The organism is Aquabacterium soli (assembly GCF_003933735.1).
Lineage (GTDB): Bacteria > Pseudomonadota > Gammaproteobacteria > Burkholderiales > Burkholderiaceae_C > Aquabacterium > Aquabacterium soli.
In genome coordinates this window covers 455,359-498,829 of the sequence record NZ_RSED01000001.1, presented here as the reverse complement: position 1 = coordinate 498,829, position 43,471 = coordinate 455,359, and the positions used below count along the sequence as shown (strand labels likewise).

54 protein-coding genes, 2 tRNA genes and 1 pseudogene (1 of these 57 cut by a window edge) are annotated in these 43,471 nt (G+C 62.6%); 19 read left to right on the top strand and 38 right to left on the bottom strand.

Features of this window, described 5'->3' with window-relative positions:
• Window positions 1–149: 149 nt before the first annotated feature.
• The 7 genes from EIP75_RS02170 (at window position 150) to EIP75_RS02140 (ending at window position 4,473) form a co-directional block, all read left to right on the top strand.
• On the top strand, window positions 150–1,223 hold the full coding sequence (locus tag EIP75_RS02170) for a hypothetical protein (protein ID WP_125241552.1): 1,074 nt from the start codon (window positions 150–152) through the stop codon (window positions 1,221–1,223).
• Between the two features lie 50 nt (window positions 1,224–1,273).
• Window positions 1,274–1,486 carry a toxin-antitoxin system protein gene (locus tag EIP75_RS02165; protein ID WP_125241551.1) on the top strand — a complete coding sequence of 71 codons (213 nt, stop codon included), beginning with the start codon at window positions 1,274–1,276 and terminating at the stop codon, window positions 1,484–1,486.
• Window positions 1,487–1,565: 79 nt separating this feature from the next.
• Window positions 1,566–1,808, top strand: a complete 243-nt coding sequence (locus EIP75_RS02160) for a hypothetical protein (protein WP_125241550.1) — start codon at window positions 1,566–1,568, stop codon at window positions 1,806–1,808.
• A 108-nt stretch (window positions 1,809–1,916) separates the two neighbouring features.
• A complete protein-coding gene (locus tag EIP75_RS02155; protein WP_125241549.1) occupies window positions 1,917–2,489 on the top strand; it encodes a hypothetical protein in 573 nt (190 codons plus the stop codon).
• A 166-nt stretch (window positions 2,490–2,655) separates the two neighbouring features.
• Window positions 2,656–3,057 (top strand): hypothetical protein, encoded by a 402-nt coding sequence (locus EIP75_RS02150; protein ID WP_125241548.1) that lies wholly within the window; start codon window positions 2,656–2,658, stop codon window positions 3,055–3,057.
• Between the two features lie 18 nt (window positions 3,058–3,075).
• Window positions 3,076–3,459, top strand: coding sequence for a hypothetical protein (locus EIP75_RS02145; protein ID WP_125241547.1), 384 nt, complete (start codon window positions 3,076–3,078; stop codon window positions 3,457–3,459).
• A 27-nt stretch (window positions 3,460–3,486) separates the two neighbouring features.
• Window positions 3,487–4,473: a hypothetical protein gene (locus tag EIP75_RS02140; protein ID WP_125241546.1), complete on the top strand. Its 987-nt coding sequence runs from the start codon at window positions 3,487–3,489 to the stop codon at window positions 4,471–4,473.
• Window positions 4,474–4,489: 16 nt separating this feature from the next.
• Here the strand turns inward: EIP75_RS02140 and EIP75_RS02135 are convergent, their stop codons facing one another.
• The 9 genes from EIP75_RS02135 to EIP75_RS02095 all read right to left on the bottom strand — a co-directional run bounded on the left by EIP75_RS02135 (window position 4,490) and on the right by EIP75_RS02095 (window position 12,021).
• A complete protein-coding gene (locus EIP75_RS02135) occupies window positions 4,490–4,828 on the bottom strand; it encodes an excisionase (protein WP_233584633.1) in 339 nt (112 codons plus the stop codon).
• 149 nt (window positions 4,829–4,977) lie between these two features.
• Window positions 4,978–5,487 (bottom strand): hypothetical protein, encoded by a 510-nt coding sequence (locus tag EIP75_RS02130; protein WP_125241545.1) that lies wholly within the window; start codon window positions 5,485–5,487, stop codon window positions 4,978–4,980.
• A 56-nt stretch (window positions 5,488–5,543) separates the two neighbouring features.
• Window positions 5,544–6,641, bottom strand: a complete 1,098-nt coding sequence (locus EIP75_RS02125; RefSeq protein ID WP_125241544.1) for a hypothetical protein — start codon at window positions 6,639–6,641, stop codon at window positions 5,544–5,546.
• A gap of 226 nt (window positions 6,642–6,867) precedes the next feature.
• Window positions 6,868–7,377 carry a hypothetical protein gene (locus EIP75_RS02120; protein ID WP_125241543.1) on the bottom strand — a complete coding sequence of 170 codons (510 nt, stop codon included), beginning with the start codon at window positions 7,375–7,377 and terminating at the stop codon, window positions 6,868–6,870.
• Between the two features lie 448 nt (window positions 7,378–7,825).
• Window positions 7,826–8,473, bottom strand: a complete 648-nt coding sequence (locus EIP75_RS02115; protein WP_125241542.1) for a hypothetical protein — start codon at window positions 8,471–8,473, stop codon at window positions 7,826–7,828.
• A 481-nt stretch (window positions 8,474–8,954) separates the two neighbouring features.
• Window positions 8,955–9,045 (bottom strand) — tRNA-Ser (locus EIP75_RS02110).
• A 63-nt stretch (window positions 9,046–9,108) separates the two neighbouring features.
• Window positions 9,109–10,428 carry a serine--tRNA ligase gene (gene serS, locus EIP75_RS02105; protein ID WP_125241541.1) on the bottom strand — a complete coding sequence of 440 codons (1,320 nt, stop codon included), beginning with the start codon at window positions 10,426–10,428 and terminating at the stop codon, window positions 9,109–9,111.
• Window positions 10,429–10,543: 115 nt separating this feature from the next.
• Entirely contained in the window at window positions 10,544–11,551 is a 1,008-nt protein-coding gene (gene ispH / locus EIP75_RS02100) for a 4-hydroxy-3-methylbut-2-enyl diphosphate reductase (protein WP_125241540.1), read from the bottom strand.
• An 8-nt stretch (window positions 11,552–11,559) separates the two neighbouring features.
• Window positions 11,560–12,021: an FKBP-type peptidyl-prolyl cis-trans isomerase gene (locus EIP75_RS02095; protein ID WP_125241539.1), complete on the bottom strand. Its 462-nt coding sequence runs from the start codon at window positions 12,019–12,021 to the stop codon at window positions 11,560–11,562.
• Window positions 12,022–12,113: 92 nt separating this feature from the next.
• Between EIP75_RS02095 and radC the strand changes: the two genes are divergently transcribed.
• Both radC and EIP75_RS02085 read left to right on the top strand, forming a co-directional pair.
• Window positions 12,114–12,782 carry a RadC family protein gene (gene radC / locus EIP75_RS02090; RefSeq protein ID WP_125241538.1) on the top strand — a complete coding sequence of 223 codons (669 nt, stop codon included), beginning with the start codon at window positions 12,114–12,116 and terminating at the stop codon, window positions 12,780–12,782.
• 21 nt (window positions 12,783–12,803) lie between these two features.
• On the top strand, window positions 12,804–13,511 hold the full coding sequence (locus EIP75_RS02085; protein ID WP_125241537.1) for a Smr/MutS family protein: 708 nt from the start codon (window positions 12,804–12,806) through the stop codon (window positions 13,509–13,511).
• Window positions 13,512–13,525: 14 nt separating this feature from the next.
• Here the strand turns inward: EIP75_RS02085 and EIP75_RS02080 are convergent, their stop codons facing one another.
• The 3 genes from EIP75_RS02080 to EIP75_RS02070 are packed head-to-tail and all read right to left on the bottom strand — an operon-like array spanning window position 13,526 to window position 15,516.
• Window positions 13,526–13,951: a group II truncated hemoglobin gene (locus EIP75_RS02080; protein ID WP_125241536.1), complete on the bottom strand. Its 426-nt coding sequence runs from the start codon at window positions 13,949–13,951 to the stop codon at window positions 13,526–13,528.
• Window positions 13,952–14,011: 60 nt separating this feature from the next.
• Window positions 14,012–14,824, bottom strand: a complete 813-nt coding sequence (locus EIP75_RS02075; protein ID WP_125241535.1) for a MinD/ParA family protein — start codon at window positions 14,822–14,824, stop codon at window positions 14,012–14,014.
• A 17-nt stretch (window positions 14,825–14,841) separates the two neighbouring features.
• Window positions 14,842–15,516, bottom strand: a complete 675-nt coding sequence (locus EIP75_RS02070) for a GGDEF domain-containing protein (protein WP_233584632.1) — start codon at window positions 15,514–15,516, stop codon at window positions 14,842–14,844.
• A 330-nt stretch (window positions 15,517–15,846) separates the two neighbouring features.
• On the opposite strand from EIP75_RS02070, the gene EIP75_RS02065 reads away from it, so the two are divergent.
• The 3 genes from EIP75_RS02065 to EIP75_RS02055 are packed head-to-tail and all read left to right on the top strand — an operon-like array spanning window position 15,847 to window position 18,629.
• Complete coding sequence (locus EIP75_RS02065) at window positions 15,847–16,701, top strand: CheR family methyltransferase (protein ID WP_233584631.1); 855 nt, start codon at window positions 15,847–15,849, stop codon at window positions 16,699–16,701.
• 24 nt (window positions 16,702–16,725) lie between these two features.
• Window positions 16,726–17,445 carry a chemoreceptor glutamine deamidase CheD gene (cheD, locus tag EIP75_RS02060; RefSeq protein WP_125241532.1) on the top strand — a complete coding sequence of 240 codons (720 nt, stop codon included), beginning with the start codon at window positions 16,726–16,728 and terminating at the stop codon, window positions 17,443–17,445.
• 29 nt (window positions 17,446–17,474) lie between these two features.
• Complete coding sequence (locus EIP75_RS02055; RefSeq protein WP_125241531.1) at window positions 17,475–18,629, top strand: protein-glutamate methylesterase/protein-glutamine glutaminase; 1,155 nt, start codon at window positions 17,475–17,477, stop codon at window positions 18,627–18,629.
• Here the strand turns inward: EIP75_RS02055 and EIP75_RS02050 are convergent, their stop codons facing one another.
• From EIP75_RS02050 to EIP75_RS02035, 4 genes are all read right to left on the bottom strand, one after another.
• Window positions 18,630–20,897, bottom strand: coding sequence for a patatin-like phospholipase family protein (locus tag EIP75_RS02050; RefSeq protein ID WP_125241530.1), 2,268 nt, complete (start codon window positions 20,895–20,897; stop codon window positions 18,630–18,632).
• A 111-nt stretch (window positions 20,898–21,008) separates the two neighbouring features.
• Window positions 21,009–21,227: a zinc-finger domain-containing protein gene (locus tag EIP75_RS02045; protein ID WP_125241529.1), complete on the bottom strand. Its 219-nt coding sequence runs from the start codon at window positions 21,225–21,227 to the stop codon at window positions 21,009–21,011.
• Between the two features lie 28 nt (window positions 21,228–21,255).
• Entirely contained in the window at window positions 21,256–22,179 is a 924-nt protein-coding gene (locus EIP75_RS02040; RefSeq protein WP_125241528.1) for a branched-chain amino acid transaminase, read from the bottom strand.
• A gap of 187 nt (window positions 22,180–22,366) precedes the next feature.
• Entirely contained in the window at window positions 22,367–23,290 is a 924-nt protein-coding gene (locus EIP75_RS02035) for a LysR family transcriptional regulator (protein WP_125241527.1), read from the bottom strand.
• A gap of 126 nt (window positions 23,291–23,416) precedes the next feature.
• On the opposite strand from EIP75_RS02035, the pseudogene EIP75_RS02030 reads away from it, so the two are divergent.
• The 7 genes and pseudogenes from EIP75_RS02030 (at window position 23,417) to EIP75_RS02005 (ending at window position 29,607) form a co-directional block, all read left to right on the top strand.
• Window positions 23,417–24,837, top strand: a pseudogene (locus tag EIP75_RS02030) (aspartate aminotransferase family protein).
• A 70-nt stretch (window positions 24,838–24,907) separates the two neighbouring features.
• The gene (locus tag EIP75_RS02025) at window positions 24,908–26,419 is read left to right on the top strand and encodes a CoA-acylating methylmalonate-semialdehyde dehydrogenase (protein WP_274379795.1); all 1,512 of its coding nucleotides are present in this window, start codon (window positions 24,908–24,910) and stop codon (window positions 26,417–26,419) included.
• A 38-nt stretch (window positions 26,420–26,457) separates the two neighbouring features.
• Window positions 26,458–27,738, top strand: a complete 1,281-nt coding sequence (locus EIP75_RS02020) for a D-amino acid dehydrogenase (RefSeq protein ID WP_125241526.1) — start codon at window positions 26,458–26,460, stop codon at window positions 27,736–27,738.
• Between the two features lie 60 nt (window positions 27,739–27,798).
• Entirely contained in the window at window positions 27,799–27,957 is a 159-nt protein-coding gene (locus tag EIP75_RS24015) for a hypothetical protein (RefSeq protein ID WP_158622715.1), read from the top strand.
• Between the two features lie 220 nt (window positions 27,958–28,177).
• On the top strand, window positions 28,178–28,441 hold the full coding sequence (locus EIP75_RS02015; RefSeq protein WP_125241525.1) for a hypothetical protein: 264 nt from the start codon (window positions 28,178–28,180) through the stop codon (window positions 28,439–28,441).
• Between the two features lie 265 nt (window positions 28,442–28,706).
• Window positions 28,707–29,261: a PEP-CTERM sorting domain-containing protein gene (locus EIP75_RS02010; RefSeq protein ID WP_125241524.1), complete on the top strand. Its 555-nt coding sequence runs from the start codon at window positions 28,707–28,709 to the stop codon at window positions 29,259–29,261.
• Window positions 29,203–29,607, top strand: coding sequence for a hypothetical protein (locus EIP75_RS02005; protein ID WP_125241523.1), 405 nt, complete (start codon window positions 29,203–29,205; stop codon window positions 29,605–29,607). Before EIP75_RS02010 ends, EIP75_RS02005 begins: the two co-directional genes overlap by 59 nt.
• Window positions 29,608–29,610: 3 nt before the next feature.
• Here EIP75_RS02005 and EIP75_RS02000 read toward each other — a convergent pair.
• From EIP75_RS02000 to EIP75_RS01895, 22 genes are all read right to left on the bottom strand, one after another.
• Window positions 29,611–29,687, bottom strand: a tRNA-Met gene (locus EIP75_RS02000).
• A 144-nt stretch (window positions 29,688–29,831) separates the two neighbouring features.
• Entirely contained in the window at window positions 29,832–30,224 is a 393-nt protein-coding gene (rplQ, locus tag EIP75_RS01995; protein ID WP_125241522.1) for a 50S ribosomal protein L17, read from the bottom strand.
• Window positions 30,225–30,314: 90 nt separating this feature from the next.
• Window positions 30,315–31,301: a DNA-directed RNA polymerase subunit alpha gene (locus EIP75_RS01990; RefSeq protein ID WP_125241521.1), complete on the bottom strand. Its 987-nt coding sequence runs from the start codon at window positions 31,299–31,301 to the stop codon at window positions 30,315–30,317.
• 143 nt (window positions 31,302–31,444) lie between these two features.
• Window positions 31,445–32,068, bottom strand: coding sequence for a 30S ribosomal protein S4 (rpsD, locus tag EIP75_RS01985; protein ID WP_125241520.1), 624 nt, complete (start codon window positions 32,066–32,068; stop codon window positions 31,445–31,447).
• 321 nt (window positions 32,069–32,389) lie between these two features.
• Window positions 32,390–32,794, bottom strand: coding sequence for a 30S ribosomal protein S11 (gene rpsK, locus EIP75_RS01980; RefSeq protein WP_125241519.1), 405 nt, complete (start codon window positions 32,792–32,794; stop codon window positions 32,390–32,392).
• 65 nt (window positions 32,795–32,859) lie between these two features.
• Window positions 32,860–33,222, bottom strand: a complete 363-nt coding sequence (gene rpsM, locus EIP75_RS01975) for a 30S ribosomal protein S13 (RefSeq protein ID WP_125241518.1) — start codon at window positions 33,220–33,222, stop codon at window positions 32,860–32,862.
• A 39-nt stretch (window positions 33,223–33,261) separates the two neighbouring features.
• Window positions 33,262–33,375 (bottom strand): 50S ribosomal protein L36, encoded by a 114-nt coding sequence (rpmJ, locus tag EIP75_RS01970; protein WP_125241517.1) that lies wholly within the window; start codon window positions 33,373–33,375, stop codon window positions 33,262–33,264.
• A gap of 173 nt (window positions 33,376–33,548) precedes the next feature.
• Window positions 33,549–34,850 carry a preprotein translocase subunit SecY gene (gene secY / locus EIP75_RS01965; protein ID WP_125241516.1) on the bottom strand — a complete coding sequence of 434 codons (1,302 nt, stop codon included), beginning with the start codon at window positions 34,848–34,850 and terminating at the stop codon, window positions 33,549–33,551.
• A gap of 39 nt (window positions 34,851–34,889) precedes the next feature.
• The gene (rplO, locus tag EIP75_RS01960) at window positions 34,890–35,324 is read right to left on the bottom strand and encodes a 50S ribosomal protein L15 (RefSeq protein ID WP_125241515.1); all 435 of its coding nucleotides are present in this window, start codon (window positions 35,322–35,324) and stop codon (window positions 34,890–34,892) included.
• 24 nt (window positions 35,325–35,348) lie between these two features.
• Window positions 35,349–35,531: a 50S ribosomal protein L30 gene (gene rpmD / locus EIP75_RS01955; protein WP_125241514.1), complete on the bottom strand. Its 183-nt coding sequence runs from the start codon at window positions 35,529–35,531 to the stop codon at window positions 35,349–35,351.
• Window positions 35,532–35,547: 16 nt separating this feature from the next.
• The gene (rpsE, locus tag EIP75_RS01950) at window positions 35,548–36,066 is read right to left on the bottom strand and encodes a 30S ribosomal protein S5 (RefSeq protein ID WP_125241513.1); all 519 of its coding nucleotides are present in this window, start codon (window positions 36,064–36,066) and stop codon (window positions 35,548–35,550) included.
• 25 nt (window positions 36,067–36,091) lie between these two features.
• Window positions 36,092–36,460 (bottom strand): 50S ribosomal protein L18, encoded by a 369-nt coding sequence (rplR, locus tag EIP75_RS01945; RefSeq protein ID WP_125241512.1) that lies wholly within the window; start codon window positions 36,458–36,460, stop codon window positions 36,092–36,094.
• Window positions 36,461–36,471: 11 nt separating this feature from the next.
• Window positions 36,472–37,005 carry a 50S ribosomal protein L6 gene (gene rplF / locus EIP75_RS01940; protein ID WP_125241511.1) on the bottom strand — a complete coding sequence of 178 codons (534 nt, stop codon included), beginning with the start codon at window positions 37,003–37,005 and terminating at the stop codon, window positions 36,472–36,474.
• Window positions 37,006–37,021: 16 nt separating this feature from the next.
• The gene (rpsH, locus tag EIP75_RS01935) at window positions 37,022–37,417 is read right to left on the bottom strand and encodes a 30S ribosomal protein S8 (RefSeq protein ID WP_125241510.1); all 396 of its coding nucleotides are present in this window, start codon (window positions 37,415–37,417) and stop codon (window positions 37,022–37,024) included.
• A 29-nt stretch (window positions 37,418–37,446) separates the two neighbouring features.
• Complete coding sequence (gene rpsN / locus EIP75_RS01930; RefSeq protein WP_125241509.1) at window positions 37,447–37,752, bottom strand: 30S ribosomal protein S14; 306 nt, start codon at window positions 37,750–37,752, stop codon at window positions 37,447–37,449.
• Between the two features lie 8 nt (window positions 37,753–37,760).
• The gene (gene rplE / locus EIP75_RS01925; RefSeq protein ID WP_125241508.1) at window positions 37,761–38,312 is read right to left on the bottom strand and encodes a 50S ribosomal protein L5; all 552 of its coding nucleotides are present in this window, start codon (window positions 38,310–38,312) and stop codon (window positions 37,761–37,763) included.
• Window positions 38,313–38,323: 11 nt separating this feature from the next.
• Entirely contained in the window at window positions 38,324–38,641 is a 318-nt protein-coding gene (rplX, locus tag EIP75_RS01920; protein ID WP_125241507.1) for a 50S ribosomal protein L24, read from the bottom strand.
• 38 nt (window positions 38,642–38,679) lie between these two features.
• Window positions 38,680–39,048: a 50S ribosomal protein L14 gene (gene rplN / locus EIP75_RS01915; RefSeq protein WP_125241506.1), complete on the bottom strand. Its 369-nt coding sequence runs from the start codon at window positions 39,046–39,048 to the stop codon at window positions 38,680–38,682.
• Between the two features lie 269 nt (window positions 39,049–39,317).
• Window positions 39,318–40,778 (bottom strand): metalloprotease TldD, encoded by a 1,461-nt coding sequence (gene tldD, locus EIP75_RS01910; RefSeq protein WP_125241505.1) that lies wholly within the window; start codon window positions 40,776–40,778, stop codon window positions 39,318–39,320.
• An 86-nt stretch (window positions 40,779–40,864) separates the two neighbouring features.
• A complete protein-coding gene (locus tag EIP75_RS01905; RefSeq protein WP_125241504.1) occupies window positions 40,865–41,803 on the bottom strand; it encodes a lipase secretion chaperone in 939 nt (312 codons plus the stop codon).
• Window positions 41,804–42,031: 228 nt separating this feature from the next.
• Window positions 42,032–42,979 carry an esterase/lipase family protein gene (locus EIP75_RS01900; RefSeq protein WP_125241503.1) on the bottom strand — a complete coding sequence of 316 codons (948 nt, stop codon included), beginning with the start codon at window positions 42,977–42,979 and terminating at the stop codon, window positions 42,032–42,034.
• Between the two features lie 269 nt (window positions 42,980–43,248).
• A protein-coding gene (locus EIP75_RS01895) for an esterase/lipase family protein (protein ID WP_125241502.1) crosses the window boundary here: on the bottom strand, window positions 43,249–43,471 show its final stretch. Its footprint extends 695 nt past the window's final position; the window shows 223 of its 918 coding nt (coding positions 696–918); the start codon falls outside the window, past its right edge; it ends in the stop codon at window positions 43,249–43,251.

The window sequence follows — 43,471 nt, the reverse complement described above, 5'->3', positions numbered from 1 at the left end:
AGTAATTCTGCAGCTTCAACGATTCCCGTATCATCGGCCGCGTCCTTCGTGAGCAAGCGGGCCCGGAAGCCGACCAAGCAATCAATGCCCTGCGCCAGTACCAGCAGACAGGCAGCGCCATTCCTGGCTACAAGCCCACGGCGGCGGAGGTGGCCCGCGTTCCCAGCCTGGCGGCGATGCAGCGCACGGCCACGGCGGTCAACCCGGTAGCGATGAATCGTCAGGCCACGATCAGCGCCAGCAACCAGGACGCGATCCTGCAGGAACTGGACGACCTTGCAGGCCGTGGTGGTGAGCGTGCCTTTACTGAAAGCACGCGCGAGGAAACTGCCCAGCGCCTCTATGACAAGGCGTTCAGTGCACCCATCGATCCGCAGCGCATCACGCCTGCCCTTCAGGGCCAGATTACTAAGCTGACGAACAAGCCTGCCATGCAGGCCGCAATGCAGCGCGCGCGTGAACTGGCGAAGAATGAGGGTCTGGACATCGCTGATCCTGCTGGATCACTCCGAGGCCTTCACTACAGCCTCCAGGAAATCGGCGGCATGGTGGGCGATGCCAAGACGCGCAACGAGAAGCGCATCTTGATGGGCGTGAAGAACGAGCTTGCCCGCATCTTGGACAAGATCAGCCCCGCCTATGCCAACGCTCGCGCGGAGTATGAGGCCCTGTCCAAGCCGGTGAATCAGTTTGAGTTGCTGGACACCATCGCCCAGCGCTCGACCACCGGTAAGGGCAACGCCACTTTGAGCAAGTTCGGCACGGCTGCGACGGACAAGACGGCTCAAGCCTTCTCGACCAAGCGCAATGCCACCCTAGCCGACATCCTGAACACCCAACAGTTGAACCGCCTGGGCAACGTGCGCGGCGCCCTGGAGGGCATCGACTTCTTGCAGAACGCCGGGCGCGGATCTGGCAGCGACACTGTGTCGAAACTCGCCACCTCCGCCCGCCTGCCTGGCGCTAGCTGGATGTCTCGTGTCCCCGTGGTGGGCGGGCCTGTCACTGGCCTTCTCAATCGCGGCCTTGACGCGGTCTACGCCAATGCAAACCGCCGCCTAGAGGAAAAGCTATCCATGGGTCTGCTAGACCCCGCCGACGCATTGCAACTACTGGAGGCCGCCCCTGTGGCTTCCGCCAAGGGGCCTGGGTTGCTCGGCGCCGGTGGGCGGAAGGTTTTGCCACTGGCTTTCAAGGCCGCCCCTTTGCTGCTGGCTCAGTGATCCAGCCCCGGGCGAGAGAGCCCGGACAGCGCAATCATTGAAGGAACACCATGACCATGCGCCGCGCCTTCCATGGCACCCCTGTGAATCGACTGATCGTTAGCGTTCCTCTGCCTGATGTGGAAGCGGTGGATAGCCTCCTGAGTACCCGAGGTGGCAAGCATCCTGCCAATGGCTGCCGAGCAGAGTTCATCAGGCTCGCTATCGCCGAGAAGCTTTCCCGCGATCTGATGATTAAAGCAGTCCCCAAAAGGGGGCCGTGAGCAAGTTCGGGGGCGGCGCAGATCAGCAGCAAAGGTCTAGTGATTGTTTTCCGACGCTCATGCGCGCGAGAGGTTCGATATGAACAGCCTGCCCGACTACACCACGGCCTGCCTGGAAACTGGCTACCGCCCCAACGATGCCGCCGCCCCTGCTGTTTTCGCTGAAATGGCGTGCATCCTGCGAAGCGCTGCGAGCCTCAGAACAGAGATGGAACAGGCCGTTCAGTCCATCCTGAGCATGAGCCCAAAGGGGCGGCGTGTGAAACGACTAGACAAGGCTCCAAAGCCCTATCAAGCGCTTGGGCTGGCGCTGGCAGCGTGACGCCCCTTCAGGGCTCGCTGCTGATGTGGAGCGTTCCGCGCGCGCACGCGAAGCAAGATCGTTGGCAAGCCGCGTTTTTCCATTTGATTTAGGAAAGGGAGGCCAGCCATGCCCCGCCCGATGACCCGCCTAAAGGTGGAGAGCTGCCGAAGCCTCGACGTTCGTAGACTGGCCCGAGAAGGCCTGCTAGATCCCAACGTCATGGGCTCGGCTGAATGGGTGTGGCGGGACGACTATGGCAATCAGACGGCTAGCGTGGGGATCGCGGCCAGCAGTGGCACGCTTCGCCTACGTTATGCAATAGGCGGCCTCGATGCGTCCCAGGTCGTCAGCGTCGAACGCACAGCCTGCGCGCTAGGTGGTGATCGCCCGTGGTTCAAATGCCCAGCCTGTGGCCATCGTTGTGCGCTGCTGCATCTGCGCCGTGGGCGCTTCGCCTGCCGCAAGTGCCAGGGGCTTGCCTACCTTTCGCAAGCCATAGATCCAGTGCAACGCATCTGGCGCAAGCAGGCCAAGCTGGAGCGACTTCTAGGCGAGGTCGGAGACAAGCCCAAGGGCATGCACTGGACAACGTATGACGCGATTGTTGAAAGCATCAACGCATGTGAGGATCGGCGGAGTGTGTTGCTGTTCGCCATGCTCAACCGCCTAGGTTTCACCATGGATGATCCTTTTGGTTGAGGCCTAGTCGTGATTTGACATTCATGGCATCTAGGACCAAGCCCGCCAGGCAAACCGTGAATTGGAACACTTTGGCCCAGTTAAGTCACCCCCTAAAAAATTCTCTGCATGGTAAAGGCAAATTCTATATATTGCCAAAAAATATGTGAGAGAAAGGGCGGGAGTCATGACTGATGAACTCTTGACTGAAGCTGTGCTCGAAACAGCCCGGGGCGACAACCTGACCACAGGAGCCTCAAAATCTTTTTCCATTCCGGATGTGATATATAGAAAAAACGACGGAACGATCACGAATAAAATTAGCGAAATCCAAATAACCATTTTATCCAATGGCCAAGCTTATATATCCTTCAACACTCATGGCTATGGCTACAGAACATCAAATAGCTACACACTCCCAGTTGAATTGAGTGTCTCGAACACACCAGTATTTAGATTGGATTACCAATTTTCAATTACGTGCGATGACAAACATCTGACCATAATGAAGTCGTTCGACTCCAGCATTTTTGATGCCGTCAACGAAGCTCAGATTAAGCCCCACAATCAGAAAATTAAACATTGCTAGCTACCGGGAGGGATCCGCATGCAAATACAGATCGAAGACATCATTTCGCCTCGTGACGGACGAGCATTTGATGTAAAAAAATATGATTTGATAGTTTTTTCGGGCCGCATCGGTATGGTTATTGGAAACTCTGCCCTAGAAAATGTATTTGGCCTCATCAACATTGAATGCAAGCCAAATGGCAGTTTCAAAAAAGGGGCCGGCTTAACAATTGGCTTTTTAGATCCGAGCGCGGATTTCCCCCCTGGCTCAGTAACTAGTGAACCGGACAGAATGGAGGCCACTATGTTCTTGAGTCACCACCAGATGAGCACGGTATCAACCTTGTTGCGAAGTGGCGGCGCGCGAGTAAGCATAAATACAGGTGGAGCAGATGCCTGCGCAATAATTTTCAATTCATAAATCAACACGACAAGGCAGGGGTTTCAGATGCGCAATCTTTCTTACTTTATCGGCGTCTACCTCTTGGCTGCAGCGAGCCAAGCTGATGCGCAAAACCTTCAATGTCCGGACATAGCCAAGACATTGAAAGAATATTCCATTGACTCTTCATCCAGCAGCTACCTCGGCGCAGTTTTTACACAGCACTGCCAAAGTGATGGTAGTCGCAAAAGCAGTGGTGGCGGCGTTGGGTTGGACGCAGTCGTAAAAGCCATCCCTTTAAAATTCACCGGTTCTTACACTACGAGCGACGAAGGGTTCTCGAATTTTTGCAAATCGTACGCGTCCCATGTCAGCACATCCAACGCCAGCGATAGCTACAAGGAAACAATTTCAAGAAAGGCGCTTGAAACTATTCAGCAATGCTTGACACTCCAGGCAAGCGGGGTGATCGTCACGCACGAAGTCAGCAATGTTGAATCAGCAAATTTTTATCTTCGAAACTCGGTAACTCAAAAACTAATGCTTGAAGGAATCTCTATTGCGGGAGATGTAAGCTGTACAGGCCAAGTTAATGGATCACGGAAGCAGTTCGACTCAAACATATCTGTTGACGTCAAATCAACCGTTAGTTTTGCATGTAAACGCGCGGGCCAAGCAAATGCGGTTAGCAGTGCAAAATCGTTCGGAGAGGCGATTGTTACGGTGCTGACAAATCAGGGCAACTACTCCCTTTTCTGGCCTCGCGACGAGCGACAAAGCGAAAGCATGGCGACAGCCATTGATAAACGAATCACGGCAGCTGAAGGAGATATCGCAATAACGAAGGCAAATGTCGCGCCTCTTGTTTTAGCCACGTCGATGCCCATTTACAAATGTCCTACTGGTGCTTTGGCTCATTACGATGCCCCGTGGATGTACGTCGGCTGCAACGGGCAAATATCATCCGAAAAGCAGTGCATTAACTACTGGTACCGGGACCGACAAGAATCTAGAGAATGTGTGCCTATCGGAAATATGCGTTTGTTTAAATAGCCGTACGTCAATACTATCAGGGTCGGACGAGCCGCACGGCTCGCCCCCTCCCATTGAACTGATCAGCACGCATAAGGTAGCGCCGGGCAGCCCAATAGCAGCCGCTAGAAGCGATCCGCCAGAGAGACGGCCCCGTTGTGTTGTTCACGTAGACCGCATCAGAACGGACTGCGTACTCCTTGCCGATCTTCTTGGGCCTCGGAATGATCTTGCCTTGGCGGGCCCAGCGGCGAAGCGTTTCATCTGACTTCGGGGCGCAGGAGCCGAATTGCTCATCGGCCCATTCACGTAGTTTCTGAAACTTCGCCATAGCCATCTCTAATTGCTCCTGAGAGGTTTTATCTTGGGGCGTCATGCTTGTCCGCCCGCCTAGGGCGGCGGCGGAGAGTCAAAGACTGCCCTAATCGACGCGCAGCGGCTAGCTCCCACCCTGCCCAGCCACTTGCTCAAGCTCGCGCTAACTTTGTGCCAAAGCATAGTGCCAAGGAGGCGCTAGAAGTGCCGCTAACCCGATATGGAAAACTGAATGGCGTACTCAGCGTAGATCGCTTCGGCATCAGCAAAAAACCTGGGAACTATGCAGATTGATCCCTCTGCCCCATCCTTTGAGCAAGGATAACGTCCCATCCATACAGCAGCCTCAGTGAAGTAGCCCAAAGCCAACTCGTGCTTCGTCACCAGATCGGTGCTGATCATGCCGGCGAGCTTTACCAAATCATGGGTTCCCAACTTCTTGGGGAAAGTCGCAGCCGGTGTCCACTCCTCTGCATTGGGATCACCGAAGTCTGCAAGCACGATGACGGCCTTGAAAAGGCACTCCAAGCCAAAGCCATAGAGCATTGACGTGACGCGATCCAGGTCTGCGCGATCTCGCATATCAACCGTGCTTGGGAACCGGTCACGACTGGCACGAGCGGCCGCAAATAGCGCACGTGAGTTGCGAAACCAAGATGCTGGGTTACTCACCCGTTGGGCAAACATGTGCTCGATAACATCGCGCGAACTCATTTCCATCGAAGGCCTCTACTTGTTTATGCTCATTTGTCCACGCATGGTTGAGCGGATCGTCGTCACCGCCTGATCTTGGTGAACCACCGATTGGGGTGCCATGCAGGCACGTCCTTTGGCGCTCTTGGGTCGGGAATCACGATAGGACTACGTGCGGGGAATGGGCGCTCTGTTGGCGCTGGCGCGACGTCTTCTGAGAAGGAGCGAAGACGAGTTGATGAGGGGTCTATGGCATCAGCGCTTGCAAGGGCCCAGGTCTTCCAGTCTTCATATCCATCGGGGATTTCTTCAGCCTCGCCCACCTGCCTATCGAGCTGGGCGACATAGCGACGCACGGCATCAGCGCGATGCCAAAGCAGGGCCTCCCGGCTTAAATCCGTTTGTCGGCGCCGCTCTTCCGCCCTCACACGTCGCAGTTCGGCTTGCTGTGCCTCGTAAGCGTTTCGCCTTTGAAGCTCGATAGCCTGAAGACGCGATTCTTCCTGCCAGCGAGCGGCGCTTTCCGTCTGAGCTTGATGCTTTCTCAGAATGGCCTTCAGGACAAGATCCATCTTGCCCTCAAGCTTCTCTTCTGCACCATCGCTCAGCGCCGGAGGCGGAGCCTGGGTGTCATCGAGGTGAAGGCGCAGGGCTCCGGTAGGGTGTCGCGTCTTCCGAGGATCTGTACCGCCATATGGGCTGATCCTTAGTCCTTCGACCTGCTCGAACTTCTCCGTCACGCGCACGTGCACTGTTTGGTCCGTGAGGGAGAAACACAACCGCTCGAACTCCTTTTCAATCGACACCTTGAACCCAGCAGACTCAACCTGGCGGCATAGCTGACTGAGGAGCAACAAGGCTCGGCGATATTGGAAGATCGAGATGCGAACGGCAAAGCGTTGGAGCGTGACCTTGAATAGATAGCCGTCATCAACCAGGCCGGCCCAGTTCTGGAAGCTGAAATCCCAATCGGGTTCGCTTGTGGGTCGTCTTGGCGGCTTGGGGTTCTCGTGCTTACGCTTTAGCTTCGCCACCTCCGCAAGCGCTCCGTTGAGCTTCTTTCCTAAAGGTTTCAACTTGGGGTGAAGGTCGTCCGGCCACTGAATCGGCAGCAGCCACTCGTCTATGCTCTCCGGAACTGATGGCTTCAGTTTTGGGCGAGGTTCGCGCTTGGTTCGCACGTCAGTGAACGGCGGGAGTGGGGGCGTTGACACCTCATGCCCAGCAGCAATCTTCGCCCAGTGGCCAGCCTTTGGGAGCGGCACCTGAAGCTTGACGCAAGCCTTCCGCAACCCTTGATCTGAGACCCCGTACTGCTTTGCCAGTGTGAGCATCGGCGTTTGCCAAACCTCCCGATAGAGCGTCTCCCGGTCATATGGTCTGCTTGCCGACATCTGTGCCCCGCTGCTAACGCAAGTTTTTGTCCGTCGATGCTATCCAAACTTCCAAATCTTGCCTAAGCCATCGGCGATTCTTCTGAGACATGTTTTGCCGTGGCCGCGGGAAGTCTGGGTGCTTAGTGATCACATCGGTGACGTAGCGGCGCTTGTAGCCAAGCAATGCGGCGATGTCAGCAGTGTTCAAGTAAACGCCGAAAGCCTGCGCGGGCGCAGGCACTGGAGACGCGTCCGGGAGGTTGGCTTTGCGCGATGGCAAGAGAGCCCTACTGCCGAGTTGAGCGCGGATCTTTTCGAGGTGGGCAGTCGCTTGAGCCCGTTGCTCATCAATCCAGTTCGACACGTCTTCCACATGGGCAAACCACTGGTTGCAGTCCTTCCACACGGGAATGCCTAGCGAACCGTCATAGACCTTGTTCTGCGCAGTTCGGAAGTCCATGCCCCGTAGATCGGCGATCTCCTGCAGGGTCATGCATGGCCGACCATCGAGCAACAGCAGCAAGGCAAAGAGTGTCTTCACGCTTCGGCCTCAAAAGGATTGACATGACCAAGTCCAGCCAGGGTGGGCTGCTGAACTAGCGGCCTGCTTCGGCCAATTTCTTCGGCGGGGCCCGCCTGCAAGAAGTCAGTGACGCGCTAGGGTAGCGAATCGGTGGGCATCATGTGAGTTGCTATCCTTTATCGGGACATGTTTCCTCCATAGAGCGACGGAAGTTCGCCCAACGGAACACCCGATAGACGGCATCAAGCCGCCGCCAGCACCGGCATGTAGACGCACCCGCTGATATAGACGCCCACCGTGACAGATGGCCGCCCATCCATCGCCCGTTTGGCAGATTGCCCATCCTCAGCACGGCTTATCTCTATTGAAAGTGCCGATAACGAAACCGGGTCAAAATTGCGTGAAAAAGCCGCCCGATGGCGGCCAGTGCTTCAGCGCCTTTGCATGAGAAATCATGCCTGAGGTCTTAACAAGCGATTGCTGAACCTTTTTCTTTCACCCACTCATCGACAATGTAGGCAAAGTCGCGCCATTTATCCAATGACGCCAGCTCGTCAGCGGTGATCTTCACAATTGCCAAGAGCCTGGGCAGATCTGCCTGGAACGCCTGATAAGCTTTTTGGACCTCGGCCTCGCCGCACAACGGCCGGCCTAGCCCGCTATGGCTATTGAGAAAACGTCGCACATTCGCAATCACCTTATTAGGATTGTTTTCGTGGATTTCGATGTCAACGCCGTTGATGTCACTCATTGTCTTTAAGTATTGAAACGGCACAGCATCCAAGATCAAAGCCTTTTTCTCTTTGTGCTTACGCGACCCTAATTTAATCGCGCCAAAGCACAAACCACATTCAAATGGCATGTTGAACCTCGGCAAACCACCTGCGGCAGCACTTGGTTCGACGCGACTAATATCATGAATGGATAGCCGCGATTCCGATATTATGCGAACTATCTTTTGCAATCGAAGTTCACCGCAATCTTGCACTTCCAACGCAGTGCGCGGCACAAAACCTAGAAACTGGACCGCGAAAGTTATGGCATGAAGCAGTGGCGCATACTCTACGTCAAAAGGACAATTTATGAAAACATTCCCGTCGTAATTTATTGTCATAAAAAAAGCTCTGTAAAAACAGAGCCTATTAAGTAAAGATATTTTTAAGCGGCCACTAGCTTCACCGCTGCCCTGATTTCTTCCACAGTCAATGTGTTCGGTTTGAAAGGCAAAGCCACAGCTCGTCGGGCCTTCTTAGCCCGATCTTTCGTGGCAATTTGGACTTTGATCTTCCTAAATGCAACTTTGTGAGCCTGAGAGCGTTTCGTCATAAGATTCCTCACTAGTTGTGGGATGAAGTCAGTGTGACATCGCAACAACAATAGCGTCAATCGAATAACCCCCCCTAAGTCAGTTACTTTGTGATAAAGCAACGCTCAAGTGAGGGGGCAACCCTCGACAGCAACGATCGGATCAAGTAGAGCAATGTGTATGCCCGCGACCCGTTCGCCAATCACTCATCTTTAAGATGGGCCGTAAGGTGGGAGCACACTTCGCAAAATAAAAAAGCCTAAGTGAATCAATCACTTAGGCTTCTTAATGGCGGAGAGGGTGGGATTCGAACCCACGGTACGTTGTTCACGTACGCCTGATTTCGAGTCAGGTACATTCGACCACTCTGCCACCTCTCCAATTCGGTGCACCGTGGTCTACGGCGTAGCCCGCCAGTATAGCAATGTTTTCAGGCTTTCCGATCAAGCCTTGAGCAACTCGGCGCCACCCAGATAGGGGCGCAGCGCCACCGGCACCTTGATGCTGCCGTCAGCCTGCTGGTGGTTCTCCAGCACGGCCACCAGCGCGCGGCCCACCGCCAGGCCAGAGCCGTTGAGCGTGTGCACCAGCTCGTTCTTGCCTTGCGCCGTCTTGAACCGGGCCTGCATGCGGCGGGCCTGGAAAGCCTCGCAGTTCGATACGGAGCTGATCTCACGGTAGGTGTCCTGCGCGGGCAGCCACACTTCCAGGTCATAGGTCTTGGCTGCGCCAAAGCCCATGTCACCCGTGCACAGGGAGACCACGCGGTAAGGCAGCTCGAGCTTTTGCAGCACGGCCTCGGCGTGGCCCACCATCTCTTCGAGCGCGGCGTTGCTCTGCTCGGGCGTGGTGATCTGCACCATCTCGACCTTGTCGAACTGGTGCTGGCGGATCATCCCGCGCGTGTCGCGGCCAGCGCTGCCCGCCTCGCTGCGGAAGCACGGCGTGTGGCCGGTGAGCTTGAGCGGCAGCTGTTCCAGCGGCACGATGGTGTCGGCCACGGTGTTGGTGAGCGTCACCTCCGACGTGGGGATCAGGTACCACTTGCTGCCCGAGGTCTCGCTGTCGCCCGAGGTGACATGGAAGAGATCCTGCTCGAACTTGGGCAACTGGCCGGTGCCCTGCAGCGCCGGGGCCTGCACCAGGTAGGGCGTGTAGCACTCGGTGTAGCCGTGCTCCTGCGTCTGCACATCGAGCATGAACTGCGCGAGCGCGCGGTGCAGCCGGGCGATGGGGCCCTTGAGGAAGCTGAAGCGCGAACCCGACAGCTTGGCGCCCATCTCGAAATCCAGGCCCAGCGGCTCGCCCAGGTCCACGTGGTCCTTGACGGTGAAGGCGTAGGTGCCAGGCGTGCCCCAGCGGCGCACCTCGACGTTGCCGGATTCATCGCTGCCCACGGGCACCGATTCCTGCGGCAGGTTGGGCACGGCCAGCAGCAGGGCCTGGATGTCGGCCTGGATGGCCTCGAGCCGCTCGGCGCTGGACTTGAGCTCGTCGCCGATGCCCGCCACCTGCGCCATCAGGGCATTCACCTCGGCCGTGGTGTCCTCACCCTTGGCTGCCCTGCCCTTGAGCTGGCCGATCTGCTTGGACAGGCTGTTGCGCTGCGATTGCAGCTCTTCCGTGCGGGTCTGGATCTGCTTGCGCTCGGCCTCGAGCGCACGGTAGCGGGCCTCGTCCAGGTAGGGCTGGGGGTTCTTGCGCAGGGCCAGGCGGGCGAGCACGCTGTCCAGGTCTTTGCGCAGCAGGGCGATGTCGAGCATGGTGTGTTTCTCTGGGATTCGAGCAGCGATTGTAGGGAATGGGCCGCGCGGCAAGGCATCGCCTGCGCGGCCCGTGCTCATCGGCTTGCGCGCGCGATGAGCCGATCGGGCCGTGTCAGGGTGCGGATCGCTCGGTGGGCAGCGGGCGGTCAAGCCCGGTGCCGCCCAGGCCCTTGGGCAGCGGGAAGCGCACGTGCTCTTCCACGCCCTGCATGCGGCGCACCGACAGCGCGCCCAGCTGCTTGAGCTGCTGGATGACCTGCTGCACCAGCACATCGGGCGCAGAGGCCCCTGCCGTGAGGCCCACGCGGGGGCGGCCTTCGAACCACGATTCGCGCAGGTCTTCGGGGCAATCGACCATGTAGGCGGGCGTACCCAGGCGCTCGGCCAGCTCGCGCAGGCGGTTGCTGTTGGAACTGGTGGGGCTGCCCACCACGATGACCACGTCCACCTGCGGCGCCATCACCTTGATGGCGTCCTGCCGGTTCTGCGTGGCGTAGCAGATGTCCTGCTGCTTGGGCTGGCGGATCTGCGGGAAGCGCGCCTTGATGGCGGCCATGATCGCAGCGGCATCGTCCACCGACAGCGTGGTCTGCGTGACCACGGCCAGCTTGGTGGGATCGCTCACCTGCACGCGCTGCACATCGGCCTCGTCCTCGACCAGGTAGATGCCTTCGGAGAGCTGCCCCATGGTGCCTTCGACCTCGGGGTGGCCCTTGTGGCCGATCATGATGAACTCGAAGCCCTCGCGGCGCAGCTTGGCCACCTCGATGTGCACCTTGGTGACCAGCGGGCAGGTGGCGTCGTAGACCTGAAAGCCCCGGCGGTCGGCCTCGCGGCGCACCTCCTGGCTCACGCCATGCGCGCTGAAGATCAGCGTGGCGCCGGGTGGTACATCGGCCAGCTCTTCGATGAAGATCGCGCCCTTGGCCTTGAGGTCGTTGACGACATAGGTGTTGTGGACGATCTCGTGGCGCACGTAGATCGGCGCACCGAACTGCGCCAACGCGCGCTCGACGATCTCGATGGCGCGATCAACGCCGGCGCAGAAGCCGCGCGGCTCGGCCAGCAGCACGTCCTGCACCTGGTGCGGCACGGGGGCGGGCGTGGTCGGTGGGGTCATGGTGGTGGTCACAGCACGCCGATCAGCTGCACCTCGAAGGTGACGCCCTGCCCGGCCAGCGGATGGTTGAAGTCGAACAGGGCCCAGGCGCCGGCCGGATCGAGCTCGCGCAGCACGCCGGCGAACTGGCCCTGGCCGTCGGGCGTGGGGAACTGCACCACATCGCCCACGTGCCAGGTTTCATCGGGATCGCCCAGTTCGCGCATCAGGCCCATGCCCACGCGCTGCAGCAGCTCGGGGTTGCGCGGGCCGAAGGCCTCGCCGGGCGCCAGCTCGATGGTGGTGCGCGTGCCTTCGGCCAGGCCGATCAGGCGGGACTCCAGATCGGGCGAGAGCTCACCCGATCCCAGCGACAGCGTGGCCGGCTTGTCGTTGAAGGTGTTGACCAGGTCCGCGCCGTCGGGGCCGGCCAGACGGTAGTGCAGGGTCAGGAAGGATCCGGGCTGAACGGTGGGAGCGGCAGTGGTCATGAGGACACGCCCACCCCCTTAGGGAGGATGGGCCGATTGGAGAAGCGAAAGCACAATTTTAGGTTTACATGACGACTCAGGGATGCCACTTCATGAAAGACCTGCCCGCCGCGATGCGGCCACGCGAAAAATTGCTGGCCATGGGGGCCTCTGCCCTCGCCGACGCCGAGCTGCTGGCCCTGCTGCTGCGCACCGGCCTGAAAGGCCGTGGCGTGCTGCAGATGGCGCAAGGCATGCTCGATGAGCTGGGCGGCATGGCCGGGTTGCTGCACGCCCCGCCCGCCAGCCTGATCCGCATCAGGGGCCTGGGGCCGGCCAAGCGGGCCGAACTGCTGGCGGTGGCCGAGATGGCCCGTCGCGGGCTCAACGGCCGCCTGCGCGAATCCCCCGTGTTCGACTCGCCCCAGACGGTGCGTGACTACCTGCAGATACGCATCGGCAGCCTGCCGCATGAAGTTTTTTCCGTGCTTTTTCTGGATGCGCAACACCGGCTGGTGGCCGATGAGGAAATGTTCAGGGGCACGCTGAATCAAACGAGCGTTTACCCACGAGAAGTCGTCAAGCGCGCACTGGCACACAACGCGGCCGCTGTGATCCTGGCGCACAACCACCCCTCGGGCGTGCTGGAGCCTTCACGCGCCGACGAACTGCTCACACAGACGCTCAAGAGCAGCCTGTCGCTGGTGGATGTGCGTGTACTGGATCACTTCGTGGTGGGACACACCGGCGTTGTGTCGTTCGCCGAGCGCGGATTGCTCTGAAGGTGTTGTAGGCTTGCGGACGTGAGCCCACCCCGTTCCAAGCCCGCCGCACCGACCACGCTCAACGACTTTGCCGACTTGAAGAAGGCATTGCGATCGGCCGCGCGTGAAGCCGCCGCCAGGGCCGAGGCTGAGAAAGCCGCCCGCGCGGAACGAGAAAAGGCCCAGCAGCAACGGGCCAACGAGAAGGTGCTGTTCCAGCAATCCGTCGGCCCGGTGCACCGCCTGCCCGACAAGAACCTGGCCCAGGCCCGCCGCACACCGCCCGAACCCCTGCCCCAGCACCGCCAGAAGGATGAGCAGGCCGTGCTGGTGGAATCGCTCTCTGACGAGTTCGATGTCGAGACGCTGCTGGAAACCGACGAATCCCTGGCCTTTCGCCGGCCTGAGCTCGGGCCAGATGTGCTGCGCAAGCTGCGTCGCGGCGTGTGGGCGCTGCAGGGCCAGGTGGATCTGCACGGCCTGCGCAGCGAAGAAGCCCGCCTGGCATTGGGCCGCTTCCTGCGCGATGCGCAGGTGCGCGGCTGGCGCTGCGTGCGCGTGGTGCATGGCAAGGGGCTGGGATCGCCGGGCCGCGTGCCGGTCATCAAGGACAAGGTCAAGCGCTGGCTGGTGCAGAGCGACCGGGTGCTGGCCTTCGTGCAGGCCCGGGGCGATGAAGGCGGTGCCGGCGCGCTGGTCGTGCTGCTGCAGTCGACCAGCACGTCGACGCAGGCGCAGGAAGCCTGAAAGGCCGCGGGCGTTTAGACGCCCTTGTTGCGCATCCAGTCTGCCGTCTGGAAGAAGGCCTTTTGCAGGCGCTCCTGCAGCACCGGATCCAGCGCCAGCTCCTGCATGGCCTGGGCCATGCACGCCAGCCACTGGTCACGCTCGAGGATGCCGATGGAGAAGGGCATGTGCCGCGCCCGCAGGCGCGGGTGGCCGAAGCGCTCGATGTAGTGGCTCGGCCCGCCCAGCCAGCCGCTGAGGAACCAGTAGAGCTTGTCGCGCGCCGATGAGAGATCGGGCGGGTGTGCGGCCCGCAGCGCGGCGTAGCCGGGCTCCAGGTCCATCAGGTCGTAGAAGCGGTCGACCAGGGCGCGCACGGCGGCATCGCCGCCCACCCAGTCATAGGCCGTGGCCGGCTGGCTGCCGTCGGCGGCCGGGGTATCGTCGTCAGGGGAAGTCATGGCCGGCACTGTAGCCGCAAGCAAGCCACCCGGCCGCCCACGGGCAGCCTGGGATGGCCGTCAGTTGCGGCTGTTGAGCTTGGTGGCGATCTGCACCACGCCCTGGGAGGCCGGGCAGCCCGGGTGCAGCTCCAGCAGCAGCGCACGACGTTGCACGGCACCACGCACATTCACGTCGAGCGGGATGTCGCCGAGGTAGCTGAGTTTGGGCGAGGTGCCCGCAGGCGTCAGCACGAAACGCTCGACCACCTGCTGCAATTGCTGGCAGATCACGCGGCCTTCGCCCGTGCGGTTCACCTGGTTGATCACCATGTGCAATTGCTCGCGGCCCTGTTGCGCTGCCAGCACCTTGATGGTGGCATAGGCATCGGTCATGGAGGTGGGCTCGGGCGTGGCCACGACAATCACCTCATGGGCCAGCGACAGGGCGAACAGCACGACATCGGAGATGCCGGCACCAGTGTCGAGCAGCAGCACGTCGAAGCGCGGCGACACCTTGGCGATGATGTCCATCAACTGCTCGCGCACCTCGGAGGTCAGGCGGGAGTACTCCACCAGGCCGGAGCCGGCCAGCAGCACGGAGAAGCCGCCGGGTGCCGGCAGGATGGCTTCTTCCAACTGCGCCTTGCCAGTGAAGACGTCGTGCAGCGTGATCTTGGGATAGAGGTTCAAGACCACGTCCAGATTGGCCAGGCCCAGGTCGGCGTCCAGCACCAGCACCTTCAGGCCCTGTCGGCTCAAGGCCGCTGCCAGGTTGGCGCTGAAGAAGGTCTTGCCTACGCCGCCTTTGCCGCTGGTCACGGCCAACGTGCGTGCCAGTCGCACGGTGGGCGGGGCGGAGGTCAGCTCGGGTTCGGTCATGATCGCGGTCATGGATAGGTCATCGGCAGTTAGTCGACCGAACCTAAGCCCTCTTCGACACCAGAGAGTGCGTCAGATTGCCCAAACGCGCCGAACAGCAAGCCTTTTTCTTCGGCGCTGACGACGGTGAGCGGGGGCATTTCCAGACAGGTGAGGTTGCGCCCTTCGGCCTTGGCGCGGTAGAGTTGCTGGTCGGCCCGTTCGCTCCACAGGGCCGCGGACGAGCGGACCCACTGTGGCGCAAACGCGCCGCCCACGCTGACGGTGATGTTCAAAGCCTGACCACCGATCAGGGCGACCGGCTGGGACGCGACCTTCTTGCGGATGCGCTCGGCCACCGCCTGGCCAAAGGCCGGAGGGCAGTTGGGCAGGATGATGGCGAACTCTTCGCCGCCGATGCGGGCGACGGTGTCCATCGGGCGCACGCACTCCTGCAAGGTGGCGGCCACGCTCTGGATGACGACATCACCGGCGGCATGGCCGTGGCTGTCGTTGACCCTCTTGAAATGGTCGATGTCCAGCACCAGCAGCAGGGCCGGCTCGCCGGCACGGGCGACACGGTCGACCTCGCGGGCAATGGCCACCTCGAACTGGCGGCGGTTGACCAGGCCCGTCAGGGCGTCGCGGCTGGAGACCTCGCACAGGCCATCGATGATGGCCTGCAACCATTCCTGCGAATCGGGAGCCAGATCGTCAGGGAGCACCCATCCCGCCTGCTGAAGCAGGTTGAGGGCCAGATCCAGCCTCAGACCACCATCCTGGGCAACAGCCCGATCGAGGTCGACTTCTGGACAGGGAACAGCAGGCAGCATGGTGGAGGCGATGGCACACGCTCCGGGATTGGGCGGAGATGGGGGAAAGTCTAACAGTGCCCGAAAAACTCGACGCGGGAATTAGCGGGATAAACCCCCATTGTTGATGCAATGTCACCACCATGGCACGCGGCGCTCAAGCGTGCGTCCTATTTGTCGATATGAACCGGAGCACAGGAATCTCCCTGTCCCGCCCCTCGCCGAGCCTGCCCTGCAAGAATGATGAACGCCCAGCCCCGTGACCCCATCGGCACCGCCCAGGACCGCGAGTTCAATTTCAGCACGCGCGATTTCGACCGCGTGCGGGCCCTGATCTACCAGCGCGCCGGCATCCATCTGCACGAAGGCAAGCAGGCGATGGTCTACAGCCGGCTGTCGCGCCGCCTGCGCGACACCCAGCACCAGTCCTTCGACAGCTACCTGCAATGGCTGGAGCAGACCTCGGGCGACACGGCCCAGCGCGAGTGGCAGGAGTTCGTCAACTGCCTGACCACCAACCTGACAGCCTTTTTCCGGGAAGACCACCATTTCCACACCTTCGCCGAGTGGCTCAAGGCGCATGGCACCGGCAAGAGCATCCGAATCTGGTGCTGCGCGGCCTCCACCGGCGAAGAGCCCTATTCCATTGCGATGACGGTGGCCGAGACCCTGGGCCTGCACGCCAGCGTGAAAATCATGGCCAGCGACATCGACACCAATGTGCTGCAGACCGCCTCGCGCGGGGTGTACAACGTCGACTCACGCGGTCTGTCGCCGGCGCGCCTGCGCATGTTCTTCCTCAAGGGCAAGGGCGGCAACGAAGGTCAGATCCGCGTCAAGCCCGAGCTGGCACGCATGATCGAGTTCAAGCCCTTCAACCTGATGCAGACGCACTGGTCGATGGGCGAGCCCTTCGACGTGATCTTCTGCCGCAACGTGATGATCTATTTCGACCATGCGACACAACGCAAGGTCCTCGAGCGCATGCACGGCGTGATGCGCCCCCACGGGCTGTTGTTCGTGGGCCATTCTGAAAACTTCACCGATGCGCGCGACTTGTTCAAGCTGCGCGGCAAGACGGTGTATGACAAGGTCTAACCCCGCCGGGAGCACAAGCGCATCATGATCAGCCCCTACTCCAGCAGTTCAGCCCGCCTTGGCGGACAAGGGCTGCATCCTGGCGCATCCACGGTGGGTAATGCCATCGCCGCGCACAAACGCGACCGGCTGGCCCGCCTGAAGGCCCGCACGCCCAAGCCGGGCGAGGCCTCGTTCTTCTTCTACGAGGCGCATTTCCAGTCCGATGCGGTGAAGATCCTGCCCGGCGAGTACTTCGTGCATGACGAAGACCTGCTGATCATGACGACCCTGGGCTCGTGCATCGCCGTGTGCCTGTGGGACCGCCAGGCCCACGTCGGTGGCATGAACCACTTCATGCTGCCCGACAGCGGCGGCAACGGCAACGATTCCGGCCGCTACGGTTCGTACGCCATGGAACTGCTGATCAACGAGTTGATGAAGATGGGCGCCAGCCGCATGACGATGGAGGCGAAGGTCTTCGGCGGTGGCGCGGTGCTTTCGGGCATGAACAGCCTGAACGTGGGCGAGCGCAACACCGCCTTCGTGATGGACTACCTCAAGACGGAGCGCATCCCCATCGTGTCCAAGGACGTGATGGACGTGTACCCCCGCAAGGTGTGCTTCTTCCCGCACAGCGGCAAGGCCATGGTCAAGCGACTGGCCCCCAGCAACCCGGAAGCCCTGGTGGCCCAGGAACGCGCGGCCCTGCAGAAGGCCGCCACGCCCGCCTCGAGCGGCGGCGGTTCCGTGGACCTGTTCTGAACCTGACAAGACGATTCGAGAGGCCGACCATGGCAAAGACACGAGTGGTGGTGGTGGACGATTCAGCGCTGGTGCGAAGCCTGCTGGCCGAGATCATCAACCGCCAGCCGGACATGGAGTGCATCGGTGCCGCAGCCGATCCGCTCGTGGCACGCGAAATGATCCGCAACCTCAACCCCGACGTGATCACGCTGGACGTGGAGATGCCCAAGATGGACGGCATCGACTTCCTGTCCAAGCTGATGCGGCTGCGGCCCATGCCGGTGGTGATGGTGTCAACGCTGACCGAGCGCGGCGCGGACGTGACGCTCAAGGCGCTGGAGCTGGGCGCGATCGACTTCGTGGCCAAGCCCAAGATCGGCGTGGCCGACGGCCTGCGCCAACTGTCGCACGACATCACCGACAAGATCCGCGTGGCCTCGAAGGCGCGCATCCATCGCCCACCGCCTGCACCGGCCTCGATGATGAGCACCGGGGCGCATGCGGTGCCGACCGCGCATGGATCGTCCGGCAGCGGCGCACACCACCCGGCCCCCCGCCCACCGGCCGCACCCCGTGTGACGCTGGCCTCGCTGGGCCGGCTGTCCACCGAAAAAATCTTCTTCATCGGCGCCTCCACCGGCGGCACCGAGGCCACCAAGGAGGTGCTGACCGCGCTGCCGGCCGACTGCCCGGCCGTGGTCATCACCCAGCACATGCCGCCCGGCTTCACGCGCAACTACGCCGCCCGCCTGGACGGCCTGTGCAAGATCCGCGTGAAAGAGGCCGAGGATGGCGAGCGCATCCTGCCAGGCCATGCCTACATCGCGCCCGGTGGCCTGCACCTGAGCGTCGAGAAATCCGGCGCCAACTACGTGGCCCGCGTACGCGACGGCGACCCGGTCAACCGCCACAAGCCCAGCGTGGAGGTGCTGTTCAAATCAGCCGCCGCCTGCGTGGGCCCGAACGCCATCGCCGTCATGCTGACCGGCATGGGCGCGGACGGCGCCACGGCCATGCGCGAGATGCGCGATGCCGGCGCCTACTGCGTGGCCCAGGACGAAGCCACCTGCGTGGTGTTCGGCATGCCGCGCGAGGCCATCGCGGCCGGCGCCATCAACGAAGTGCTGCCTCTGCCCAAGATCGCCGCGCACATCATGGACCACCTGCGCAGCACGGCCGGCTCGATGCTCAGCCGCGTCTGATCAAGGGCGGCCCACGAAGATCATCAGCACGGGCCGCACGCCTTGTGCGGCACCGATGGCCGCGAACACCGGGCCCAGCGAGGTGTCTGCCCCCAGGTACAGGCTCATGCCGTGGCGCCAGCGGCCTTCTTCGGACTCGCTCCATCGCTGCCAGGCATTGCCGGCCTCCAGGCTGCCGCCCAGGTACACGCCGCGCGTCAGCGGGGCCGTGGCCAGGCGCACGGCGTAGCCGGCACGCACCAGCGCCACCTGCTGGCCACTGAGCTGGTCGGCCGCGTAGCCCGACAGCTGCTGAAAGCCGCCCAAGCCGTAACGCGGCAGATCGGGCAATGCACCGGTGGCCCCGGCCACGCGCGCAGCCACCTGGAAGATGTGGGGGCCGACACTGGCCGCCGCCTGGGCGTTGAGGTCCCAGCGGCTCATGTGTCCCTTGGCGGCCTGCGACAGGTCACTGCCATTGCGCTCACCGTTGACATACAGCCCCTCGACGCGCCAGCCCTGGGTCGGGAAGTAGGCACTGTCGAGCTGGTCGAACACGCCGCGCAGGCGAAAGCCTTTTTCCGTCCAGCGCTGCGTGGTCTGCACGCCCTGCCAACGCGCAGAGATCAGCTCGGGCTCGTCGCGACCCCATTGGTTGGACCAGCCCAGACGCACCTCGCCCAGCTCGCGCCAGGTCAGGCCCACGTCCGCACCCAACGAGCGTGACACCGTGGACAAGGCCAGCACGGGCTTGTCGACCGGGTCGGTGTAGACGTCCGTGCTGCGGCGCTGCAGGCCACCGTTGACGGCCACGAAAGCCCGCAGGCCATCGGGCATCTGCCAGCCCATCGGCCGGTACCACTCGGTCAGGATCGACGGGGTCGAGCCCAGGCGGACGAAGTTGCGCCACTCGGCGCCGCTGTCATCGAGCCAGTGGCGGTTGTGCACCAGCTTGAGGTTGAAGGCACTGCGACCTTCGGTGTCGGCCGAGAAATCCAGGCCCAGCTGGATGTAGTCCGGCCCCCAGGGCTTGTCCTGCAGGTCGAAGACCAGGCCTTCGCCCTCGGGCATGCGCTCCAGGCGGTAGTCGGTGCGCAGGTAATCGCCCGTGGCGGCCAGGCGACGCAGGTCACGCTCGGCACGGCCCACGTCGAACTCTTCGCCAGCGCGCGTTTCCAGCGTGTCGGAGATGGTTTCGGGATGGGTGCTTTGTGATCCGTTGAAACGCACCTCACGCAGCGGGCCGGCCTTGGGCAGGGGGCGGGCCTTGCGCTGGGCCTGCCAGCGGGCGTACTCGGCCTCGCTGACCTTCATGTCCTGCATGCGCAGCACCAACGCCTCCGCCTGGATCTCGCCCTGGACCATGAAATCGCGGGCGCGGTTGAAATCGCCCGCCGTCAAGCCATCGAGCGTGGGCGCGATCAGCACATCCCGCGGCGTGAGCGTGGCCAGGTTGCGCTGCACGTTCTGCTCGGTGAGGATGTTGATCATCTGCGCCGTCACGCCGGTGAACGAGGACAGCGTGTCCCGCTTGGACAGCGGCGTGCCGATGTTGACGACGATCAGGCGCTCGGCGCCCATGGCGCGGGCCACATCCACCGGTGTGTTGTTGACCAGGCCGCCATCTCCGAGGATGCGGCCCTTGACTTCCACCGGCGCGAACACGCCGGGCACCGACATGCTGCTGCGCAGGGCCGTGGCCAGGTCGCCGTCCTTCAGGATGACGGGCTGGCCGGTTTCCATGTCGGTGGCCACGGCCCGGAAGGGCGTGGGCATCTGGTCGAAATCGGTGTACTGACGCGCCGGCAGGGTCAGGCGGCGCAGGTGGGCTTCCAGGCCATGGCTGGAGACCGGTCCCAGCGGGGCGCGCACGCCATCCGCCCCGACGCCCAGTTCGAACAGCGGCGCCACCTCGAAATCCTGCTCCTTGCGCCGCTGCGACAGCTCGCGTCTCTCCACGCGGGACGCAAAGACATTGTCCCAGTCCAGGCGCAGCACCTCTTTCTCCACCTCGCCCGCGGTCATGCCCGCGGCGTAGAGACCGCCCACGATGGCCCCCATGGAGGTTCCGGCAATCACGTCGACCGGGATCCGCTCGCGTTCGAGCACCTTGAGAACGCCCACATGGCTGAGGCCGCGCGCGCCGCCACCAGACAAGACCAGGCCGATGCGCGGACGAGCCGGCTCCTCATGCGCCAGGGCGTGAAGGGGCAACACCGAGGCGGTCAGGACCACCGTGATCAAAGCCACCAGGAAAAACGGCCCGGTGCGAGAGAACAGAACTTTCATGGCAGGGGATTGTGCAGGGTCGGGTGCGGCAGACGCCACGCGGGGCTCGCCAGTTCATGAAAAAGGCCGCCCAAAAGGCGGCCCTCTGCATGGGTGGTGATTGCGAGCCCGTCAATGCCCGTGCCCGACCTTCTCGCCTGCCTTGAGCTTGTAGACCGTCCCGCAGTAGGCACAACGGGCCTCGCCCGTCGTCGCCACATCCAGATAGACCTTGGGATGGTTGCTCCACAGCGTCTGCTTGGGGTTGGGGCAGAACACCACGCCGGGGCCCTGCAGATCGGCGGCCGTCACTTCGACCACGGCCTTGGGGGTTTGCACGTTCGCGCTCATCGTGAACTCCTGTTGACGCTCGGAAAGATCAGACCTTGGTCAGCCACTCGGCGTACTTCGGGTTGCGTCCGTTGACGATGTCGAAGAACGCGGCCTGGATCTTCTCGGTGATGGGGCCACGCGAGCCCTGGCCGATCTCGATGCGGTCCAGTTCGCGGATGGGCGTGACCTCCGCGGCCGTGCCCGTGAAGAAGGCCTCGTCGCTGATGTAGACCTCGTCGCGGGTGATGCGCTTTTCCTTGAGCTCCAGGCCCAGGTCCTTGCAGATCGCGAAGATGGTGTTGCGGGTGATGCCGTTGAGGGCGCCGGCCGACAGGTCGGGCGTGTACAGCACGCCGTCCTTGATGATGAACAGGTTCTCGCCCGCGCCTTCGGAGACGAAGCCGGTGCTGTCCAGCAGCAGGGCCTCGTCGTAGCCGTCTTCGGTGGCTTCGAGGTTGGCCAGGATGGAGTTGCTGTAGTTGCTGACGGCCTTGGCCTGCGTCATGGTGATGTTGACGTGGTGGCGCGTGTAGCTGGAGGTCTTGACGCGGATGCCGCGCTTGAGGCCTTCTTCGCCCAGGTAGGCGCCCCAGGGCCAGCCGGCCACCATCAGGTGCACCTTGGCGCCCTTGGGGCTCACGCCCATCTTCTCGGAGCCCAGCCACACCAGGGGACGCAGGTAGCCACTTTCCAGGTTGTTGGCCTTGACCACGTCGATCTGCGCCTGCATCACCTGGTCGAAGGTGTAGGGGATCGTCATGCGCAGGATCTTGGCGCTGTTGAACAGGCGCTTGGTGTGTTCCTGCAGACGGAAGATGGCCGTGCCCTGCGCGGTCTTGTAGGCGCGCACGCCTTCGAAGGCGCCGCAGCCATAGTGCAGCGTGTGGGTCAGCACGTGGATCTTGGCGTCGCGCCACTCCACCAGCTCGCCGTCCATCCAGATCTTGCCGTCGCGGTCGTCCATCGACATGGGGTATTCCTTTCGGGGACTGCCCGGATGCACCGAGGTACCGGGCCGCCCGCCACGACAAGGGCGAGAGGAACCATGCGGCCGGGGCGGTGGGCGGGCGTCAGACTGTCGATTCTAACGCCGCCAGCGCTCGCGGGCTGCCTGGGGATCTTCCCGCGCAGCCCAAGCGCGGGGAAGGTGCACGCATTCAGCCTGGGTGATGCGCCCCTGCCAGGGCGTCCAGGAAGGCCCTCACCGGCCGGGAAGGCTCGGGCGAACGCCGCGTGATCGCCACGAAACGCACGCCGTACATGCACTCCGGGTGCGCCACGCGCTCGATCAGCCCATCGCGCACGAAGGCCTCTGCATAGTGGTCGGGCAGGAAGCCCACGTAGCGACCCGACAGGATCAGCAGGGCGATGGCCTCCTGGTCGCTGGCCGTGGCCTGGCGGCGCAGGCTGAAGCGGTGGGTGGCCTCCATGTTGGGCGAGTGGAAGGCCAGGGCCGCGTGGTCGCAGGCCTGCAGCTGGTCCCACGCCAGCCGCGCATGGTCGCGGCCGAACAGCGGGTGCTGCCGGCCGCAATACAGGTACATGGTCTCGTCGAACAGCTCCAGGTAGTCCAGGCTGTCCGAGCGGCGGTGGTCCGGCACGATGCCCAGATGCAGCCGCCCGTCGATCACGCCAGATTCGATCTCGTTGAGCGAGGCCACGGTGAAATCGAGTGCCACGCTGGGCGCCGTGCCCCGGAAATCCCGGATGGCCAGGTCGATGTGCGCCTGCGGGTTGGTGATGGTCTTGTCGAACAGGCCGATGGACAAGGTGCCGACCAGCTCGGCATGCATCTCGCTCACGTCATTGCGAAAGCCATCCATGGCGTCGAGCAGGCGCTGGGCACCGTCATAGACGCGCTGGCCATCGGGCGTGAGCGCGAAGCCGGCCCGCCCGCGCCGGCACAGCACCAGGCCCAGCCGCGTTTCCAGATCCTTCAGGTGCCGGCTGACGGTCGAGCGGCCGATGTTGAGTTCCAGTTCGGCCGCGGACAGGCCACCGCACTCCACCACCACCTTGAAGATGCGAAGCAGCCGGATCTCCGAATCACTGACTTGGCCGAGCAGGGCCTTCTTGACCATGAAAGTTTCAATCCTATGCAAGCAAGCGGCGATAGATGCCTGTTTATTAGAACAGACAGGCTGGTCACAATGGCCTGAATTCTTCACCTGGCGCCCACCTCTGCGCCCAACAGACCGCACACCGCCATGGACCTGAGCGACCTGCCCTCCCCTGCCCCCGTGCCTCTGAGCGCCGCCCAGCTCGACGCGCACTGGATGCCCTTCACCGCCAACCGGCAGTTCAAGCAGGATCCGCGTCTGCTCGTGAGCGCCCGTGGCTGCCACTACCGCGACGCCGATGGCCGCGAGATCTTCGACGGCCTGTCGGGCCTGTGGACCTGCGGCCTGGGCCATGGCCGCGACGAGATCGCCCAGGCCGTCGCCCGCCAGGTCAGCACGCTGGACTATGCGCCGGCCTTCCAGTTCGGGCACCCGCTGTCCTTCCAGCTGGCCGAGCGCATCGTGGGCCACATGCCCGAGGGCCTGGACCACGTGTTCTTCACCGGCTCGGGCTCTGAAGCGGCAGATACCTCGCTCAAGATCGCGCGGGCCTACTGGCGCCTGAAAGGGCAGGCCAGCAAGACGCGCCTGATCGGCCGGCTCAAGGGCTACCACGGCGTCAACTACGGCGGCATCAGCGTGGGCGGCATCGGCGGCAACCGCAAGCTCTATGGCGAAGGCTTGCAGGCGGACCACCTGCCCCACACCCTGCTGCCGGGCAATGCCTTCACGCGCGGCCTGCCGGACGACGGCGCGCACTTGGCCGACGAGCTGCTGGAACTGATTGCCCTGCACGATGCCTCGAACATCGCCGCCGTGATCGTCGAGCCCTTCTCCGGCTCGGCCGGCGTGATCGNGCCCTGCACGATGCCTCGAACATCGCCGCCGTGATCGTCGAGCCCTTCTCCGGCTCGGCCGGCGTGATCGTGCCGCCCAAGGGCTACCTGCAGCGCCTGCGCGAGATCTGCACGTCCCACCACATCCTGCTGATCTTCGACGAGGTGATCACCGGCTTCGGCCGCACGGGCGCCTGGACAGGCGCCGAGGCCTTCGGCGTCACGCCCGATATCCTCAACTTCGCCAAGCAGATCACCAACGGCGTGATCCCGATGGGCGGCGTCGTCGTCAAGGGAGAGATCCACGACGCCTTCATGGCCGCCGGGGGCGCAGAGCACCTGGTGGAGTTCCCGCACGGCTACACCTACTCGGCGCACCCCGTGGCCTGCGCCGCGGCCCTGGCCACGCTGGACGTGCTGGAACAAGCCGACGGCCCCGGCCTGGTACGCACCTTGGCACCGCATTTCGAGAACGCCGTGCACGGCCTCAAGGGCCGGCGCCACATCAAGGACATCCGCAACATCGGCCTGGCCGCCGGCTTCACGATCGATTCGTTGCCAGGCGACCCGGCACGCCGCCCCTTCGAGATCGCGATGCGTTGCTGGCAGCAGGGCTACTACGTGCGCTTCGGCGGCGACACCATCCAGCTGGCGCCGCCCTTCATCTCTACCCCGGATCAGATCGATGCGCTGGTGGCGGTGCTGGGCGATGCCCTTGACCAGCAGGCCTGAGCCCTTCCGCGACAATCCTTCCAACACACGCCCAAGACAAGTCCCAAGACAAGAACAGCACCGAACAACAATGAGCAGCACCACCATGCAGACCGTCGGACACCTCATCAACGGCCAGACTGTTTCTGACACAGCACGCACACAAGAGGTTTACGACCCCGCCCAAGGCCGCGTCACCAAGCGCGTGGCCCTGGCCTCCAAGACCACGGTCGAGCAGGCCATCAACAGCGCCCATGCAGCCTTCCCCGCCTGGCGCGACACCCCCCCGGCCAAGCGCGCCCGCGTGATGTACCGCTTCAAGCAACTGCTCGAAGAACGATCCGACCAGATCTGCGCGCTCATCACTTCCGAGCACGGCAAGGTGCTGAGCGACGCGCTGGGTGAGTTGCAGCGGGGCATCGAGAACGTGGAGTTCGCGTGTGGCGCGCCCGAGTTGCTCAAGGGCGAGCACACCAAGAACGTCGGCCCGGCCATCGACTCATGGAGCGAGTTCCAGCCGCTCGGCGTGGTCGCCGGCATCACGCCCTTCAACTTCCCGGCCATGGTGCCGCTGTGGATGTGGCCGCTGGCCGTCGTCTGCGGCAACACCTTTGTGCTCAAGCCGTCGGAGAAGACGCCCTCCTCCACCCTGCTGCTGGCGCAACTGGCGCTGGAAGCCGGCCTGCCGCCGGGCGTGCTCAACGTGGTCAATGGCGACAAGGAGGCCGTGGACACGCTGCTCGACAGCCCGATCGTGCAGGCCGTGAGCTTCGTCGGCTCCACCCCCATCGCCGAATCCATCTACACCCGCGGCTGTGCCAGCGGCAAGCGCGTGCAGGCCCTGGGCGGTGCCAAGAACCATGCAGTGGTCATGCCCGACGCGGATCTGGACAACGCCGTGTCGGCGCTGATGGGCGCGGCTTATGGATCCTGCGGCGAACGCTGCATGGCCATCCCCGTGGTGGTCGCCGTGGGTGACGCGATCGGTGATGCGCTGGCCGACCGCCTGGCCACCGCCCTCAGCCAGATGAAGGTGGGCCCCGGCACCGTGGAAGGCAACGACATGGGCCCGCTGGTCACGCGCGCCCACTTCGACAAGGTGCGTGGCTATGTGGACGCCGGAGTGCACGAAGGCGCACAGCTGGTGGTCGATGGCCGGCAGGTACAGGTCAAGGACGCGGGCGACGGCTACTTCCTGGGCGGCTGCCTTTTCGACCGTGTCAAGCCCGAGATGAGCATCTACCGCGACGAGATCTTCGGCCCGGTACTCAGCCTCGTGCGCGTGCCCTCGCTCGACGAGGCCATGGCCCTGATCGATGCGCACGAGTATGGCAACGGCACCTGCATCTTCACGCGCGACGGCGAGGCCGCACGCTACTTCACCGACCGCATCAAGGTCGGCATGGTGGGTGTGAACGTGCCGCTGCCCGTGCCCGTGGCCTTCCACAGCTTCGGCGGCTGGAAACGCTCGCTGTTCGGTGACCTGAGCGCCTACGGCCCGGATGGCGTGCGCTTCTACACGCGCCGCAAGACCATCACGCAGCGCTGGCCTTCGTCCGGCGTGCGTGAGAAGGCGGTGTTCAACTTCCCGAGCAGCCAGTGAGCTGAAAACGCCCTGGTGCCACGCATGCAGGCCGCCCCATGAAGATCATTGTTCTGGGCAGCGGCGTCATCGGCACCACCACGGCCTACTACCTGGCGCGGGCCGGCCACGAGGTCAGCGTGGTCGACCGGCAGCCCGGCCCCGCGCAAGAAACCAGCTTCGCCAATGCCGGGCAGATATCTCCGGGCTATGCCTCGCCCTGGGCCGCACCCGGCGTGCCGCTCAAGGCCCTGAAGTGGATGCTGCAGGCCCACGCGCCCCTGGCCATCGGCCTGGATGGCAGCCTGGCGCAATGGCGCTGGATGTGGCAGCTGCTGCGCCAGTGCACGCCCGAGCACTACGCCATCAACAAGGCGCGCATGGTGCGCCTGGCCGAATACAGCCGCGATTGCCTGCGCACCTTGCGGGAGGACACGGGCATCGCGTATGAAGGCCGCCAGCAAGGCACGCTGCAGGTCTTTCGCACACCGGAGCAACTGGCCAACACCGCCAAGGACGTCGCCGTGCTGAAAAGCGCCGGCGTGCCTCACGAGCTGCTGGACAACGCTTTGGCCTTGCGCCGTGTCGAGCCCGCCCTGAACACCGACATCCTGGTCGGTGGCCTGCGCCTGCCAGGCGATGAAACAGGCGATTGTCAGCTCTTCACCACGCGCCTGGCCGATCTGTCACGCGCACTGGGCGTGAACTTTCACTTCGGCGCGACCATCCATGCCCTCGAAGCGGATCACCAGCAGATCACTGGCGTCCGCATGGACGGGCAGACCTGGCGCGCCGATGCCTATGTGCTCGCGCTGGGAGCCTTCTCCACGGGCCTGCTGCAATCCCTGGTGGACATCCCCGTCTACCCTGTCAAGGGCTACTCGCTCACCGTGCCCATCGTGGACCCGGCGCGCGCGCCTCAGTCAACGGTGCTCGACGAGAGCCACAAGGTCGCGATCACACGACTTGATCAACGCATCCGCGTGGGAGGGATGGCCGAACTGCGTGGCTTCGACCTGAGCCTTCGTGCCCATCGCCGCATGACACTGGAGATGTGCCTCGACGGCCTTTTCCCGGACGCAGGCCATCTTCCCAAGGCCTCCTTCTGGGCCGGCCTGCGCCCCATGACCCCCGATGGCACGCCCATCGTAGGCGCCACCCCGCTGCGCAACCTGTACCTGAACACCGGGCACGGCACGCTGGGATGGACCATGGCCTGCGGTTCGGGCCGCTTGCTGGCCGATCTGATGTCCGGCCGCGTGCCGGAGATCCAGGCTGACGACCTAGGTCTGGCCCGCTACGACAGGCGAGTGAACCCAAGCCCTGTTCCGGTTCCTTGACTCGCATCCATGGGCCATGGAGTCTCACCCACGCAGCGCCTCGAAGGAGTACCATGGCCAATGAACCTCATCGCCATCGGCTTCGCCGGCTTCCTCGCACTGGTCGTTCTCGGCCTGCTGCTTTCCAAATTCACGGGCTTCAAACCGATATGGGTATCGGCGGAAGCCAAGCAGCGGGCGGCTGAATCGAAACGCAGGGATCAAATCCTCAAGGGCTGAGCCTGCAAAGGAGCCGACACTCATGGTGACCTTTTTTGGGTGCTGATCTCCTGCTTTGAGGATCCTTCGTGCTTGCATGGAGGTTGCTGCCCCAAGCCGAAGAACGGCTCCAACTGATCGTCGAGGCCATGGGGGTGTGGGGTGTGAAGCATGTCGGTCACCATGACCACAGCACCGATGGACGATGCCAGGAAGAACGTTCTGGTGGTGTAATTCGCCCATGAGCACCACCATCACCGTCGACATCCCCGGAGCGTCGCCCGACCAACACACCAAGGCCGCGGCCTGGTTGGTCGAATACTTCCAGAAGCTTGGCATCTCGCCCGAGGACGCGGCCACATCCAGCTTCAACAGAGAGCTCTTCAACGATGCGGGCGTGGAAGTGCCCTTCGAAGTGGCCGAGGCTGACGCCTGGGATGGAGCGGAAACAGCGGTATGCAAGGCCCTTGGATTGAAATCCTGCTCCATCACCCTGGATGAATGACTGATTGGTCATTCATGATCACGTCGGCGCAAGCAGAGCACCAGCCGGCGCCAACTTCATTGCATGTCCCCGGATCAAGGCAATCCGATCGGGCTGCGGCACTTCCTCACGCGGCGCAGCAGAGCACAGCTTTGCAGGGATGAAGGAAGCCCCTCGATCAAGGGAAACAAATCCACCCGAAATGTTGGAATAGATGCGGGCGGGCCCTTTAGCCGTATAAGGTCCAGACGGGGCCTACGCGGCCTCACTAAAAAGGGACCAGGCCATGTCGAACTCCGTCTTACACGCTATTCGGTACGCGGCCCTCGCCGCCAGCATGGCATTGTCAGCCGGCGCTTTCGCTGCGCCCGTCACCTACGAGTTCACCACCGTGGATGGCCACTACGGAAGCTTCAGCTACAACGATGCGCAGCCCACACCGCAGCCCTCTAGCACGCAGGTTGTGCGCTACGACTTGTTGTCGTTCTCGTTAGATGGCGTCTCACTGGCCAACCCGATCCTGCAATTGTCGAACAACAGCTTCTGGGAGTTGGCCGACTTCGTCCAGATCAATGCGCTGGGTTCTGGCGTTGAGCTCTACTTCCGCGCCGACCTGAGCCTGTTCAGCAGCTATGCCCTGGCAGAGTTCAACGGCCGGACCTTGTCTGACTTCATCGGCACGCGTTTCAGCACGAGCTCATCGTCCAGTTCGCTGGCGACTCTGACTCAGGTTGCCAGCATCCCGGAGCCAGGCACGAGCGCGTTGATGGTGCTGGGCTTGGTTGCCGTGTTGGCTGCGCGTCGAGCGAGGTCATCTGACAAAGCGTCAACCAAGATCTGAGCCGGCTCCCTCGTACAAGGCACAGCAAGAGGCATCCAACATCCTCGCGGCGATCAAGGCCGGCATCTTCACGACGACCACTGATGAAGCGCTACTGGCCGCAGAGGCTCGGCAAGCCGAGGCCAAGGCCGAACTGGAGGCCATAGAGCAGGTTGAACCGTCGCAAATCCTGCCAAGGGCGAAAGACATCTACCAGCAACTGGTCAACAGCTTGGAGCAGATCGACAACGTGGCTGAAGCCCGTGAGGCCTTGCGCGCCCTGCTGGGTGAGGTGCGCATCGCGTGCGTGAAGGTGAAACTTACGCAGAAAGCACAAACGCCGGACTGGCCGGCGTTTGTTCACTAAAAGTGGTTGCGGGGGCAGGATTTGAACCTACGACCTTTGGGTTATGAGCCCAACGAGCTACCAGACTGCTCCACCCCGCGGCAGAGAAGTAAACTATAGCATGCTTTTGCTGATTTGCACAAGGTTGCGCAGAAAACTTATCTGAAAGCGCCAATAAAAAAAACCGGCATCACTGCCGGCTTCTTCAATGGACGACGGCTTGCACCACCGTTCAAAGTGTCTGCTTATTCAGCAGCAGCTTCAGGGGCCTCAGCCTCTTCCGTGCGCTCAACCAGCTCCATGTAGGCCATCGGAGCGTTGTCGCCCACGCGGAAGCCCATCTTCAGGATGCGGGTGTAGCCACCAGGGCGCTTGGCGAAACGAGGGCCCAGCACGTCGAACAGCTTGACCACGTTGTCGCGGTTGCGCAGGCGGTCGAACGCCAGACGGCGATTGGCCACTGTCGGCTCCTTGGCCAGGGTGATCAAAGGCTCGACAACGCGGCGCAGTTCCTTGGCCTTGGGGACCGTGGTCTTGATGGCTTCGTGCTCGATGAGCGAGTTGGCCATGTTGCGCAGCATCGCCAGGCGATGCGACGAGGTGCGGTTGAGTTTACGGAGTCCGTTTCCGTGACGCATGGTGCTTTCCTTTCCTTATAAAACCGACGGCCGTTTCAAGGTACCGCCGGGTGCACCGGATGGCTCTGTGAGCCACCCACTTTCAAAATATCAACGCTTGTCCAGACCTTGAGGCGGCCAGGCTTCCAGGCGCGAGCCCAGGGCCAGACCACGCGACGCCAGCACTTCCTTGATTTCGTTGAGCGACTTGCGACCCAGGTTCGGGGTCTTGAGCAGCTCGGTCTCGGTGCGCTGGATCAGGTCGCCGATGTAGTAAATGTTCTCGGCCTTCAGGCAGTTGGCCGAACGCACGGTCAGTTCCAGCTCGTCCACAGGACGCAGCAGGATCGGATCGAAGTTCTGCGCAGCCTTGGCAGGCGCATCGATGAAGCCGCCCAGCTCGCTGCCTTCCAGCTGTGCGAACACGGCCAGTTGCTCCACCAGGATCTTGGCCGACGCACGGATCGCTTCCTCGGGCGAGATGGCGCCGTTGGTTTCGATTTCCATGACCAGCTTGTCCAGGTCGGTACGCTGCTCCACACGGGCGCTTTCGACCGTGTAGCTCACGCGCTTGACGGGAGAGAAAGACGCGTCCAGCACGATGCGGCCGATGGCCTTGGTCTCTTCGCCGTAGCGGCGCAGGGTACCGGGCACATAGCCACGGCCCTTCTCGACCTTGATCTGCATGTCCAGCTTGCCGCCTTGCGACAGGTGGCAGATGACATGGTTGGGGTTCACGATCTCGACGTCGTGGGGGGTCTGGATGTCGGCGGCCGTGACCGGGCCTTCGCCATCCTTGCGCAGCACCAGGGTGACTTCGTCACGGTTGTGCAGACGGAACACCACGCCCTTGAGGTTCAGCATGATGTGCACGACGTCTTCCTGCACGCCGTCCAGCGTGGAGTATTCGTGCAGCACACCGGCGATGGTGACTTCCGTCGGCGCAAAACCCACCATCGACGACAGCAGCACGCGCCGCAGCGCGTTGCCGAGCGTGTGGCCATAGCCGCGCTCGAAAGGCTCGAGTGTGACTTTGGCGCGGTGGCCGCCCAGCGGCTCCACCTGGATGGCTTTGGGTTTCAGCAACGTGGTTTGCATGAGGCCTTCCTGTCAATACCCTCGGCTCGTTACACCGATAAGGCTGATGGACGAGCCGGTCTTGCGACCGGCGACTTTTGAAAAAATGACCACAGGGCCACCGGGCAGGGCCAAGGTGGCCCATGCCCGAAGGCCCTGAAAAATCAACGCGAGTACAGTTCGACGATCAGCGATTCGTTGATGTCGGCACCGAACTCATCACGGTCGGGGGCCTTCTTGAAGACGCCTTCCAGCTTGGTGGCGTCGACCTGAACCCAGCCCGGCAGACCGATGGAATCGGCCAGCTTCACGGCTTCCAGCACGCGGGTCTGCTTCTTGGCCTTGTCGCGCACGCCGACGATGTCGCCGGACTTGACGCTGTACGAAGGGATGTTCACGACCTGGCCGTTCACCGTCACGCCCTTGTGGCCCACCAGTTGGCGAGCTTCAGCGCGCGTAGAGCCGAAGCCCATGCGGTAGACGACGTTGTCCAGACGCGATTCCAGCAGCGACAGCAGGTTCGAGCCGGTGTTGCCCTTGCGACGCTCGGCTTCGGCGAAGTAGCGGCGGAATTGCTTTTCCAGCACGCCATACATGCGCTTGACCTTCTGCTTTTCACGCAGTTGCAGGCCGAAGTCGGAAGTGCGCGAACCAGAGGTACGGCCATGCTGACCAGGCTTGGAATCGAACTTGGCCTTGTCGCTGATGGGACGACGGGCGCTCTTCAGGAACAGGTCGGTGCCTTCGCGGCGGGCCAGTTTGGCCTTGGGTCCGAGATAACGTGCCACTTGAGTATCCTCTCAAATCAATCTGACGTCAGCGGCGGCATGGGCCGTCCGACGCGAGTTCGGCGGATGTTGTTGTGCGCTCGAACGGTGGTCTTGAAATGGCGTCAGCCGCTTCAAAAGCGGCAGGCGCGCGAAAAACCTGTGATTATAGCCACAGGCAACCCTTGTCGGATGGATACCAGACAGATCCGAATGGATTTGTCAATGACCACCGTGCTCGCGGGTCTTGCGAGTGGTGCGGCTCCTGCAGCGCAAGAACACATCACCAAAAGGCAACGCCTCGCCGACGGACAAGCCGCAGGCGAGGCGCGCAGAGCCGTATCAGATGCGGCGACGCTTCTGAGGGCGGCAACCGTTGTGCGGCACCGGGGTCACGTCCGAGATCGAGTTGATCCGGATGCCCAGCGACGCCAGGGCGCGAACCGACGACTCACGACCAGGACCGGGGCCCTTGATCTCGACGTCCAGGTTCTTGATGCCTTGCTCTTGGGCGGCGCGGCCAGCCACTTCAGCGGCCACCTGGGCTGCGAAAGGTGTGGACTTGCGCGAGCCCTTGAAGCCCTGACCACCACTCGAGGCCCACGACAGGGCATTGCCCTGGCGGTCCGTGATGGTGATGATGGTGTTGTTGAACGAGGCGTGCACGTGAGCGATGCCGTCCGCAATGTTCTTGCGGATCTTCTTGCTCACGCGGCGGGCCGCGCTGTTGGCAGGTGCTTTAGCCATAAAAACCTTCTCTCTCGACGCGCCCCGGCCGAGACCGGGGACAGTATCTCATTGAATGGCGAAGATCACTTCTTGCCGGCGATTGCCTTGCGCGGACCCTTGCGAGTACGGGCATTCGTGCGGGTGCGCTGGCCACGGCAAGGCAGACCACGGCGGTGACGGAAACCGCGGTAGCAGCCGATGTCCATGAGGCGCTTGATGTTCATGGACAGCTCGCGACGCAGGTCACCTTCGATGGTGAGCTTGCCCACTTCGTCCCGGATCTTTTCCAGGTCGCCGTCGGTCAATTCCTTGATCTTCTTGTTGAAGGGAATACCGGCGTTCGAGCAGATCTTCTGCGCGGTGGTGCGGCCAATGCCGTAGATGTGCGTCAAGCCAATTTCAGTGTGCTTGTGCGGCGGGATGTTGATGCCAGCAATACGTGCCATAGCTGTCCTCTGATACCGTGATAGTTCGCCTGCCGGGGATCAACCCTGGCGCTGCTTGTGACGTGGGTCGGTGCAGATCACGCGAACCACGCCCTTGCGGCGGATGACTTTGCAATTGCGGCACATTTTCTTGACAGATGCCGAGACTTTCATGGTTTTCTCCTGGTCCACTGATTGCTCAGCGGGGATTCACGCTTCGTAAACCGGGTCTATGAATTCGCTCACTTCGCCCGGAATACGAACGCGAGCACGGGTCAATTTTCAACCGTAGGGTGTGCGGCGGATTTGGTGCATCCCGCCGTGTGCCTTGCACACACCCGCCGGGGTCAACTGGTTTTGAAATTCGCTTTCTTCAGCAGCGATTCGTACTGCTGGGACATCACATAAGACTGCACCTGGGCCCAGAAGTCCATCGTGACGACCACGATGATCAGCAGGGACGTTCCACCGAAGTAGAAAGGCACGTTGTACTTGAGCACCAGGAACTCGGGCAGCAGACACACCAGGGTGATGTATGCCGCGCCAGCCAGTGTCAAACGCGCCAGGATCTTGTCGATGTACTTGGCCGTGTTGTCACCAGGGCGGATGCCCGGGATGAACGCGCCGCTCTTCTTCAGGTTGTCTGCCGTCTCACGGCTGTTGAACACCAGCGCCGTGTAGAAGAAGCAGAAGAACACGATGGCCGCGGTGTACAGGATCACGTAGATCGGCTGACCAGGCGACAACATGCCGGCCAGGTCCTTCAACCAACGCATGCTGTCGCTGGTGGCGAACCACCCCACCGCCGTTGCGGGCAACAGGATGATCGACGAGGCGAAGATCGGAGGAATCACGCCGGCCATGTTGACCTTCAAGGGCAGGTGCGACGACTGGCCGCCATAGACCTTGTTGCCGACCTGACGCTTGGCGTAGTTCACCAGGATCTTGCGCTGGCCACGCTCAACGTACACCACACCGAAGGTAACCAGGATCACGATGCCGATGATGAACACGGCTGCCGGGATGCTCATGGCACCGGTGCGGATCAGCTCGAACAGACCGCCGATGGCGCTGGGCAGGCCCGCGGCGATACCGGCGAAGATCAGGATCGAGATGCCGTTGCCCAGACCACGCTCGGTGATCTGTTCACCCAGCCACATCAGGAACATCGTGCCCGCCGTCAGGCTCACCACCACGGTGAACATGAAAGGCAAACCCGGGTTCAAGGCATAGGCAGCCACACCTTGCGCTGCGAAGAACGATTGCACGATGGCAATCCCGACCGTCAGGTAACGCGTGTACTGGGTAATCTTGCGACGACCCGCCTCGCCTTCCTTCTTGAGGGCTTCGAGCGTGGGGATCACGTAGCCCATCATCTGCATGATGATGGACGCCGAGATGTACGGCATGATCCCCAGTGCGAACACCGTGAACTTGGACAGCGCGCCGCCCGAGAACATGTTGAACAGGTTCAGGATGCCACCTTGCTGCCCCTTGAAGAACTGGAGCAGCTGCGCATTGTCGATACCAGGCACGGGGATGTGTGCCCCGATGCGGTAGACGACGAGCGCCAGCAGCAGGAACGTCAGCCGACGACGCAGGTCGCCGAACTTGCCGCTCTGAGCCAGTTGGGTAGGAGAGGTTGCCATGAGTCCTGTTCAGTCTCGTGTGATGTCGATGCCCGGGGCTTATTCGCCCAGCGAACCGCCAGCGGCTTCGATCGCGGCCTTGGCGCCTGCGGTCGCACCGATCCCCTTGAGGGAGATCTTCTTGCTCAGTTCACCCGACTTGATCACCTTGACCACCTTGGCGATCTGGGGGATCAGGCCGATCTGCTTGAGCACCAGCACGTCCACATCGGTGACGTCCAGGGCCTGCAGTTCACCCAGGGTGATCTCGGCGTTGTACTTCAGCAGGTGCGACTTGAAACCGCGCTTGGGCAGGCGGCGTTGCAGAGGCATTTGACCGCCTTCGAAGCCCACCTTGTGGTAGCCACCCGAACGCGACTTCTGACCCTTGTGACCGCGACCAGCGGTCTTGCCCAGGCCCGAGCCGATGCCGCGGCCGACGCGGCGCTTGGCGTGCTTGGAACCCTTGGCGGGCTTGATGGTATTGAGTTGCATGGTATTTCCCAACGCTGCGGCGCTTTACAGCACCACAACCATGTAGCGGATCTTGTTGATCATGCCGCGCACAGAAGGCGTGTCTTCCAGGGTGCTGGTGCCGTTCAGGCGACGCAGGCCCAGGCCACGCACGGTGGCGCGGTGATCGGATTTGGTACCGATCGGGCTGCGGACCAGCTTGACGGTCAGGGTTTTCTTTTCGCTCATGTCAGCTCTCCTGCGATCAGTTGAAGATCTCTTCAACCGACTTGCCGCGCTTGGCCGCGACTTCCGACGGGGTGGTCGAACGGCTCAGGGCGTCGAACGTGGCGCGAACCAGGTTGTAGGGGTTGGTCGAACCGAAGCTCTTGGCCACGATGTCGGTCACCCCCATGACTTCGAACACAGCGCGCATCGGGCCGCCGGCGATGATGCCGGTACCAGCCGGCGCGGGCGCCAGCATGACCTTGGATGCGCCGTGCTCGCCGATCACGTTGTGATGGACGGAGCCGTTCTTCAGCGAGACCTTCAGCATGTTGCGACGGGCCTGGTCCATGGCCTTGGACACGGCCAGCGGCACTTCACGCGCCTTGCCCTTGCCCATGCCGATGCGACCGTCGCCATCACCGACCACGGTGAGGGCTGCGAAGCCCATGATCCGACCGCCCTTGACCACTTTGGTCACGCGGTTCACTTGGATCATTTTCTCGCGCAAACCGTCGTCGCGACCTTCGTCAGCCACTTTGGGTTGAAACTTAGCCATTTGTATTCCTTACGATGCCGGGCGCTTAGAACTGCAGGCCGGCTTCACGCGCGGCTTCAGCCAGGGCCTTGATGCGACCGTGGTAGGCAGAGCCCGAACGGTCGAACGCAACCTTCTCGACGCCAGCAGCCTTCGCCTTTTCGGCGATGCGCTTGCCGATCACGGTGGCGGCGCTCACGTTGCCACCCTTGCCAGCAGCACCCAGCTGCTCGCGGACTTCCTTCTCGGCGGTCGAGGCGGAAGCCAGCACCTTGGAGCCGTCGCCGGTGACGACGGTGGCGTAGATGTGCAGGTTGGTACGGATGACCGTCAGGCGCACGGCGCCTTGCAGGGCGATGCGAGCGCGCGTTTGACGCGAGCGGCGCAGGCGCTGTTCCTTCTTGTTGATAGACATGAATCAGCTCCTTACTTCTTCTTGGTCTCTTTCAAGACCACGCGCTCGTCGGCATAGCGGATGCCCTTGCCCTTGTAGGGCTCGGGCGGACGGAAGGCGCGCACTTCGGCGGCGATCTGCCCGACCACTTGACGGTCCACACCCTTGATCAGGATCTCGGTCTGAGACGGGGTCTCGACCTTGATGCCTGCGGGCATATCCTTGACCACGGGGTGAGAGAACCCGATTTGGAGGTTCAGCTTCTGGCCGGCAGCCTGGGCACGGAAGCCCACGCCCACCAGGGTCAGCTTCTTCTCGAAACCCTTGCTCACGCCGTTGACCATGTTGTTGACCAGGGCGCGAACGGTACCGGACATCGCATTGGCGGCGGCCGTGTCGTTGGCGGGGGTGACCTTGAGCACGCCAGCGTCGTTGGCCACGCGGGCCAGCTCGGACTGGGGACGGCTCAGGGAGCCCAGGGCGCCCTTGACGGTGATTTGATCTGCAGTGATCTGAACGTCCACACCTTGGGGGACGGCGATCGGCATTTTTCCTACGCGGGACATGTCGATGGCTCCTCGATCAGGCGACGTAGCAGAGCACTTCGCCACCGATACCGGCAGCGCGAGCCTTGCGGTCGGTCATCACACCCTTGGGGGTGGTGACGATGGCCACACCCAGGCCGTTTTGGACCTGAGGGATGCTGTGACGGCCTTTGTACACACGCAGACCAGGCTTGGACACGCGCTCGATTTTCTCGATCACGGGACGACCTGCGTAGTACTTCAGGGCAATTTCCAGCGTGGGCTTGGCGCCCTCACCGGTGACGGCGTAACCGTCGATGTAGCCTTCGTCCTTCAGGACCTGGGCAATCGCGACTTTCAGCTTTGACGACGGCAGTGCAACGCTGGCCTTTTCAACCATTTGTGCGTTGCGAATGCGGGTCAGCATGTCGGCGATGGGATCACTCATGCTCATGGGATAACTCCTGTTCGTTCCCTGCCGACTTACCAGCTTGCCTTGGTGACACCGGGGATGTCACCGGCAAATGCCAGTTCGCGGATCTTGCTACGGCCCAGGCCGAACTGACGGAAGGTGCCACGTGGGCGCCCGGTCAGGTGGCAACGGTTGCGCAGACGGGTGGGGTTGGCGTTGCGAGGAAGCTTTTGCAGCTCCAGGCGTGCGGCGTAGCGCTCGTCGTCGGACTTGTTGGCGTCATCGATGACGGCCTTGAGTTCGGCGTACTTCTTGGCGTACTTGGCCACCAGCTTTTCGCGCTTTTCTTCGCGTTGCTTCAGAGAGACTTTAGCCACGTTCCACCTCAGTTCTTGAACGGGAATTTGAAAGCCGCCAGCAGAGCCTTGGCTTCGTCGTCGGTCTTGGCGGATGTCGTGATGCTGATGTTCAGACCACGGATCGCGTCGATCTTGTCGTACTCGATTTCCGGGAAGATGATCTGTTCCTTGACACCGACGTTGTAGTTGCCGCGGCCATCGAACGAGCGACCCGAGATACCACGGAAGTCACGAACGCGGGGCAGCGAGATGGTGACGAAGCGGTCCAGGAATTCGTACATGCGCACACCACGCAGGGTGACCATGCAGCCGATGGGCATTTGTTCGCGGATCTTGAAGCCGGCGATGGGCTTCTTCGACTTGGTGACCACGGGCTTCTGGCCGGCGATCTTGGTCAGGTCGCCAACGGCGTGTTCCATGACCTTCTTGTCGGAGACTGCCTCGGAGACACCCATGTTCAGGGTGATCTTGGTCAGGCGGGGCACTTCCATCACCGACTTGTAGCCAAACTTGGCCACCAGATCGGGCACCACTTTTTCGCGGTAGAAGTCTTGCAGACGGGCGGTTTGTTGCGTCATGGCCTTGCCTCTCAAGCCTTGATTTCTTCGCCGCTGGACTTGTAGACGCGCACTTTCTTGCCGTCATCCAGGAGCTTGATACCCACGCGATCCGCCTTGCCCGAAGCGGCGTTGAAGATCGCCACGTTGGATTGGTGGATCGGCATGGTCTTGTCGACGATGCCGCCGGTCGTACCCTTCATGGGGTTGGGGCGCACGTGCTTCTTGGCAACGTTCACACCTTCGACCAGCAGTTGATCATCATTCACGCGGGCCGAAATGGTGCCGCGCTTGCCTTTGTCGCGGCCGGTCAACACGATGACCTGGTCGCCTTTGCGGAGTTTGTTCATGGGAGCTGTCCTTTGCTATGCCACCAGTAAGCCAGGGCTTACAGAACCTCAGGGGCCAGCGACACGATCTTCATGAAGCGCTCGGTACGCAGTTCACGCGTGACCGGGCCGAAGATGCGGGTGCCGATGGGCTCCAGCTTGGCGTTGAGCAGCACGGCGGCGTTGCCGTCAAACTTGATGAGCGAACCGTCTTGGCGACGAACGCCCTTGGCGGTACGAACCACCACGGCGCTGTAGACCTCGCCCTTCTTGACGCGACCACGAGGCGCAGCTTCTTTGATGCTGACCTTGATGATGTCGCCAATACCGGCGTAACGACGCTTGGAGCCACCGAGCACCTTGATGCACATGACGCTCTTGGCACCCGTGTTGTCAGCGACATCGAGTCGCGATTGCATTTGGATCATTTTTTACCCCAACTTGCACCTATCGGCTGCGCAACATCTGCGCAACAACGACTGGACAGTCTTGGGCCCGTGGATCGGGCGGATCTGACTAACGGCTGTTTGCCTGGAATCACCCACCACAGCAGCCCGACAACCTCAAATCCCTGTGCGTGGAACTCGAAGCCGCCTTGGCTGAGGGTCTTAGGCTGGCAAACAGCCTTTACTCAGCGAAGCCTTGCATTATGCACGAGTTTTGGTGCACGGGTCAAGGCTGTTGCAAAAAGAGTTGATCAGGCGGTGCCGCCGACGGTCAGGCCGTCGATGCGCAGCGTGGGCTGCCCCACGCCGACCGGCACGCTCTGGCCTTCTTTGCCGCAGGTGCCGACGCCGCTGTCGAGCTGCAGGTCGTTGCCGATCATGCTGACCCGCGTGAGGGCGTCCGGGCCATTGCCGATCAGGGTGGCGCCCTTGACCGGGTACTGGATCTTGCCTTTTTCGACCCAGTAGGCCTCGCTGGCCGAGAACACGAACTTGCCGCTGGTGATGTCGACCTGGCCGCCGCCGAAGTTGACGGCGTACAGGCCGCGGTCGATGGAGGCGACGATTTCGGCCGGGTCCTTGTCGCCGGCCAGCATGTAGGTGTTGGTCATGCGCGGCATGGGCAGGTGGGCGTAGCTTTCGCGGCGGCCGTTGCCGGTGGGCGCCATCTTCATCAGGCGGGCGTTGGTGGCGTCCTGGATGTAGCCACGCAGGATGCCGTCTTCGATCAGCACGGTACGCTGGGTGGCTTGGCCTTCATCGTCGATGTTGAGCGAGCCGCGACGGTCGGCGATGGTGCCATCGTCGAGCACGGTGACGCCCTTGGCGGCCACACGCTGGCCCAGGCGGCCGGAGAACACGCTGGAGCCCTTGCGGTTGAAATCGCCCTCCAGGCCGTGGCCGACCGCTTCGTGCAGCAGGATGCCGGGCCAGCCGCTGCCGAGCACCACGGTCATCTCGCCTGCCGGCGCGGGGCGGGCCTCGAGGTTGACCAGGGCGGCATGCACAGCCTGGTCGACGTACTGCTGCAGCAGGTCGTCGGTGAAGTAGGCCAGGCCGTAGCGGCCCCCACCGCCGGACGAGCCCACCTCACGGCGGCCATCCTGTTCGGCGATGACGGTGAGCGACAGGCGCACCAGCGGGCGCACGTCGGCGGCCAGGGTGCCGTCGGCACGGGCCACCAGCACCACGTCGTACTCCATGCCCAGGCCGGCCATGACCTGCACGACGCGCGGGTCCTTGGCGCGGGCCATGCCTTCGGCCCTTTCGAGCAGGGCCACCTTGGCGGCACTGTCGAGGGTGGCGATGGGATCAAGTTCGGGGTAGAGGCTGCGGCTGGGCGCCACACGATGCTCACCGACCTTGACCTTGCGGCTCTGGCCGCTGGAGGCGATGGTGCGCACGGTGCGGGCTGCGTCGAGCAGCGCGGCTTCGGAGATGTCGTCCGAGTAGGCGAAAGCGGTCTTCTCGCCGGCGATGGCGCGCACGCCAACCCCCTGGTCGATGCTGAAGCTGCCGGACTTGACGATGCCTTCTTCAAGGCTCCAGCCTTCGCTGCGGGTGAACTGGAAGTACAGGTCCGCGTCGTCGACGCGGTGCTCAGTGATGACCTTCAGGGCCTTGAGCAGGGTGGATTCGTCCAGGCCGTAGGGTGTGAGCAGCAGCTCACGGGCGGTCTGGAGGCGGGCGATGGTGGCGTCGACGGCGATCATTCAAGCATTCTAGGAAAAAGGCCGCGTCTGTGCGCGGCCTTTGTCGGTGTGGGGCGGTTTTCTCTGGAGGGAACCGCCGGGGGTGCTCAATAGCGCAACAGGGCTTTGACGCGGACCTTGTCCTTGTCCTGGAAGTGTTCGTCGACGTAGCGCTGCATCTCGGCTTGGCGCTGGCTGTCGGACAGGTTGTTGGCGGCCTTCAGTCGATCCCACTCGGTGCGGGCGGCGCTGAGGCGGCGTTCCCAGTCGTCCCACTGCTTGTCGACGGCCTCCAGGCGATCGGCTGCATCTTCGCCATAGCGGCTTACGCGCTCGGCGCGCACTGCGGCGGGGTCCTTGCCAGCCTCCATCTGGGGCACGGGCTCGCCGACATCGGGCGCGGCGGGCTGACCGGACTCAAGCTGAGCGAAGTACTCCAGGAAATGCTTTTCGTCGTCGGAGAAGAAGGCCTCGGCCCAGGCCTGGCCCAGGATCTGACGGCGCACGGACTTCTGCTCTTCGAACACCGGCATCCAGGTGCTGCGGTCGCTCTGCACGAACTGGTTCTTCCAATCGTAGGTGCGGATCTTCCAGTATTTGTCAAAGAGATCAGTGATCTCGGCGGCCAGCTTGTCGCCATGGTCGCGGCGGGCTTCATCCTGCACCAGGCCACGTATCTCGGCGATGGTGACCTCGCCCAGACCGAGGATGTAGTACTCGAAACGGCCGCGCAGGCCCTTGCAGGGCTTGAGCAGTTTGTCGGCGGTGACGCACCATTCGCCTGAGGGCTCAGTGCCTGCGAACGAGCCTTCCTTGTAGAGGCGGTTGCGCACTTGATCGGGGGTGCGGGCAGGCGCGGTATCGGCAGCCTGCGGCGTGGGGGCATCGCCCGTGCCCAGGCCCCAGCCGTCGGATGGGCCGTGGCCGCCACCGCCGCCCAGCAGGCGCACGCCGCCATCGGCATCGCCACGCTGCACCAGCCAGGCACCACCCAGGATCAACACGGCGGCCACTGACACCGCCACCCACTTCGCTCTTGCCTGCATCGCTCGTTCCTAGATCTGTCGGATCCACAGGCCTCTTGTGAGGCTCTTGCTCATGGTCGCACCCTGGATGGTCGATTCAATCCGTTCCTGCCCGCACCTGGAATGGGTGGTTGACGTGAAGGAGAAAGGGTCAACCAGCTGAACCGGTCGACCCTTTCAAGGCATCACATGGCACCAGCCGCCCGGGTGCGTCACCGGGGCACCACGGTACCAGGAATCAGGCCTGGATCAGAGGAAGGCCCACTTAAGGCGGTTGGCGTGCTGCACGTAGAAGGCCGCTGGGTCAGGGGCGCCCTTGCCGATGGCGCCGAGCACCTGGTTGATCTCGTCCAGGTGGTTCCAGGCATAGTTGTCCTTGATGACGTTGCCCCAGTGCGACGAGCACTTGCTGACCAGGCCGTCGTTGGGCTCGGTGCCGAAGTAGCCGCCGGTGTAGGCCAGCAGCGCATCGGAGATATCACCGCTGTTGGTCTTGACCGACGTGCCCGAGAACGAATACCAGTAGATCGTGTTGCCGCTGACCTTGGCCGTGGTGGGGCCGCTGCCGCAGGCCTTGGTGGGGGCGCCGGCAGGGAACTTGGCGTTGAAGACGGCCGCTGCCGGGGTGCTCAGGGCGTTCAGGGCGGTCTTGAGGTCGGCGCTTTGGTAATTGGTGTTGCCGGTGAGCCACCCGATCAGCTTGAGGCCGGCCGTGGCGGCCTGATCGAAGCCACCATCGGGCGTCGTGCCCGCCAGGATGTCGTCGGCCACCTTGGAGCCCTGGTGGGTGCCTGCAACAGAGCTGACACTGGCGACCATGGTGGGCACCGTGCCGGCCGCGTAGCGGACGGTGGGGCCGCCATGGCTGTGCCCGATCAGGTTGAACTTCTTGACGCCATCCTTGGCGGCCCATTGCTGCAGTTGCTTGACCAGCTCTTCACCGCGGAATTCGGTGGTCTGAGAAGGGTTGACCGAGGCGATGTAGACGGTGGCGCCTTCGTTGCGCAGCGCGCCGGGGATCTGATAGAAGTAGTTCACCACGCCCAGGATGCTGTCGAAGCCAATGAAGCCGTGCACCAGCACGATGGGGTACTTGGTCTTGGCGGTGGTTCCAGCGTGGGCGGCGGGTGCAGCCAGCAGCGCACAGGCAGTGGCTGCGGCCACGCAGGCAGTGCGCAGGGTCAGGTTGATGTTCATGCGTTTTCTCCAGGGTTCGGGATGGATTCGTCGATCCGGATTAATCACTCGCATTAATCGATAGCAGTTAAATCAATGCGCGGCGTGGATTTTTCACGCTGCAAGGCATGCCCGCTTGGGGGTTAGCACGGAGCCGCAGGGTTAGCGATGAGGGGGCTTACCCGGCGGACGTTCATGCGTCCAGGCATACCTGAAACGGCATGAAAAAAGCCGGTGCTGGGCACCGGCTTCATGGGACAGCGATCAGGCCGGCAGGTGCCGGCTTAAGATCAGACGCCCTTGGCCTTGAGGCGGTTGACGATGTTGACGTAGTAGGCCTTGGGATCAGGCGCACCCTTGCCGATCGAACCCAGGACCTGGTTGATTTCGTCCAGGTGGTTCCAGGGCAGGGCCAGGTCAATCTGCTTGCCCCACTTGGCTTCTTCGGGCGAAACCAGACCGTCGTTGGCGGTGGTGCCGTAGTACTTGCCGGTGTAGGCCAGGATGGCGTCA

What these genes read in the sequence shown, in the direction of transcription:
- EIP75_RS02165 (WP_125241551.1), top strand. Translation starts at nt 1,274, where the DNA reads ATGACCATGCGCCGCGCCTTCCATGGCACCCCTGTGAATCGACTGATC.
- EIP75_RS02160 (WP_125241550.1), top strand. Translation starts at nt 1,566, where the DNA reads ATGAACAGCCTGCCCGACTACACCACGGCCTGCCTGGAAACTGGCTAC.
- EIP75_RS02155 (WP_125241549.1), top strand. Translation starts at nt 1,917, where the DNA reads ATGCCCCGCCCGATGACCCGCCTAAAGGTGGAGAGCTGCCGAAGCCTC.
- EIP75_RS02150 (WP_125241548.1), top strand. Translation starts at nt 2,656, where the DNA reads ATGACTGATGAACTCTTGACTGAAGCTGTGCTCGAAACAGCCCGGGGC.
- EIP75_RS02145 (WP_125241547.1), top strand. Translation starts at nt 3,076, where the DNA reads ATGCAAATACAGATCGAAGACATCATTTCGCCTCGTGACGGACGAGCA.
- EIP75_RS02140 (WP_125241546.1), top strand. Translation starts at nt 3,487, where the DNA reads ATGCGCAATCTTTCTTACTTTATCGGCGTCTACCTCTTGGCTGCAGCG.
- EIP75_RS02135 (WP_233584633.1), bottom strand. Translation starts at nt 4,828, where the DNA reads ATGACGCCCCAAGATAAAACCTCTCAGGAGCAATTAGAGATGGCTATG.
- EIP75_RS02130 (WP_125241545.1), bottom strand. Translation starts at nt 5,487, where the DNA reads ATGGAAATGAGTTCGCGCGATGTTATCGAGCACATGTTTGCCCAACGG.
- EIP75_RS02115 (WP_125241542.1), bottom strand. Translation starts at nt 8,473, where the DNA reads ATGACAATAAATTACGACGGGAATGTTTTCATAAATTGTCCTTTTGAC.
- serS (WP_125241541.1), bottom strand. Translation starts at nt 10,428, where the DNA reads ATGCTCGACATCGCCCTGCTGCGCAAAGACCTGGACAGCGTGCTCGCC.
- ispH (WP_125241540.1), bottom strand. Translation starts at nt 11,551, where the DNA reads ATGACCCCACCGACCACGCCCGCCCCCGTGCCGCACCAGGTGCAGGAC.
- EIP75_RS02095 (WP_125241539.1), bottom strand. Translation starts at nt 12,021, where the DNA reads ATGACCACTGCCGCTCCCACCGTTCAGCCCGGATCCTTCCTGACCCTG.
- radC (WP_125241538.1), top strand. Translation starts at nt 12,114, where the DNA reads ATGAAAGACCTGCCCGCCGCGATGCGGCCACGCGAAAAATTGCTGGCC.
- EIP75_RS02080 (WP_125241536.1), bottom strand. Translation starts at nt 13,951, where the DNA reads ATGACTTCCCCTGACGACGATACCCCGGCCGCCGACGGCAGCCAGCCG.
- EIP75_RS02075 (WP_125241535.1), bottom strand. Translation starts at nt 14,824, where the DNA reads ATGACCGCGATCATGACCGAACCCGAGCTGACCTCCGCCCCGCCCACC.
- EIP75_RS02065 (WP_233584631.1), top strand. Translation starts at nt 15,847, where the DNA reads ATGAACGCCCAGCCCCGTGACCCCATCGGCACCGCCCAGGACCGCGAG.
- cheD (WP_125241532.1), top strand. Translation starts at nt 16,726, where the DNA reads ATGATCAGCCCCTACTCCAGCAGTTCAGCCCGCCTTGGCGGACAAGGG.
- EIP75_RS02055 (WP_125241531.1), top strand. Translation starts at nt 17,475, where the DNA reads ATGGCAAAGACACGAGTGGTGGTGGTGGACGATTCAGCGCTGGTGCGA.
- EIP75_RS02050 (WP_125241530.1), bottom strand. Translation starts at nt 20,897, where the DNA reads ATGAAAGTTCTGTTCTCTCGCACCGGGCCGTTTTTCCTGGTGGCTTTG.
- EIP75_RS02045 (WP_125241529.1), bottom strand. Translation starts at nt 21,227, where the DNA reads ATGAGCGCGAACGTGCAAACCCCCAAGGCCGTGGTCGAAGTGACGGCC.
- EIP75_RS02040 (WP_125241528.1), bottom strand. Translation starts at nt 22,179, where the DNA reads ATGTCGATGGACGACCGCGACGGCAAGATCTGGATGGACGGCGAGCTG.
- EIP75_RS02035 (WP_125241527.1), bottom strand. Translation starts at nt 23,290, where the DNA reads ATGGTCAAGAAGGCCCTGCTCGGCCAAGTCAGTGATTCGGAGATCCGG.
- EIP75_RS02025 (WP_274379795.1), top strand. Translation starts at nt 24,908, where the DNA reads ATGAGCAGCACCACCATGCAGACCGTCGGACACCTCATCAACGGCCAG.
- EIP75_RS02020 (WP_125241526.1), top strand. Translation starts at nt 26,458, where the DNA reads ATGAAGATCATTGTTCTGGGCAGCGGCGTCATCGGCACCACCACGGCC.
- EIP75_RS24015 (WP_158622715.1), top strand. Translation starts at nt 27,799, where the DNA reads ATGAACCTCATCGCCATCGGCTTCGCCGGCTTCCTCGCACTGGTCGTT.
- EIP75_RS02015 (WP_125241525.1), top strand. Translation starts at nt 28,178, where the DNA reads ATGAGCACCACCATCACCGTCGACATCCCCGGAGCGTCGCCCGACCAA.
- EIP75_RS02010 (WP_125241524.1), top strand. Translation starts at nt 28,707, where the DNA reads ATGTCGAACTCCGTCTTACACGCTATTCGGTACGCGGCCCTCGCCGCC.
- rplQ (WP_125241522.1), bottom strand. Translation starts at nt 30,224, where the DNA reads ATGCGTCACGGAAACGGACTCCGTAAACTCAACCGCACCTCGTCGCAT.
- EIP75_RS01990 (WP_125241521.1), bottom strand. Translation starts at nt 31,301, where the DNA reads ATGCAAACCACGTTGCTGAAACCCAAAGCCATCCAGGTGGAGCCGCTG.
- rpsK (WP_125241519.1), bottom strand. Translation starts at nt 32,794, where the DNA reads ATGGCTAAAGCACCTGCCAACAGCGCGGCCCGCCGCGTGAGCAAGAAG.
- rpsM (WP_125241518.1), bottom strand. Translation starts at nt 33,222, where the DNA reads ATGGCACGTATTGCTGGCATCAACATCCCGCCGCACAAGCACACTGAA.
- rpmJ (WP_125241517.1), bottom strand. Translation starts at nt 33,375, where the DNA reads ATGAAAGTCTCGGCATCTGTCAAGAAAATGTGCCGCAATTGCAAAGTC.
- secY (WP_125241516.1), bottom strand. Translation starts at nt 34,850, where the DNA reads ATGGCAACCTCTCCTACCCAACTGGCTCAGAGCGGCAAGTTCGGCGAC.
- rplO (WP_125241515.1), bottom strand. Translation starts at nt 35,324, where the DNA reads ATGCAACTCAATACCATCAAGCCCGCCAAGGGTTCCAAGCACGCCAAG.
- rpmD (WP_125241514.1), bottom strand. Translation starts at nt 35,531, where the DNA reads ATGAGCGAAAAGAAAACCCTGACCGTCAAGCTGGTCCGCAGCCCGATC.
- rpsE (WP_125241513.1), bottom strand. Translation starts at nt 36,066, where the DNA reads ATGGCTAAGTTTCAACCCAAAGTGGCTGACGAAGGTCGCGACGACGGT.
- rplR (WP_125241512.1), bottom strand. Translation starts at nt 36,460, where the DNA reads ATGTCTATCAACAAGAAGGAACAGCGCCTGCGCCGCTCGCGTCAAACG.
- rplF (WP_125241511.1), bottom strand. Translation starts at nt 37,005, where the DNA reads ATGTCCCGCGTAGGAAAAATGCCGATCGCCGTCCCCCAAGGTGTGGAC.
- rpsH (WP_125241510.1), bottom strand. Translation starts at nt 37,417, where the DNA reads ATGAGCATGAGTGATCCCATCGCCGACATGCTGACCCGCATTCGCAAC.
- rplE (WP_125241508.1), bottom strand. Translation starts at nt 38,312, where the DNA reads ATGACGCAACAAACCGCCCGTCTGCAAGACTTCTACCGCGAAAAAGTG.
- rplX (WP_125241507.1), bottom strand. Translation starts at nt 38,641, where the DNA reads ATGAACAAACTCCGCAAAGGCGACCAGGTCATCGTGTTGACCGGCCGC.
- rplN (WP_125241506.1), bottom strand. Translation starts at nt 39,048, where the DNA reads ATGATCCAAATGCAATCGCGACTCGATGTCGCTGACAACACGGGTGCC.
- tldD (WP_125241505.1), bottom strand. Translation starts at nt 40,778, where the DNA reads ATGATCGCCGTCGACGCCACCATCGCCCGCCTCCAGACCGCCCGTGAG.
- EIP75_RS01905 (WP_125241504.1), bottom strand. Translation starts at nt 41,803, where the DNA reads ATGCAGGCAAGAGCGAAGTGGGTGGCGGTGTCAGTGGCCGCCGTGTTG.
- EIP75_RS01900 (WP_125241503.1), bottom strand. Translation starts at nt 42,979, where the DNA reads ATGAACATCAACCTGACCCTGCGCACTGCCTGCGTGGCCGCAGCCACT.